46 protein-coding genes, 1 other RNA gene and 1 pseudogene (2 of these 48 cut by a window edge) are annotated in these 57,671 nt (G+C 66.5%); 46 read left to right on the top strand and 2 right to left on the bottom strand.

Features of this window, described 5'->3' with window-relative positions; genetic code table 11:
* From QUW25_RS03360 to QUW25_RS03170, 39 genes and pseudogenes are all read left to right on the top strand, one after another.
* On the top strand, positions 1-2,158 hold the 3' portion of the coding sequence (locus QUW25_RS03360; protein WP_289510827.1) for a bacterial transcriptional activator domain-containing protein. 707 nt of this gene lie to the left of the window's left edge; the window shows 2,158 of its 2,865 coding nt (coding positions 708-2,865); its start codon lies off the left edge, out of view; its stop codon occupies positions 2,156-2,158.
* Positions 2,159-2,298: 140 nt separating this feature from the next.
* Positions 2,299-5,163 (top strand): preprotein translocase subunit SecA, encoded by a 2,865-nt coding sequence (secA, locus tag QUW25_RS03355; RefSeq protein ID WP_289510826.1) that lies wholly within the window; start codon positions 2,299-2,301, stop codon positions 5,161-5,163.
* Positions 5,164-6,279, top strand: a complete 1,116-nt coding sequence (gene prfB, locus QUW25_RS03350; RefSeq protein ID WP_289510825.1) for a peptide chain release factor 2 — start codon at positions 5,164-5,166, stop codon at positions 6,277-6,279. It abuts the gene before it with no gap.
* Positions 6,276-7,151 (top strand): YitT family protein, encoded by an 876-nt coding sequence (locus QUW25_RS03345; protein WP_289510824.1) that lies wholly within the window; start codon positions 6,276-6,278, stop codon positions 7,149-7,151. Before prfB ends, QUW25_RS03345 begins: the two co-directional genes overlap by 4 nt.
* A gap of 109 nt (positions 7,152-7,260) precedes the next feature.
* Entirely contained in the window at positions 7,261-7,713 is a 453-nt protein-coding gene (locus QUW25_RS03340) for a PTS sugar transporter subunit IIA (RefSeq protein WP_289510823.1), read from the top strand.
* On the top strand, positions 7,713-8,006 hold the full coding sequence (locus QUW25_RS03335; protein WP_289510822.1) for a PTS sugar transporter subunit IIB: 294 nt from the start codon (positions 7,713-7,715) through the stop codon (positions 8,004-8,006). The genes QUW25_RS03340 and QUW25_RS03335 overlap by 1 nt, the downstream gene beginning before the upstream one ends.
* Positions 8,007-8,094: 88 nt before the next feature.
* Positions 8,095-8,778, top strand: a complete 684-nt coding sequence (locus tag QUW25_RS03330; protein ID WP_289510821.1) for a transaldolase family protein — start codon at positions 8,095-8,097, stop codon at positions 8,776-8,778.
* A 34-nt stretch (positions 8,779-8,812) separates the two neighbouring features.
* Positions 8,813-9,652 (top strand): annotated as a pseudogene (locus QUW25_RS03325) (transketolase); the annotation flags it as partial.
* Between the two features lies 1 nt (position 9,653).
* A complete protein-coding gene (locus QUW25_RS03320) occupies positions 9,654-10,592 on the top strand; it encodes a transketolase family protein (protein WP_289510820.1) in 939 nt (312 codons plus the stop codon).
* A gap of 184 nt (positions 10,593-10,776) precedes the next feature.
* The gene (gene ftsE, locus QUW25_RS03315) at positions 10,777-11,763 is read left to right on the top strand and encodes a cell division ATP-binding protein FtsE (RefSeq protein WP_289510819.1); all 987 of its coding nucleotides are present in this window, start codon (positions 10,777-10,779) and stop codon (positions 11,761-11,763) included.
* Positions 11,750-12,688 (top strand): permease-like cell division protein FtsX, encoded by a 939-nt coding sequence (ftsX, locus tag QUW25_RS03310; RefSeq protein WP_289510818.1) that lies wholly within the window; start codon positions 11,750-11,752, stop codon positions 12,686-12,688. The genes ftsE and ftsX overlap by 14 nt, the downstream gene beginning before the upstream one ends.
* Before the next feature lie 179 nt (positions 12,689-12,867).
* A complete protein-coding gene (gene rnr, locus QUW25_RS03305) occupies positions 12,868-14,913 on the top strand; it encodes a ribonuclease R (RefSeq protein WP_289510817.1) in 2,046 nt (681 codons plus the stop codon).
* A 56-nt stretch (positions 14,914-14,969) separates the two neighbouring features.
* On the top strand, positions 14,970-15,830 hold the full coding sequence (locus QUW25_RS03300; protein WP_289510816.1) for a hypothetical protein: 861 nt from the start codon (positions 14,970-14,972) through the stop codon (positions 15,828-15,830).
* The gene (gene smpB, locus QUW25_RS03295) at positions 15,817-16,335 is read left to right on the top strand and encodes an SsrA-binding protein SmpB (protein WP_289510815.1); all 519 of its coding nucleotides are present in this window, start codon (positions 15,817-15,819) and stop codon (positions 16,333-16,335) included. Before QUW25_RS03300 ends, smpB begins: the two co-directional genes overlap by 14 nt.
* Positions 16,336-16,382: 47 nt before the next feature.
* Positions 16,383-16,895, top strand: a complete 513-nt coding sequence (locus tag QUW25_RS03290) for a flavin reductase family protein (RefSeq protein ID WP_289510814.1) — start codon at positions 16,383-16,385, stop codon at positions 16,893-16,895.
* Positions 16,896-16,942: 47 nt separating this feature from the next.
* Positions 16,943-17,083: a rubredoxin gene (locus QUW25_RS03285; RefSeq protein ID WP_193529945.1), complete on the top strand. Its 141-nt coding sequence runs from the start codon at positions 16,943-16,945 to the stop codon at positions 17,081-17,083.
* A gap of 197 nt (positions 17,084-17,280) precedes the next feature.
* Positions 17,281-17,649: a transfer-messenger RNA gene (gene ssrA / locus QUW25_RS03280) on the top strand.
* Between the two features lie 95 nt (positions 17,650-17,744).
* Positions 17,745-18,656, top strand: a complete 912-nt coding sequence (locus QUW25_RS03275) for a patatin-like phospholipase family protein (protein WP_289510813.1) — start codon at positions 17,745-17,747, stop codon at positions 18,654-18,656.
* 106 nt (positions 18,657-18,762) lie between these two features.
* Positions 18,763-21,450, top strand: coding sequence for a glycoside hydrolase family 31 protein (locus QUW25_RS03270; RefSeq protein WP_289510812.1), 2,688 nt, complete (start codon positions 18,763-18,765; stop codon positions 21,448-21,450).
* A gap of 154 nt (positions 21,451-21,604) precedes the next feature.
* Positions 21,605-22,045: a 50S ribosomal protein L13 gene (gene rplM / locus QUW25_RS03265; protein ID WP_289510811.1), complete on the top strand. Its 441-nt coding sequence runs from the start codon at positions 21,605-21,607 to the stop codon at positions 22,043-22,045.
* Positions 22,046-22,048: 3 nt separating this feature from the next.
* Positions 22,049-22,444 carry a 30S ribosomal protein S9 gene (gene rpsI / locus QUW25_RS03260; protein WP_289510810.1) on the top strand — a complete coding sequence of 132 codons (396 nt, stop codon included), beginning with the start codon at positions 22,049-22,051 and terminating at the stop codon, positions 22,442-22,444.
* 526 nt (positions 22,445-22,970) lie between these two features.
* Positions 22,971-24,308 carry a phosphoglucosamine mutase gene (gene glmM, locus QUW25_RS03255; protein WP_289510809.1) on the top strand — a complete coding sequence of 446 codons (1,338 nt, stop codon included), beginning with the start codon at positions 22,971-22,973 and terminating at the stop codon, positions 24,306-24,308.
* Positions 24,309-24,473: 165 nt separating this feature from the next.
* On the top strand, positions 24,474-26,324 hold the full coding sequence (gene glmS, locus QUW25_RS03250) for a glutamine--fructose-6-phosphate transaminase (isomerizing) (protein ID WP_289510808.1): 1,851 nt from the start codon (positions 24,474-24,476) through the stop codon (positions 26,322-26,324).
* 2 nt (positions 26,325-26,326) lie between these two features.
* The gene (acpS, locus tag QUW25_RS03245; RefSeq protein WP_289510807.1) at positions 26,327-26,896 is read left to right on the top strand and encodes a holo-ACP synthase; all 570 of its coding nucleotides are present in this window, start codon (positions 26,327-26,329) and stop codon (positions 26,894-26,896) included.
* 3 nt (positions 26,897-26,899) lie between these two features.
* Positions 26,900-28,513 carry an NAD(P)H-hydrate dehydratase gene (locus QUW25_RS03240; protein WP_289510806.1) on the top strand — a complete coding sequence of 538 codons (1,614 nt, stop codon included), beginning with the start codon at positions 26,900-26,902 and terminating at the stop codon, positions 28,511-28,513.
* Positions 28,514-28,554: 41 nt separating this feature from the next.
* Positions 28,555-29,703, top strand: coding sequence for an alanine racemase (gene alr, locus QUW25_RS03235; protein ID WP_289510805.1), 1,149 nt, complete (start codon positions 28,555-28,557; stop codon positions 29,701-29,703).
* 34 nt (positions 29,704-29,737) lie between these two features.
* Complete coding sequence (locus QUW25_RS03230) at positions 29,738-30,349, top strand: uracil-DNA glycosylase (protein ID WP_289510804.1); 612 nt, start codon at positions 29,738-29,740, stop codon at positions 30,347-30,349.
* On the top strand, positions 30,350-30,829 hold the full coding sequence (gene tsaE / locus QUW25_RS03225) for a tRNA (adenosine(37)-N6)-threonylcarbamoyltransferase complex ATPase subunit type 1 TsaE (RefSeq protein ID WP_289510803.1): 480 nt from the start codon (positions 30,350-30,352) through the stop codon (positions 30,827-30,829).
* A gap of 161 nt (positions 30,830-30,990) precedes the next feature.
* Positions 30,991-31,404, top strand: coding sequence for a Fur family transcriptional regulator (locus tag QUW25_RS03220; protein WP_289510802.1), 414 nt, complete (start codon positions 30,991-30,993; stop codon positions 31,402-31,404).
* 80 nt (positions 31,405-31,484) lie between these two features.
* A complete protein-coding gene (locus QUW25_RS03215) occupies positions 31,485-32,072 on the top strand; it encodes a rubredoxin-like domain-containing protein (protein WP_289510801.1) in 588 nt (195 codons plus the stop codon).
* Positions 32,072-32,500, top strand: coding sequence for a DUF3783 domain-containing protein (locus QUW25_RS03210; RefSeq protein WP_289510800.1), 429 nt, complete (start codon positions 32,072-32,074; stop codon positions 32,498-32,500). Before QUW25_RS03215 ends, QUW25_RS03210 begins: the two co-directional genes overlap by 1 nt.
* Before the next feature lie 311 nt (positions 32,501-32,811).
* Positions 32,812-34,116, top strand: coding sequence for an ATP-binding protein (locus QUW25_RS03205; RefSeq protein ID WP_289510799.1), 1,305 nt, complete (start codon positions 32,812-32,814; stop codon positions 34,114-34,116).
* Positions 34,117-34,320: 204 nt separating this feature from the next.
* Entirely contained in the window at positions 34,321-35,643 is a 1,323-nt protein-coding gene (locus QUW25_RS03200; RefSeq protein WP_289510798.1) for a sensor histidine kinase, read from the top strand.
* Between the two features lie 82 nt (positions 35,644-35,725).
* On the top strand, positions 35,726-36,460 hold the full coding sequence (locus tag QUW25_RS03195) for a LytR/AlgR family response regulator transcription factor (RefSeq protein ID WP_289510797.1): 735 nt from the start codon (positions 35,726-35,728) through the stop codon (positions 36,458-36,460).
* A gap of 368 nt (positions 36,461-36,828) precedes the next feature.
* Positions 36,829-40,626: a glycoside hydrolase family 3 C-terminal domain-containing protein gene (locus QUW25_RS03190; RefSeq protein WP_289510796.1), complete on the top strand. Its 3,798-nt coding sequence runs from the start codon at positions 36,829-36,831 to the stop codon at positions 40,624-40,626.
* Positions 40,627-40,704: 78 nt separating this feature from the next.
* The gene (locus tag QUW25_RS03185; RefSeq protein WP_289510795.1) at positions 40,705-43,752 is read left to right on the top strand and encodes a glycoside hydrolase family 3 C-terminal domain-containing protein; all 3,048 of its coding nucleotides are present in this window, start codon (positions 40,705-40,707) and stop codon (positions 43,750-43,752) included.
* Positions 43,753-43,909: 157 nt separating this feature from the next.
* Positions 43,910-44,752, top strand: a complete 843-nt coding sequence (locus QUW25_RS03180; protein ID WP_289510794.1) for an alpha/beta hydrolase — start codon at positions 43,910-43,912, stop codon at positions 44,750-44,752.
* Between the two features lie 132 nt (positions 44,753-44,884).
* Positions 44,885-47,320, top strand: a complete 2,436-nt coding sequence (gene tsaD, locus QUW25_RS03175) for a tRNA (adenosine(37)-N6)-threonylcarbamoyltransferase complex transferase subunit TsaD (protein ID WP_289510793.1) — start codon at positions 44,885-44,887, stop codon at positions 47,318-47,320.
* Positions 47,321-47,381: 61 nt separating this feature from the next.
* Positions 47,382-47,678: a methylated-DNA--[protein]-cysteine S-methyltransferase gene (locus tag QUW25_RS03170; RefSeq protein ID WP_289510792.1), complete on the top strand. Its 297-nt coding sequence runs from the start codon at positions 47,382-47,384 to the stop codon at positions 47,676-47,678.
* Positions 47,679-47,808: 130 nt separating this feature from the next.
* Here the strand turns inward: QUW25_RS03170 and QUW25_RS03165 are convergent, their stop codons facing one another.
* The gene (locus QUW25_RS03165) at positions 47,809-49,086 is read right to left on the bottom strand and encodes a serine dehydratase subunit alpha family protein (protein ID WP_289510791.1); all 1,278 of its coding nucleotides are present in this window, start codon (positions 49,084-49,086) and stop codon (positions 47,809-47,811) included.
* Between the two features lie 212 nt (positions 49,087-49,298).
* On the opposite strand from QUW25_RS03165, the gene QUW25_RS03160 reads away from it, so the two are divergent.
* The 5 genes from QUW25_RS03160 (at position 49,299) to QUW25_RS03140 (ending at position 55,024) form a co-directional block, all read left to right on the top strand.
* Complete coding sequence (locus QUW25_RS03160) at positions 49,299-50,228, top strand: transporter substrate-binding domain-containing protein (RefSeq protein WP_289510790.1); 930 nt, start codon at positions 49,299-49,301, stop codon at positions 50,226-50,228.
* 59 nt (positions 50,229-50,287) lie between these two features.
* The gene (locus tag QUW25_RS03155) at positions 50,288-51,451 is read left to right on the top strand and encodes an amino acid ABC transporter permease (RefSeq protein WP_289510789.1); all 1,164 of its coding nucleotides are present in this window, start codon (positions 50,288-50,290) and stop codon (positions 51,449-51,451) included.
* Positions 51,452-51,454: 3 nt separating this feature from the next.
* Entirely contained in the window at positions 51,455-52,219 is a 765-nt protein-coding gene (locus tag QUW25_RS03150) for an amino acid ABC transporter ATP-binding protein (RefSeq protein WP_289510788.1), read from the top strand.
* A gap of 130 nt (positions 52,220-52,349) precedes the next feature.
* Positions 52,350-53,042, top strand: coding sequence for a transposase (locus QUW25_RS03145; protein ID WP_289510787.1), 693 nt, complete (start codon positions 52,350-52,352; stop codon positions 53,040-53,042).
* Positions 53,043-53,083: 41 nt separating this feature from the next.
* Positions 53,084-55,024 carry an NAD(+) synthase gene (locus tag QUW25_RS03140; RefSeq protein ID WP_289510786.1) on the top strand — a complete coding sequence of 647 codons (1,941 nt, stop codon included), beginning with the start codon at positions 53,084-53,086 and terminating at the stop codon, positions 55,022-55,024.
* A 168-nt stretch (positions 55,025-55,192) separates the two neighbouring features.
* Here the strand turns inward: QUW25_RS03140 and QUW25_RS03135 are convergent, their stop codons facing one another.
* Positions 55,193-56,785 (bottom strand): hypothetical protein, encoded by a 1,593-nt coding sequence (locus QUW25_RS03135; protein ID WP_289510785.1) that lies wholly within the window; start codon positions 56,783-56,785, stop codon positions 55,193-55,195.
* Positions 56,786-57,035: 250 nt separating this feature from the next.
* Here QUW25_RS03135 and QUW25_RS03130 point away from each other — a divergent pair, with 250 nt between their 5' ends.
* On the top strand, positions 57,036-57,326 hold the full coding sequence (locus QUW25_RS03130; RefSeq protein ID WP_289510784.1) for a co-chaperone GroES: 291 nt from the start codon (positions 57,036-57,038) through the stop codon (positions 57,324-57,326).
* Positions 57,327-57,386: 60 nt separating this feature from the next.
* A protein-coding gene (groL, locus tag QUW25_RS03125; RefSeq protein ID WP_289510783.1) for a chaperonin GroEL crosses the window boundary here: on the top strand, positions 57,387-57,671 show its 5' portion. It continues 1,353 nt past the right edge of the window; only the first 285 of its 1,638 coding nucleotides appear in the window; the start codon lies at positions 57,387-57,389; its stop codon lies beyond the right edge, outside the window.

The following is a 57,671-nucleotide window of genomic DNA, read 5'->3' as shown; positions in this document are numbered from 1 at the left end:
GCGCGTCGTGGGGCGCTCTCCCGACGAGATGATTGCGGTCCTTTGTTCGGAGGCTCCCGTTCTTGGCATATCCTCCGGGCTTGACCGCTTCTCGTGCCTTGGCTCGGACGCGCATCTTGCCTCGATGGCGACCGTGCCCCGCCTGAGCTCCGCCTGTCTCGAGCACTCTGAGGTGCTCGCAAGGTCCGCCCGCCTTCTCATGTCGCGCGGGGACTATTCCCGCGCCGCGATTCTCTGCAAGATGGTGCCGGCAGACGGAATGCTCCGCATGGTGGTGGAGCGCGGGGCCGAGTTCATCGATGTCTCTGAGATTGCCCTCGTAAGAAGGTCCGTCTCGCGCGAGCGGCTCCTGGGCGAGTGCCCGCCGTCGGTGCTCGAGTCCCTTGAGCTCGCGATGGATGCCGTGTCGTCCAGGCGCTTTGATGCCGAGGGGGCGGCGCGCCTTGCCACCCTTTCTGGTGTCGACGCGGCAGCCCTGATGTTTGTGGAGGCAAGGCGTCTGCTGAGGGGGCCGTGGACGAGGGGCATTGAGCTCTCGGAGGACGTGAGCCCCCTCGTTTACCGGCTCCACCTTCACCGTGAGGCCTTCGTGCTGATGGCCGATGGCCGGCCGGACGACGCCATGAGGCTGCTCGTGGCGCATCCCAGGGGAGCGTCCGAGCGCACGCTCTCGGGAGCGCTTCTTGAGCTCGATCTTGAGGTGGCCCAGCTCTTAATGGGCGACGCGGGGGAGGGTGCCACGTCGGACGAGGAGCCCTCGCGCCTGGGCGCGCCCGAGCTTTCCGGGCTGGCCCCCTACCTTTCCCTCTCGTCGGTGATTCGCGAGACGCTGGAGGGAAGCCCGCGTGCCTCGACGGATGCCGAGGCTCTCGCCGCGAGCGCCGAGCGGCAAGGGGACTCGCTTGTCTTGGTCGTGGCGCTTCTCGCCGGCTGCATCTGCGACCTGAGGGGCAAGACCCTGGCACGGGCTGCCGTGAGGTCTCAGCTCGCCGCAGACCGGGCGGTGGCAGAGGGTCTCGTCTACCTGGGGAGGGTTGCGCGCCTTCTGAGGGCCGTGGCGGGCTTCATGCTGGGGGAGCGCGTCTCTTACGAGTGCCTTGAGGGCGGGCACGACGGGCTCTCGCGCGTGTGCTCCGTGGTCCTCTCCGCAATGGCGCTCGACGAGGGGGACCTCACGACGGAGGAGCTCGAGACGGCCGCGCCGAGAAACGAGCTCTGGCTCCTGGGGGTCCTCGCGTATGGCATGGGCACGTTCTCCCCGCTGCTGAGGCGCTGTCTTCCCTCGTCGTGGAAGCGCGCCCTCTCGGGGATGGCGGCGGGTCCCGCGCGGGGGCGTGGAACGGGTAGCGAGTGCTCCCCCTCCTCCGCGCTCGCGAGGGGTCTGGGAAGCCCCCTCCCGGAAGAGTCGAAGATTCCCATTGACGTGACGCTGCTCGGCGGCTGCGCGGTCTACGTGCGAGGGGTCCGGATCCCAGACTGGAAGCTCGAGCGCAGAAACGCCAAGGCCCTTCTCGAGTACCTCGTGCTGCAGCGCGGCGGCAGCGCCAAGCGCTTTCAGCTTGTGGACCAGGTATGGCCGGGCAAGGACTACGTCACGGGCTTTAACAAGGCCTATCAGGCGACAAGCGCCCTCAGGGCGGCGATCGCGGAGATTGAGCCAGGGCTCGACCCGTTTGTCACCAGCCGCTCAAGCCGGGAGATATCGCTGGACATGGGTCTCGTGAGATGTGACGTTGACCTTTTCAGGGCCTTTGCGAGAGAGGCCTCGGACGCCTCCGACCCCATGCGCGCGCTTTCGATGGCACGGCAGGCGGAGAGCCTCTACGCGGGGGATCTCTATGTTCCCTCCGACGATTCGACGGGACTCGTCACCAAGCTCAGGGACGAGCTGAGGGAGCTCTACGCGGACGCCATGGTCGCCGGGGCGGAGGCGGCGCTCGAGATGGGCCAGGAGCGCACGGCGGCGCGTCTCGCCTCCAACGCCCTCGCCGCAAACGAGCTGAGGGAGGACGCCATCCTCACGCTCGTGCGCGCGCTCAAAGCTGGGGGGAGGTCGCTTGAGGCCGAGCGCCACTTTCGCCATCATTGCGCCCGGCTCCGACGCCTGGGCGCGAGCGGGCCCTCTGAGCGGCTCTTGGGGGAGATGGGGTTGGAGTAGGCGATTCGCCGGGGCCCTCCCTCTCAGTTGCGGTTTTGGTGAGACCTCCTCGCGCGGCCCTTATCGCTGGCGGCTACGGGTAGAGTGTTGAAGTTGAGTGCCCCTGTCGGCATCGCATGGCAACGGCAGAAGGAAGACCGATGGCAAACTTTCTCTCCAAACTCCTCTCTCTGGGCTCGGACAAGGAGCTCAAGGAATACGAGCGCATCACCGCGCAGGTGAACGAGCTCGAGCCCAAGTACCAGGCCATGTCGGACGATGAGCTCCACGCGGTCACGGCGGGCTTTCGCGAGCGCTACGCCGCGGGGGAGACCCTCGACCAGCTGCTTCCGGACGCGTTTGCAGCGGTTCGCGAGGCGTCGGTGAGAACGACGGGCCTGCGCCACTTTGACGTGCAGATCATCGGTGGCATCGCGCTGCACCGCGGCACCATTGCCGAGATGAAGACGGGCGAGGGCAAGACGCTCGTCTCGACGCTCGCCGGCTACCTCAACGCCATCCCCGGCAAGGGCGTCCACATCGTTACCGTCAACGACTACCTCGCCAAGCGCGACAGCGAGTGGATGGGCCAGATCTACCGCTTCCTGGGCATGTCCGTGGGCCTCATTCAGAACGGCATGCGCCTCCCGCTCAAGAAGCCCGCCTACGAGGCGGACGTGACCTACGGCACCAACTCCGAGTTTGGCTTTGACTACCTGCGCGACAACATGGTCACGCGGGCTAGCATGCGCGTGCAGCGCGGGCACCACTACGCCATCGTGGACGAGGCGGACTCCATCCTCATCGACGAGGCGAGGACCCCGCTTATCATCTCCGGCGCCGGCAGCAAGTCCGCCGCCACCTACAAGGACTTTGCGCGCGCGGTGCGCGGGCTCATCCCCGAGGTCGACTTCGAGATGGACGAGGCCAAGCACACCATTGCCACCACCGACGAGGGCCTGGAGAAGGTGGAGCGCGCCCTTGGGATCGATGACATCTACGGCGACGTGTCCGGCCAGCTGGTGAACCACCTCCAGCAGGCGCTCAAGGCCGAGTACATGTTCCATCGCGACCAGCAGTACGTGGTCGTGGACGGCGAGGTCAAGATCGTCGACGAGTTCACCGGCCGCATCATGGAGGGCAGGCGCTACTCCGAGGGCCTGCACCAGGCCATCGAGGCAAAGGAAGGCGTGATTGTCCGCGAGGAGAACCAGACGCTCGCCACCATCACGCTCCAGAACTACTTCCTCATGTACGACAAGCTTGCGGGCATGACGGGCACGGCCATGACGGAGGACGCGGAGTTCCGCGAGGTCTACCACATCCCGGTGCAGGTGATTCCGCCCAACAAGCCGGTCATCCGACAGGACCACGACGACCTTGTCTACCGCACCATCGAGTCCAAGTTCAAGGCCGTGGCGGACGACGTCGTGGAGCGCCACGCCAAGGGTCAGCCGTGCCTGGTGGGCACCGTCTCCATTGAGAACTCCGAGAAGCTCTCGCGCATCCTCGACAAGCGCGGCATCAAGCACAACGTCCTCAACGCCAAGTATCACGAGCGCGAGGCGCAGATCGTCGCCCAGGCGGGCCGTGAGGGCGCCGTCACCATCGCGACGAACATGGCCGGCCGTGGCACGGACATCCTGCTCGGCGGCAACCCCGAGGAGCTTGCCGAGGAGGCCGTGCTCGAGCTCGACTTTGGCGTGGAGCGCGACGTGGTGCGCCGCATCCTTGCCGCGGGCGACCCGGCGCGCCTCAAGGCGTCCGAGCTCGCCAAGCAGGGGATAGAGATCGAGCCGGAGACGCTGGCGTCCATCGCCGAGGAGCACGCCTCAGCGCTCGCGCGCGCCAAGGAGCGCTGCGAGGTGGAGAAGCGCCACGTCATCGACGCGGGCGGCCTGTGCGTCATTGGCACCGAGCGCCACGAGAGCCGCCGCATCGACAACCAGCTGCGCGGCCGCTCCGGCCGTCAGGGCGACCCTGGCGAGACCCAGTTCTACCTCTCGCTTGAGGATGACCTCATGCGCCTCTTCGGCGGGGACCGCATGGACAAGATCTCTGCGATGATGCAGCGCTACGACATGCCCGACGACATGCCCATCCAGGCCAAGATGGTCACGAAGGCCGTTGAGAGCGCGCAGCGCAAGATCGAGGAGATCAACTTCGCCATGCGAAAGAACGTCCTCGACTACGACAACGTCATGAACACCCAGCGCCAGGTCATCTACGAGGAGCGCAACAAGATCCTCGACGGCAAGGACCTCATGGAGCACATCGACGAGGTGACCTATGACACGGTCCAGCGCGAGGTTTCCGAGTTCTGCCCGGAGGGCTCCAAGCAGGCGGACTGGGACGTCCGCGGGCTCGAGCGGTGGCTCCAGGAGCTCACCGGCCGCAAGGACGTTCCCGGCGTCGAGGAGGGCCAGGGCGAGGGCGACGTTGCGGAGACGGTCAAGGAGTTTGTCGACGGCTGCTTTGCCGAGAAGGCCGAGCGCATTGGCGCGGAGCCCATGCACATGCTCTCCGCCCAGGTCATGCTGCGCGTCATCGACACGCGCTGGATGTCCTACCTCCAGGAGATGGACTACCTCAAGACCGGCATTGGCCTGCGCGGCTTTGGCCAGCGCGACCCGCTCGTCGAGTACAAGACCGAGGCCTACGCGGCCTTTGCCGAGCTCGTCAACACCATGTACGAGGACTTCCTCCGCACCATCCTGCGCCTTGAGATCGTGGTGAGGCCCGCCGCGCCGGCACCGGCCGAGGAGGAGCCCTCCGAGCTGCGCGGCGCCCAGTACTCCGGCCCCGCCGAGGTGGATGGCGACCAGGGCGCCCGTCGCGCCCCCGCCGCCGTCGCAAAGCCCGGCGCCGTTGGGGCGCCTCCCCAGGGCAACGCGCTCGGCGCGTCCAAGCCGCGCACCTACCGGAAGGCGGATGACCCCGACCCCTACGTGGGCGTGGGGCGCAACGACCCCTGCCCCTGCGGCAGCGGGAAGAAGTTCAAGAACTGCCACGGCAGGAACCGGTAGATGGCGGATACGAGCAGGCCCGACCTCGCCGCGCTGGCCAGCCGGCTCGACGAGGTCGAGGGATACCTCCACATAGAGGAGCTCAGGGGCAAGGTCTCCGAGCTCGAGGCAAAGAGCGCCGAGCCGGGCTTCTGGGATAATGCCGAGGCCGCGCGCGCCGTCATGGAGCAGCTCTCCGCCGCCCGTGACTCCGTGGCGGGCATCGAGTCCGCACGCGAGAAGCTCGAGGACGCCTCCGCTGCCCTTGAGCTGGCGGACGAGACCGACGACGAGGACCTTCTCGCCGAGGCCGCCCATCTTGCGGAATCGCTCGAGCACGACCTCTCCGAGCTGGAGCTCTCGAGCTGGTTCACGGACGAGCTCGACCACGGTGACGCCATCGTCACCGTGACGCCGGGGCAGGGCGGCCTTGAGGCGCAGGACTGGTGCGAGATGCTCTTCCGCATGTACCAGCGCTACTGCGAGCGCCGCGGCTGGAAGGTCACCGTCAACGACGCCGAGCCCGGCGAGGTCATCGGTCTCGATCGCGCCACCTTCACCGTGAGCGGCAGGAACGCCTACGGGATGCTGCGCGCCGAGCAGGGCGTCCATCGCCTGGTGCGCATCTCGCCCACCGACGCCAAGAAGCGCCGCCAGACCACGTTTGCCGGCGTTGAGGTGCTGCCCGTGCTCCCCGATGACGTTGAGGTCGAGATTGACCCCAATGATCTTCGCATCGACGTCTATCACGCCTCGGGCCACGGTGGCCAGGGCGTCAACACCACGGACTCCGCGGTGCGCATCACGCACCTGCCCACGGGTATCGTGGTCACCTGCCAGAACGAGCGCAGCCAGCTCCAGAACAAGGCGTTTGCCATGAGCGTGCTCAGGAGCCGCCTCTACGAGATGGAGCTCGCGCGCCGCGCCGAGGAGCTCGACGAGCTGCGCGGCCCCAAGCACGACATCGGCTTTGGCAACCAGATCAGGAGCTACGTCCTCTACCCGTACCAGCTCGTCAAGGACCTGCGCACCGGCGTGGAGACGGGCAACGTGGACTCCGTCCTCGATGACGGCGACCTCGACCCCTTCATTGTTGGCTACCATCGCTGGCTCGTTGGGGGAGGACGGGACTCGTGAGTCGCGTGCCCTGGCGCACCGTCGTGCGCGACGCCCTCTTCATCGTGGTTGGCTCGGCCCTCTTTGCCGTGGGTGTGGACTGCTTTGAGATTCCCTACGGCCTGGCGGCGGGAGGCGTCACGGGCCTGGCGACGGTCTTTTCCGCCATTGCCGAGTCCGTGGGGTTCACGCTGCCCGTCGGCCTTCAGACCATCGTCATGAACGCCCTGCTCATGGCGCTCGTCGTGCGCTCGGGCGACAAGGGCTACATCGCGCGGACCGTGGCCGGTATCATCGCGTGCGGCGTGCTCACGGACGCCCTCGTGCCCGTTCTTCCCGTCCTGGGCGGCGAGAATGACCTCCTGCTGTGCGCCCTCTGGGGCGGCGTCATTACGGGCATAGGCCTTGGCCTGGTGTTTCGCACCGGCGGCAACACCGGCGGCACCGACATCGTGGCCCAGGTGCTCTCCGGCAGGACGGGCATCCCCGTGGGCGTTGCGGTCATCATCGTGGACGGCGTCATCATCGCCTTCTCCGCCACGGTCTTCTCCATCGAGCAGGCGCTCTACGCAGCCGTGGCGATGTTCATCAGCGGCAAGGTGATAGATGCCGTGGTGGACGGGCCCCGCTCGGCGCGAGCGGCCTACATCATCTCCGAGAAGCACGCGGAGATTGCCAACGAGATCCTCTACACGCTCAACCGCGGCTGCACCGAGCTCCAGGCGCGCGGCGTCTGGAGTGGCAAGGAGCGCCCCGTCCTTCTCTGCGTGCTCGGGCGCTCTGAGGTCATGCGCCTCAAGCAGATTGTGACCGTGTGCGACCCCGAGGCAATCGTGATCATCTCCGAGGTGCACGAGGCCTTTGGCGAGGGGTTCCATCAGATTACCGGTTGACCGACCGCTGGCGGAAGTCGACGCCCGCCGCTTCGTTTCATGACACACTATCAGGATGGTGGCCGTGGGCCCGCGCAGCGCGCGTGGCAGGAGAGACGGAGCGAGTGACATGCTGAGCGATCTTCTCGATGAGGGATTTGTCCAACTGGGCGTCGAGGCGGACGACTGGGAGGACGCCGTCAGGACGTCAACGCGACCGCTGCTCGACGCGGGGAAGATTGCCCCGAGCTACGTTGAGGACATCATTTCCGGCGTGAAGGATCTTGGTCCCTATATTGTCATTGCGCCGCACGTGGCGCTGCCCCACGCGCGCCCCGAGTGCGGCGCGCTCGAGCCGGCGGTGGGCGTTGTCACGCTGAGGGAGCCCGTTGAGTTTGGCAGCGCCAACGACCCGGTGCGCTACCTCTTCCCGCTCTCGGCAACCGATGACGACGGCCATCTGGGGGCGCTGCAGTCCCTTGTTGAGATTCTGTCCGACGCCGACTTCTTTGCGCAGCTCGACCGCGCCAAGACGCCGGCGAAGGTCGTCGAGCTGGTCAAGGCCAAGGAAGGGAGACTCTGATGCCAAAGGTGTATCGTGCGCTCGTCTGCTGCCGTGCGGGAATCGGCTCCTCGATGATGCTCGAGGCCAAGTGCAAGCAGGTCATTGCCGAGGAGGGGCTTCCCATCGAGACCCGTCACGGCAGCGTGGACGAGCTCTCCGAGTTTGACGGGGACCTCGTCATCACCATGACGGACCTCGTGGGCGAGCTCGAGGCGGACCCGCGCGTTCCGAGCTCCGTGGGTATAACCAACATCGTGGACAAAGACGAGATCAAGCAGAAGCTCGTTTCGTGGCTCGACGCCCGCGCCTAAACCTGACAAAAGTGACAGGGTAAACTGTCATCATGACAAGGGTGACAGGGTAACTTGTCATAAAACGCAAACGTGAAGGGAGCTCGACATGAAGTTCTTCATCGACACCGCCGACCTCGACGAGATCCGCGAGGCCCTCTCCTGGGGCTGTCTGGCGGGCGTGACCACCAACCCGTCGCTCTACGCGCGCACCGGCGGCAAGCTCGCCGACTTTGAGGCCCACATGGTCAAGATCGCCGAGATGTGCGAGGGGCTCCCCGTCTCCGCCGAGTCCCAGGCCAAGACCACCGAGGACATGATCGCCGACGGCCGCCGCCTCTCCGCGCTCGCTCCCAACATCGTCGTCAAGCTCCCGATCTGCGCCGAGGCGCTCGCCGCCACGCACCAGCTCGCCTCCGAGGGCGTCCGCGTCAACATGACGCTGGTCTTCTCGGCCCCGCAGGCCCTTCTCGCCGCCAACGCGGGCGCGCGCTACATCTCCCCGTTTGTCGGCCGCTTTGACGACATCGCCGAGGACGGCATCTCCCAGCTCGCCGACGTGGTGACCTGCATCGGCAACTACGACTGGTCCGGCAAGAACGTCGACGACCAGGTGGAGATCATCACCGCCTCCGTGCGCACACCCAACCACGTGACGCAGGCCGCCCTCATGGGCGCCGACATCGCCACCGTGCCCTTCGGCGCGCTCAAGAAGTGCCTCAAGCACCCGCTTACCGACCAGGGCATGGCGGCCTTCGACGCCGACTGGGCCAAGGTAGTGGCCGCCCAGTAGGCGCGCCGGCGAGAAGAACCGGACACCCCAGAAGGAGGCACACATGACAGACGCAGAGCTCGCGCGCGTTGCCAACGAGGTCCGCAAGGGCATCCTCGTGGGCACGCACGCGGCCAAGTCCGGCCACCCGGGCGGCTCGCTCGGCGCGGCAGACATCCTGACCTACCTGTACTTTGAGGAGATGAACGTCCGCCCGGACGAGCCCCGCTGGGAGGGGCGCGACCGCTTCGTCCTCTCCAAGGGCCACTGCGCCCCCGCGCTCTACGCGACGCTCGCCGAGCGCGGCTTCTTCCCCAAGGGGGACCTCGAGACCCTGCGCCACATCGGCAGCCACCTGCAGGGCCACCCCAACATGAACGACACCCCGGGCGTGGACATGTCCACCGGCTCGCTCGGCCAGGGCGTCTCCGCCGCCGCCGGCATGGCGCTCGCCGCCAAGCACTGGGGCGACGACTGGCGCGTCTTCGCGCTGCTCGGCGACGGCGAGATCGAGGAGGGCATGGTCTGGGAGGCCGCGATGTTCGCGGGCAACCGCGCCCTCGACAACCTCGTGGTGATCGTGGACCACAACGGCCTGCAGATCGACGGCACCATCGAGGAGGTCAACTCCGCGATGCCCATCGCCGACAAGTTCCGCGCCTTCAAGTTCCACGTCATCGAGCTCGCCGACGGAAACGACATGGCCCAGGTCCGCGCCGCCTTCGAGGAGGCCCGCGGGGTCACGGGGCAGCCGGTGTGCATCGTCGCCGAGACCGTCAAGGGCAAGGGCGTCTCGTTCATGGAGGGCCAGGTGGGCTGGCACGGCAAGGCGCCCAACGACGACGAGTTCGCCCAGGCCATGGCCGAGCTCGAGGCCGCGGGAAAGGAGCTCTAGCATGGCAGACGTGAAGAAGGTGGCCACCCGCCAGAGCTACGGCGAGGCGCTCGTGGAGCTCGCCGCCGAGCACGACGACTTCGTGGTCCTCGACGCCGACCTCGCCGCCGCCACGCAGACCGGCAAGTTCAAGGCCGCCTACCCGGACCGCTTCTTCGACGCGGGCATCGCCGAGCAGGACCTCATGGGCCTCGCCGCCGGCATCGCCACCACGGGCCGCGTGGCCTTCGCGAGCACCTTCGCGATGTTCGCCGCCGGTCGCGCCTTCGAGGTCGTGCGCAACTCCATCGGCTACCCGCACCTCAACGTGAAGATCGGCGCCACCCACGCCGGCATCTCCGTGGGCGAGGACGGCGCCACCCACCAGTGCAACGAGGACATCGCCCTCATGCGCACCATCCCGGGCATGACCGTCGTCGTCCCCGCGGACGACGTGGAGGCCAAGGCCGCCGTGCGCGCCGCCTACGAGACCGACGGCCCCATGTACCTGCGCTTCGGCCGCCTGGCCGTCCCGGTCTTCAACGACCCGGAGACCTACGAGTTCGAGCTCGGGCGCGGCATCGTGCTGCGCGAGGGCACCGACGTCACGATCGTGGCCTGCGGCCTCATGGTCCAGGCGGCGCTCGAGGCGGCCGACACCCTCGCCGAGAGGGGCGTCTCCGCCGAGGTCATCAACATCCACACGATCAAGCCGCTCGACGAGGAGCTCGTCCGCGCGAGCGCCCACAAGACCGGGCGCGTGGTCACCGCCGAGGAGCACTCCGTGATCGGCGGCCTGGGCGACGCGGTGCTCGCCGCGCTTGCCGAGAGCCCGGTGCCCACGCGCAAGCTGGGCGTCAACGACGTCTTCGGCGAGTCCGGCCCCGCCGTGGACCTGCTCCACAAGTACAACCTCGACGCTGCCGGTATCATCCGCGAGGTCGAGGCCCTTCTCGCCTAGGCGCCGAGAATAGCGAGCATCCGGGGCGGGGTCGCAGGTGAGCGGCCCCGCCCCCTTGCGTCCGCTTTGTACCCGGTACAAAGTGGACACACATATGGGTTTTGACTGGAATAACCGTTGACAAGCGGCCCCTTTGCTAGACTATGTGCGTATTTGTCCATCTTGAGCATAAGAAGGAGCTTCTGTGGCCAGTCATTTTCGCAGCACTGAGCGACAGGGCTCGGAGGACGCGGCGCTTGATGCCGTGAGCGTCCCCGAGACGGCTCCGCAGGACGAGCTCCCCACCTCGGAGGAGGTCAGCGCGCCCGCCGCTGCTGACGAGACCCCCCAGGCGGAGGAGGCCGCCGAGGCCGTTCACGTGGTGACGGCGTCGGAGCCTGCGGATTCCGAGAGCCAGCCTGCGACCGGCGGCAGCGTCTACGCGTCCCTTGCGGGGGACGACGCTCCGGCAGTCCAGCGCACCGGCACCCCGACCGTGTCGTTCAAAAACGTCACACTCATCTACCCGGCCCAGCCCAACAAGCCCGCCCTCGATGACGTGAGCCTCGACATCTACCCCGGCGAGTTCGTCTTTGTCGTCGGCCACTCCGGCTCGGGCAAGTCGTCGCTTCTGCGCCTCATCACGCGCGAGCTGAAGGCCAGCTCCGGCCAGGTGATCGTGGCCGGGCAGGACCTCACGAAGATGCGCAACAAGAAGGTTCCGTACCTCCGTCGCCAGATTGGCACCGTCTACCAGGACTTCAAGCTCCTGCCGGACAAGACGGTCTACGAGAACGTCGCCTTTGCCCTCGAGTGCATCGGCAAGCCCAAGTCCGTCGTCAAGGCGCAGGTCCCCGAGGTGCTCCGCCTCGTTGGCCTTGCCGAGCGCATGCAGCACTTCCCCGACCAGCTCTCCGGCGGCGAGCAGCAGCGCGTCTCCGTTGCGCGCGCCATGGTCAACCGCCCCCCGCTGCTCGTCTGCGACGAGCCCACGGGCAACCTCGACCCGGCGATCTCGCTCGGCATCATGAAGCTGCTCGACCTCATCAACCGCGCCGGCACCACCGTCGTCATGGCGACGCACGACCGTGAGATGGTCGACTCCATGCGCAAGCGCGTCATCGCGCTCGAGGCCGGCCACGTGGTCCGCGACCAGGAGAAGGGAGGCTACGGCTACTATGGCGCCCTCTAACATTGGCTATTCCCTGCGCGAGGCGGGTCATCACTTTCGCCGCAACTGGACGACCGTCCTCGGCGCCATCGTGACGATCTTCCTCTCGCTCTTCATCATCGGTCTCTTCATCCTTGGCTCCGCCATGATCAACAGCGTGCTCGGCGGCGTTGAGGACAGCCTCACCATCCAGGCGTTCCTCTCCGACAACGCCGACCAGGCCTCCGTTGACGCCTTCAAGGCCGAGGTCGAGAGCTGGGACAACGTTGAGTCCGTGACCTACAAGTCCAAGGACGAGGCGCTCGAGGAGTACCGCACCTCGATGTCCAACCGCAACGCGAGCGACGCCGTCGCCGCGCTTGACGGCGAGAACCCCCTGCCCGCCTCCCTCGTCATTCGCCTGACGGACGCGCAGCAGGTCCAGGCCACCGCCGAGAAGGTCGCTTCTGACCCCACCTTCGCCCAGATTCGCGACGGCGCCGACGACCCCACGACCAGCGCCACCGAGGACGTCCTCTATGGCCAGGGCACCGTCGAGCGCCTGCTCGAGTTCACGAACTACATTCGCTTTGGCGCGGTCATCCTCGTTGCCCTGCTGACGTTTGTGGCCTTCGTGTTCATCAACAACACGATTCGCCTCGCCATCACGGCGCGCCGTCGCGAGATCGCCATCATGCGTCTCGTTGGCGCGTCCAACGGCTTCATCCGCGGGCCCTTCGTCATGGAGGGCACGCTCGAGGCCCTCATCGCCGCGCTTCTCGCCATTGCTGCCCTTGCCGGCGGCATGAGCGTTGTGATGCCGGCGCTCGCGAGCAACCTCTCGTTCCTCTCGTTTGAGATTCCGACCGCCACGCTCTATGCCACGTTTGGCATCCTGCTGGTGATTGGCGTTGTGATCGGCCTGTTTGGCTCTGCTATCGCCATGAGGCGCTACCTCAAGGTGTAGTCCGACCGATCGTGCTAACGGTCCCTGGGGCCCCGGCATTCCTCCGAGAAGTGCACTTCGTGGAACTTCTCTCCGGAATGCCGGGGCCCTCCGTATGCGCCCGTCGGGTCTCCATCCAAGGGGGGGCATGCGATAAGCTGGAGGCAGACAAGACGCGGGCGAGAAGGACGGAGGGTCGCATGGGACGCGGGAGGCTGCATCACGGAAACCGGCGCCGCAGCCGCTCCGGCGGGCCGCGAAAGCAGCACCATACGCTCACGGGTATGCTGGTGGTGTCCCGCCCGGGGGCCGCTCACGTGGAGACCCCGGAGGGCGACCTCGAGCTCGTGCGCCACGGTCAGCGCGAGGCGATGAACGGCGACGAGGTCGAGGTCGCGATCATCGAGCAGCGTGGCCGCGCCCCGCGCGCGGTGGTGCGCTCCGTGCTCTCTCGCGCCGTGATTACGTTTCTCGGGCGCTACGCACAGGCGGGGCCGCTCGGTGCCGTCCGTCCGCTCGACGCGCGCATCGGGCACGACTTCTTTGTGGTGCCGGAGGACGAGAGCCCGCGCAGGCTGGGGGTCGCGGACGGGGACGTGGTGGTGGCGCGCATCACCGAGTACCCCACGCGCAAGAGTTCTCCCGTCGTGACGCTCGAGCGTCGCGTGGGCGCGGCGAACGAGGTGGACCTCAACGTGGAGTCCGTGGTCGCGAGCTTTGGGCTGCCCGGGGACTTCTCGCCAAGTGTGCTTGAGCAGGCCGAGAAGATCGTGGCGGACGTTGACGGCGCGCTGGCGCGGGAGCCATCCCGCCGTGACCTGCGCGACGAGCTCTGCGTGACCGTCGACCCCGCCGACGCGCGCGACTTTGACGACGCCGTGGGCGCGCGCCGCCTGCCCGACGGCGGCTACGAGCTTGCCGTGCACATTGCGGACGTCACGCACTACGTGGGCGCGGACACGCCCGTCGACAACGAGGCGAAGCGGCGCACCTGCTCCGCCTACCTCGTGGACCGTGTTATCCCCATGCTGCCCGAGCGCCTCTCAAATGACGTGTGCTCGCTGCGCCCGGGCGAGGACCGGCTCGCGATGAGCGTCCTCATGCGCCTGGACGCCCGCGGCGCGGTAACGCGCGCCCGCGCGTTCCCCTCGGCCATCCGCTCCGCCGCCCGCCTCTGCTATGACGAGGTTGATGCGTTTCTCGACGGCTCGGGCACTGTGCCGGACGAGCGGGTCGCCGAGACGCTGCGCGCGCTCGATGAGATTCGCGCGCTGCGCGAGCGCGTGCGGCGTGACCGCGGCGCCATCGACTTCGAGACCGTCGAGGCTCGCGTGACGCTGGATGACGCGGGGCACCCAACGGGCGTCTCCGTGCGGCGGCGCACGCGCGCGACGGGTCTCATCGAGGAGGCCATGCTGCTCGCAAACGAGTGCGTGGCGGAGCGGCTGGCGAGCGCGGAGGCCCCGGCTGCCTACCGCGTGCACGAGCCGCCCGCGCCGGACGACCTCAAGGCCTGTCTTCAGCCGCTCAGGGAGCTCGGGGTGCTCGACGGCGAGGACGCGGCGGGGCTGCTCTCGGGGAGCGCGCACGCCATCCGGGGGGTGCTCGAGCGCGCCGACGGCCTGCCCTGCGCGCCCATGGTGGGAGCGCTGCTCCTGCGCGCGCAGAGAAGGGCCGTCTACCTGCCGCAGAACCTTGGTCACTACGCCCTGGGGGCCAGCGCGTACTGTCACTTCACCTCGCCCATCAGGCGCTACCCGGATGTGCTCGTGCACCGCGCGCTCAAGGCGCTTCTGTCCGGCCGCGCGGAGGGGCCCGAGATGCGCGCCCAGGCGGCCGCCCTGCCGCAGCTCTGCCGGACGTGCTCGGAGCGCGAGCGCGCCGCGGACGGCGCCGCCCGTGCCTCGCAGAAGATCAAGATGGCCGAGCTCTTCTCCGAGCGCGTGGGCGAGCGCTTCTCGGGGGTGGTCTCGGGCTGCGCGAGCTTTGGCCTCTTTGTGACGCTCGACGAGACGTATGCCGAGGGACTCGTGCCCGTCCGTGCCCTTGGGGACGAGTGGTTCTCCTACGACGACGCACGTCTCACGCTCACGGGGGAGGAGAGCGGCGAGGTGTGGCGGCTCGGCCGGCGCGTTGCCGTTGAGGTGACGGGGACAAACGTGGCACGCGGCCAGATTGACCTCGCACTGGTTCGGGGAGGCCGCCCGCGAGGTACTTCTCGCCGCGCCGATACGCCTGCGCGATAATGGGAACACTAAGAACCTAGCTGTTTGACGGGCGGCATGTGCCGCCGGGAGGTCATATGAACCAGACAACGCTGACGGACGAGCTCGAGCGCGCCGAGGGCCTCATGCTCCAGGGCGAGGCCGAGCAGGCCGCGGACCTTCTCGCCCGCCTTGCCGAGGACGCCGAGGAGTACGTGGACAAGAACTGCCCCACCACCGATGAGGTGCAGTGGTTCAGCTTCCCCACGCTCTTTGAGCGCCTGGCGTATCGCCGCGTGGAGGACGACCCGCGCGAGCTGCGCGACGTGGGCGAGCCGCTTGACCGCCTCTACAACGACCTTGCCCTCGCGAGCGTGCAGGTCGGAGACTACGACGAGGCCACGGAGGCGCTCAAGCGCGCCGTGCGCTGGAACCCCATGGACTGCAGCTATCGCCTCAACCTGGCCGACCTCTTCCGCGTGGCCGGGGACATGCAGGAGTACCTGGCGCTCACCTACAGCGTCTTTGAGCGCGCGAGCGACGTGCGCCACCTGGTGAGGGCGTTCGTGAACTTCTCGGGCTACTTTGAGGTGTGCGAGAAGCCCCGCACCGCAGCGGCGGCGCTCCGTGCGGCGCGCGCCCTCGGCATGCCCGACTCCACGCTCGATGCCGCGCTCAACCAGGCCGCGGGCACCGAGAAGGACCCGGACCTCGTGGACGACGCCGAGATGCGCGAGCTCCTGGCCGCCGAGGGCCTGCCGGACGGCGCCAACGCGGAGATTGCCGTCTGCCTGCTCATGTGCGCCGGGGACGCTGCCGCCGCCGGCGCCCGCGACGTTGCCGCCACGCTGACGCTGCGCGCCCGAGACCTGGTGGGCGAGGCCGCGTGCAAGGCGCTTCTCGAGCTCATCCACGAGACGGACGCGAGCCTTGAGGGGGCGGCAGATGGCGAAGAGTAAGGTCGTGCGCCAGGCCGCTGCCGCCGCCAAGGCCAAGCAGGCCGGCCCGGGCAAGAAGACCATCGCGAAGAACCGCTCCGCGCGCCACGAGTACTTCATCGACGAGACCCTCGAGGCGGGCATCGAGCTCACAGGCACCGAGGTGAAGAGCCTGCGCGAGCGCGCCTGCCAGCTCACGGACTGCTTCTGCCTCATCCGCGGGCGCGAGGCGTGGCTTCACGGCGTGCACATCCACCCCTACTCAAACGGCGGCGTGTGGAACGTGGACCCCGACCGCAAGCGGCGTCTCCTGCTGCACCGCCGCCAGATCGACTACCTGGACGCCAAGCTGCGCCAGAAGGGCATGGCGCTCGTGCCGCTGGAGATCTACTTTGACGAGCACAACCGCGTGAAGCTGGCCATTGGCCTCGCGCGCGGCAAGAAACTTTACGACAAGCGCGCGGACATGGCGCGGCGCGACTCCGACCGCGAGATCGCCCGCGCCCTGAAGGAGCTCAACCGGTAAATGTTACGAAGGGACCGTCCCTTCGTAACATCGGAAAGGAGAAGGGCATGGACGCAACGGCACTGTTCAAGTTTTCCTCGGGCCTCTACGTGGTCTCGGCGAACCCGGGTAAGGGCGAGCGCGTGGGCGCCTGCATCGTCAACACCGGGCTGCAGGTGACGTCCAGCCCGCTCCAGGTCTCGGTGACCGTGAACAAGGACAACTTCACCTGCGGCGCCATCGAGCGCGCCGGGCACTTCTCGCTTGCCGTGGTGGACGAGTCCGCGGACATGCTCTTTGTGGGGCGCTTTGGCTTCCGCACGTCTGCGAGTGAGGACAAGTACGACGGCATCGCCAGCGCCGTTGCCGCAACCGGCGACCCGTACCCCGCCGAGCACACGTGCTCCTTCGTGGCGTGCAACGTGGTCCAGACCGTTGACGTGGGCACGCACCTCACCTTTGTGGGCGAGGTCGTGGACGCGGGCAACCTCTCTGACGTGCCGCCCATGACGTACTTGTATTACCACACAACGCTCAAGGGCAAGACGCCACCGAAGGCCTCTTCCTACATTGGGGTATAAGTTAGGTCAGGGCGAGAGGCGCCCTTACAAGTTGAGAGGAGACACGCATGTCCGAGGAGAAGAAGTACACGTTCCGCTGCACCGTCTGCGGCTGGGAGGTCACCGTCGACACCCCCGAGCTGCCCGAGGACTTTGTCTGCGAGGTCTGTGGCGTTGGCCCCGACATGTTCGAGCTCGTCGAGGAGTAACCTGACAAAGGTGACAGGGTAGTTTGTCATCATCATGACGACGCCGGGGCGGCCTTCCGCGGAGGGCTGCCCCGCTCTTCTCGCGATTCGTGTCCGGGAAAACGGGTAGAATACCCCCACGGCCGCGCAAGCGGCGCGTACGTTGACAGCCGCATGGTGGGTGGTCCTTCTCGCCGCCCTAGCCTTGTCCGGCACCCGGGGGTGACTGGTTTCGACAGGGTGGGTCTGAGATGGGCAGCAGGCCGTGGTCTCCTCGCCACGTTAAACAGGGGTACCGTCAAACTGAATTGACGACAACAACTCTTTTGAGCCCCAGCTGGCTCTCGCTGCTTAATTAGATAGCGGCGCGTCAAAGCGGAGATTGCTCCCGTTTCCGCGGCGACGTCATTTGAGGGAGATGCTCGAGCGGACGTAGCCGGTATGCCGCTTGAAAAGATTGAACCGGCTGGGACGCCAAGCGCGGGTTGCCGGGTGCGCGGCGTCCGAGACCCAACCGGTAACTGAGCCTGGAGACACCTGTCAGGGATCTGCTTTGGACCGGAGTTCGATTCTCCGCACCTCCACCATGTACGCTCCGCGGTCGCTGGCCCCCGGGCCGGCGGCCGCTTTTGCTTCGCCCCTCGGGGGGGCGCCGAGAAGAACGCGTGGGAAGGAAGCACTCATGCCAGCCCAGACCCAAAAGACCAACGTGCCCGCGCTCGTGCTGGAAGGCGGCGGGTTCCGCGGCATGTTCACCGCGGGCGTGCTCGACGTGCTGCAGGAGCGCGGCCTCACGGGCTTCTCGAGCATCTGGGGCGTCTCGGCCGGCGCCATCAACGGCTCCAACTTCCGCTCGCGCCAGATCGGCCGTACCATGCGCGACATCCTGGCCTTCCGCGACGACCGACGCTTCATGTCGCTGTGGTCGTTTGCCACTACGGGCGACATCGCCGGTGCGGACTTCATGTACGGCGAGGTCCAGGACCGCCTCGACCCGTGCGATATCGAGACCTTCAACGAGTCCGAGACCCCCTTTTACGCGGTGGTCTCCGACGTGACCTTTGGCACCCCCGACTACCTGCCCGTGCGCTCGTACCCCGAGGACCTTGTGAAGGTGCGCGCCTCTGCCTCGCTGCCTACGGTCTCTCGCGTCGTGGAGATCGACGGGCATCGCTATCTTGACGGCGGCACCACGGATTCCATCCCGTTTGAGACGGCGATGGGCCTGCCCGGTGCGCGCGAGGTGGAGGGGCACATCCCCGCGGAGCGTGCGCTCGTGGTGCTCACGCGCGACCGCGATTACGTGCGAGGAGACGGTTCCGAGGCCATCGCCCTCAAGTCCCACCGCTACGACGCCTACCCGTACTACCTCGAGGCGCTCCGCACGCGCGGCGAGCGCTACAACGCTCAGCGCGAGCACCTCTGGGAGCTTGAGCGTGAGGGGCGCTGCCTCGTCATCGCCCCGGAGGGGCCCGTGACGGTGGGCTCGTCCACGCGCGACGGGGAGTCCCTGCTCACGCTCTACGTTGCGGGGCGCCGCCAGGCCGAGGCGCGTCTCGCCGAGATCGACGCCTTCCTCTGCGCGGACTGTTAATTGGGGACGTGTTTTTCTGAACAGATAAAACGGGACAGGTTTGCAATAATGACCTGTCCCGTTTTCCCTGAACAAAAGAACCCGTCCCCTTTTGCGAGGAGTGCCCGTGATTGAGGCTCGCGTGAACCCGGAGCGCCCCTACCAGGTGCTCGTAACCCTTTGCGCCGGCGAGAAGAACCTGCCGGCCCGCATCGCCTTTCTCGACGAGGGGGTGATCCGCGTCACCGTGGACCCGACGGGTGCGTTTGCGCCGTACGCGCGGCCGGTCTCGCCGGACCATGTGGCCCGCATCCAGGCGCAGCCCGACGAGTCCAACGTCTATGAGCACCCCGCCGCCGGCGTCCGCGATGCGGGCGACGCGCTCTCGATCAGCGCGGGCGAGATCGAGCTCCTTCTTGCCAAGGCGGACGGCCACATGGAGCTGCGCCGTCGCGGCCGCGCGGTCATGCGCGAGGTTGCCCCCGTGGCGCTGGACGAGCGCGCATCCACGCAGACGCTGGCGACGAGCGCCGGCGAGCGCTTCTTTGGCGGCGGCACGCAGAACGGCCGCGCGGAGCACGCGGGGAGCGTCGTGCGCATCGTGACCACGCCCATGAACAGCAACCAGTGGGGCGACGGCGGCGTGGCCTCCCCAAGCCCGTTCTTCTGGTCGAGCGCGGGCTACGGCGTGCTGAGAGACACGTTTGCCCCCGGCTCGTACGACTTTGCCAGCTCCGGGCCCAACCTCGTTGCCGCCCACGAGGATCCCGTCTTTGACGCGTATCTCCTCGTGGCGGATGACCCCGCAGCCAGCCTGCGCCGCGTTGCCCAGGACATCCTGCGCGCCTACTTCAAGGTGACGGGCGCGCCTGCGCACTTCCCGGACTTTGCCCTCTACCTGGGCCATCTTAACGCCTACAACCGCGACGCGTGGTCGTTTGGGTACGAGGAGGGCGCGCAGGCCTGGACGGTGCGCGGCTCCGCCCCCGCGGACGCGCCGGGCGAGACCCGCTACGAGCTGGGGCGCCGCCGCGGCTACGTGGTGCCCGAGGGGCACCTCGCCGAATCTCTCAACGGCCCCGACGAGGTGCTCGCCTCCTCTGCCGAGAAGTACCGCGGGCAGACGCCCTACGAGTTCTCCGCCCGCGCCGTCATCGACGAGCACGCCCGCCACGACATGCCCCTCGGCTGGATTCTCCCCAACGACGGCTACGGCGCCGGCTATGGCCACAACGGCTACGAGCGCACCGGCGGCGTGGACGCGGACGGCGCGAGCTCGCCTGAGCGCCTTGCCGCCATCTCGGCAAACGTGGACAACCTCGCGTCCTTCTCGGCGTATGCCAACGAGCGCGGCGTGGAGGTGGGCCTGTGGGCGCAGTCGCAGATCACGCCGTCGGCGGACCCGGACGCCACCTGGCAGAACCTGCGGGACTTCCGCGCCGAGGTGGCACGCGCCGGCGTGCGCGCCCTCAAGACCGACGAGGAGTGGGTGGGCGACGGCTACTCCTTTGGCCTCAACGCTACCCGTCAGGGATATCAGATCATGGAGGAGGAGACCGGCAGGCGCCCCCTTGTCCTCACGCTTGACGGCTGGGCGGGCACGCAGCGCTACGCGGCTGTGTGGTCCGGCGACCAGGACGGCACCGACTGGGAGTACATCCGCATGCACGTGCCCACCTACGTGGGCCAGGGTCTCTCGGGCAACCCCAACGTGGGCTCGGACCTGGACGGCATCTTTGGCGGCAACGCCCTCGTGGCAACGCGCGACTTCCAGTGGAAGGCGCTCACGCCCATCATGCTGGACATGGACGGCTGGGGGTCCCTGCCCAAGCTGCCCTACGCCGCGGGCGACCCGCACACGGGCATCTGCCGCATGTACCTCAAGCTCAAGAGCTGCCTCATGCCGTACATCTCCACCTGCGCGGCCTCGGCCTCGTGCGTGCCAGGCTGGGAGGGCAACGACGACCTCGCTCTGCCCATGGTGCGCTCTGCGCTGCTCGCGGACGAGGGCGCGCCGCGGGAGGCCACGCGCTACGAGTTCCTGCTCGGTGACAGCCTGCTCGTGGCGCCCATCTATCAAGAGGTGCGCCCGGACGCCGCTGGAAACGACGTCCGCAATGGCATCTACCTGCCCGGCAGCCCAAATGACGTCTGGATCGACTTCTTCACCGGCGAGCGCTTTGCCGGCGGCCAGGTGCTCGACGGCTTTGACGCGCCGCTCTGGAAGCTGCCTCTCTTTGTGCGCGCGGGCGCCATCCTGCCCCGGTTTGCGCCGCACAACAACCCGCGCCCCGTGGGCGTGAGGAACCCGGGCGGGCTCGACCGCACCCGCCGCGTGGTGGACTTCTGGCCCGCGCCGGGCGAGAGCCGCTTCGTGGCCTACGAGGACGACGGCGTCTCGTTTGGCGGTCACGTTGCGACAACATACACGTGCTCGACGGACGGGGAGAAGACGACCCTTCTGGCCGAGCCCTCGCGCGGGGGCTATGACGGCTACGAGGCGCTGCGCTCGACGACGCTCAGAGCCACGGTGTCCAGGCGTCCCCTCGGCCTGCGCGTCCAGTGCGGCGAGAAGGACCTGCAACTCGTGGAGGCGTCTGATCGCGCAACGTTTGAGGCCGCAGATCCCGAGCCCGGCACGGCCACGTGGCTCTTCGAGGAGGCGCCCGCCATCGAGACGTTTGCGCCGCCCGTGGAGCGCGTGCTGGCCGAGATGGTCACCGGCGCCCACGGCGCCCCGCGGGTGAGCGTGCGGCTTCCGCGCGCCAACGTGAGCGAGGCGTCGCAGCGCGTGGTCCTTCTCGGCGCGCAATGACCATTTGTGCGGCTTATGGACGGAAAATTCACAGGTCGAGCCGGCCGTTGATGCGCTATACTCTTACAGCTTTTCCACAGAGCCCCGTAATCTCTGACAAAAGCACGGCGGTTTGTCCAGAAGCCGTCACTCGTAGGTATGTAGGAGGAGTCAAGTGAAGAAGTCGACTCAGTTCGCCAAGAACGGCGAAGTCGAGCGCAAGTGGGTGCTCATCGACGCTGAGGGCGCGACCCTCGGTCGTCTGGCCACCACCGCTGCCATGATTCTTCGTGGCAAGAACAAGCCCCAGTTCACCCCCAACGCCGACACCGGTGACTTCGTCGTTGTCATCAACGCCGACAAGGTCGTTCTCACCGGCGTCAAGGCTGATCACAAGCAGTACTGGCGCTACTCCGGCTACCTCGGAGGCCTCAAGCTCGAGAGCTTCCGCGAGGCCATGGAGAAGCACCCCGAGCGCGTTGTCGAGCACGCCATCAAGGGCATGCTGCCGAAGACCACCCTCGGCCGCAAGCAGGGCATGAAGCTCAAGGTCTACGCCGGCCCCGAGCACCCGCACACTGCCCAGAACCCCGTCCAGATTGATTGGAGGGCCTAACCGATGGCTGAGAACACCGTTGTTTACACCGGCACCGGCCGCCGCAAGGAGGCTGTCGCCCGCGTTCGTCTCGTCCCCGGCACCGGCAAGGTCGTCGTGAACGGCCGTGAGGCCATCAACTACTTCGGCCGTCAGCAGCTCGTTGACAACGCCGTTGCCCCGCTTCGCCTGACCGAGACCGCCGAGCGCTTTGACGTCCTCGCCAACTGCGACGGCGGCGGCATCACCGGCCAGGCCGGCGCGCTGCGCCTCGGCATCGCCCGCGCCCTTCTCGACGCCGGCGAGTACCGTGACGACCTCAAGAAGGCCGGCTACCTCACCCGTGACGCCCGCTCCGTCGAGCGTAAGAAGTACGGCCTCAAGAAGGCCCGCAAGCGCCCGCAGTTCTCCAAGCGCTAAGGCGACCTCATCGCACCCTTGGACCCGTCGAGCTCTACTCGGCGGGTCTTTTTTTGAGATTTTCCCCTTCGTGTAGCGCCGTGCGTCGTCAGGCGGAAATCTGCCCCCTCGTGTAGCGTGGTTTCGGGGATTTCGGGAATAGCCGGCTGATGGTCAACTGCGCAAACGCGCGTCGATACTCAGCAGAACTCCCGAATTGGCCCGATTTCACGCTACACGAGGGGGCAGATTTCTTGGAGCGCGACGCGAGCGCTACACGAAGGGGAAAATCTCGACCAGGTCCTTGCTCGCCCGTCTCTGCCTAACGTGCAAAAGCGTACGTGTACGTTACTTTGACCTGCGGATATAAAAAGCGGTGTTTGATTCTGCGCGATAATGGGGAGGGGCAGCGCCTGGCGATGGGGCGCGCGACGTGAGGACTCCGCGCAACCTTTCTGTGTTTACACAACCGTCACAGCCCCGCCGTCCCCATACGAGTAGGATGGTTCTGGTCTTTTGTTCTGATACCTCCCGAGAGGAGCGATCCATGAAGTACTTTGGCACCGACGGCTTCCGCGGCCGCGCCAACGAGGGCCTCGACGTCGAGCACGCCTTCAAGATCGGCCGCTTTGTGGGCTGGTACTATGGCGCGCGCCAGGAGAAGAAGGCCCGCGTGGTGGTGGGCAAGGACACCCGTCGCTCGAGCTACATGTTTGAGTCCGCGCTCATCGCGGGCCTCGTGGCGTCCGGTGCCGACGCCTACATGCTGCACGTCATCCCCACGCCCGGCGTTGCGTACGAGACCGTGGACGGCCGCTTTGACTGCGGCATCATCATCTCCGCGAGCCACAACCCCTACACCGACAACGGCATCAAGCTCGTCAACGGCGAGGGCTTCAAGATGGACGAGGACGTTCTCGAGCAGATCGAGGACTACATTGATGGCAAGCTCGAGGTGCCGCTGGCAACCGCCGATGCCATCGGCTGCACCGTCGACTACATGCAGGGCCGCAACCGCTACATCGCCCACCTCATCGCGAGCGCGAACTTCTCGCTGCAGGGCGTGAAGGTTGGCCTGGACTGCGCCAACGGAGCCGCGTCCTCCGTTGCCAAGCCCGTCTTTGACGCCCTCGGCGCGGACGTCCGCGTGATCAACAACGCACCCGACGGCTTCAACATCAACGTTGACTGCGGCTCCACCCACATCGACCGCCTGCGTCGTCACGTGGTGGAGCAGGGCCTCGACGTGGGCTTTGCCTACGACGGCGACGCCGACCGCTGCATTGCCGTGGACGAGCGCGGCAACGTGGTTGACGGCGACCTCATCCTCTACGTGTGCGGCGTCTACCTCAACAAGCACGGCCGCCTCACCGCCGGCACCGTGGTTCCCACCGTCATGAGCAACTACGGCCTCTTCAAGGCCTTTGACGAGGCGAGCCTCTCCTACGAGACCACCGCGGTGGGCGACAAGAACGTCTATGCGTGCATGCGCGAGAACGGCTACAGCCTGGGTGGCGAGCAGTCCGGCCACATCATCTTTGGCGACATCGAGCGCACGGGCGACGGCATCATGACGAGCCTGCGCGTGATGGAGGTCATCCGCGCCGAGCGCGAGACCCTCTCGCAGCTCTGCGCGCCGGTGAAGCTCTACCCGCAGGAGCTCATCAACGTGCGCGTGACCGACAAGGACGCCGCGATGAGCGACGCCGGTGTGCTCGACGCCGTGAAGCAGGCCGAGGAGTTCCTCGCCGGGCAGGGCCGCGTGCTCGTGCGCGCCTCCGGCACCGAGCCGCTGGTCCGCACCCTTGCCGAGGCTCCCACCGACGAGCTCTGCAAGCAGGCCAACGCCATCGTCCTCAAGGCGCTGGAGCCGTTCAAGGCCTAGGGCCCCAGACCCAGGAATCCCTGCGGGCGGCTGCCGGACGTTCCTCTTGCCAGAAGCGTCCGTCAGCCGCCCGTCCCTATTGGTTTATGACACTGGCGTCAGAGTCCATTGTCATGGTGCGCTGGTACAATCGATGGCGCAGCTTAAACACACCAGGAGGCCCGCATGTGCGGAATCGTTGGCTACACCGGTAGGAACCAGGCCGTTGGATACCTGCTCGAGGGGCTCAAGACCCTTGAGTACCGTGGGTACGACTCCGCGGGCGTTGAGGTCGTGGGCACGGACGGCGAGCTTCACGGCGTCAAGTGCGCCGGGCGCGTGGCCACGCTCGTTGAGCGCTGTGAGACGGCCAACCTCGTGGGCACGGCCGGCATCGCGCACACTCGCTGGGCCACGCACGGCGCCCCCACGGACAAGAACTCTCACCCGCACCGGGACTGCACGGGTCGCATTGCCATCGTGCACAACGGCATCATCGAGAACTTCCGTGAGCTGCGCTCCTACCTGCAGCGGAGTGGCCACACCATCGTCTCGGACACGGACTCTGAGGTCATCGCCCACCTCATCGAGGATGCCTGGGCCGGCCCCTGCAAGGGCGACCTCGTGCGCGCGGTGCGTCACGCCTGCCGTCGCCTTGAGGGCTCCTGGGCGCTCGCCGTGGTGTGCGCCGACGCCCCTGGGCAGATCGTCTGCGCGCGCAACGGCTCGCCGCTCGTCGTGGCGTCCACGGAGGACGGCGCCTACGCCGCCTCGGACGTCACCCCGCTCGCAAGCGTGGCCTCCCACGTCATCCAGCTCGAGAACGGCCAGTTTGCCCGTCTCGAGGCGTCGGGCGCCGTTGAGGTCTTTGACGAGGAGGGCGTGCCCGTCGCGGTTCCCACCACCATTGACATCGACTGGGACGCTTCCGCCGCCACGCTCGGCGGGTATGCCGACTTCATGGCCAAGGAGATCGCCGAGCAGCCCGAGGCCATCGAGCGCCTGCTCGCGGGCCGCATGGGCGAGCACGGGGTCTTTCTCGACGAGCTCTCCCTCACCAAGGAGGAGCTTGCCGCCATCGATCGCGTCTACCTCATCGCGTGCGGGACGTCCTATCACGTGAGCCTCATCGCACGGACGCTCATCCAGACCTGGGCCAAGGTGCAGGTCATCTGCGACTACGCCTCCGAGTTCAACTACGAGCAGGACGTGCTCGTGACGCCCAACACCCTCTGCGTGGTCATCACGCAGTCCGGCGAGACAGCAGACACGCTCACGGCCGCGCGTCGCATGCGGGGGATGGGCTGCAAGGTCTTTGCTATCACCAACGTGCTGGGCTCCACGGCCGCGCGCGAGTCCGACGGGACGCTCTATGTGCAGGCGGGCCCCGAGGTCTGCGTGGCGTCCACGAAGGCGTACACCGCCCAGATGGTGGCGAGCGCGCTTCTTGCCCTGCGCCTTGCCGAGGCGCGCGGCGAGATGGACCGCTCCGAGGTGGAGCGCCACTACCGTGACCTCTGCGCCCTTCCCGACCTCATCCGCGAGGTGATCTCTCGCGCCTGGCAGGACAAGCGCGCCGCGGCGCTCTTCCGCAGGGCCCACTCGGCGCTCTTTCTGGGTCGTGGCGTCAATGCGACGACTGCCCTCGAGGGCGCGCTCAAGCTCAAGGAGATCAGCTACCTGCACGCCGAGGCCTATCCCGCCGGCGAGATGAAGCACGGTCCCATTGCCCTTCTGGAGCCGGGCTTTCCCGTGGTGGCCATCGTGCCGGAGGACCGCGTCCACGATAAGACCGTGTCCAACATCCAGGAGGTCATCGCGCGCGGCGCCACCTGCGTGGCGGTTGCCACCGATGGTGACGAGGCGGTGGCCTCGCTCGTCGAGCACGTGCTCTGGATTCCGCCCGTGAGCGACGAGCTTCTCGTGCCCATCGTGGCGGTGGTGCACCTCCAGATGCTCGCGCGCTACGTGGCGCGCGCCCGCGGCTGCGACGTTGACAAGCCGCGCAACCTGGCCAAGTCGGTGACGGTGGAGTAGAGATGGCAACTGCGGGAATTGGCGTTGACATGCTCGAGATCGAGCGCATGGAGCGCGTGCTCAGGCGGCGCCCCAACTTTGCCCGGCGCGTCTTCACGGACGAGGAGCGTGCCTACTGCGAGGGGTGCGCGCGGCCAGCGGAGCACTACGCCGCGCGCTTTGCCGCGCGCGAGGCGGTGGTGAAGGCGTTGGGCACGGGCTTCTCCGACGGCGTGGGCTTCCGTGACGTCTCTGTGGGGCGCGACGAATCGGGCCGCCCGCGCGCGATTCTCTCCGGCCGTGCCGCGCAGATCGCGCGGGAGCGGGGCATCCGCGAGATTGCGCTCTCCATCTCGCACACCCATGACGTGGCGGTGGCAAACGCCATTGCCGTGACCGATGACGTTCGTCCCGAGCCAGACGCGCGCCAGGACGCCGCCCGCGCCCTCGCGAGCTCGTTCAAGGAGGCTCGCTCCATTCTCGACGAGCTGGAGCGCGTCCAGGAGGACGAGCTCTCATCCGTGTCCACTTTGCACCGGGTACAAAGTGGACAAGACGAGCAAGACGCGTCCCAGCCTCTTCCAAAGGAGTAGAACATGCAGCCCGTTCTCAACATCAACGACGTGCGGTGCGTCGAGGTCGCCCTCACCCGCGAGGGCGTGAGCGTCTCCGAGCTCATGCACCGCGCCGGCTACGCCGCGGCTCAGGAGGTGCTCGAGCTGGGGGACGTGGACAACGTCGTGGTCCTCACCGGCCTGGGCAACAACGGCGGCGACGGCTGGGTTGCCGCGGAGGCGCTTCACGGTCGCGGCGTCAACGTCAAGGTCGTGTGCCCCATCGAGCCCGACGGCCTGTCCGGGGACCTGGCCCGCCAGGTTGCCCAGAGCGCCGTGCGCGCGGGCGTCTCGACCCTCGTGGGACCCCCGCGAGACGAGCTCGAGAGCCTGCTCGAGACGGCCGACGTCGTGCTCGACTGCATGCTGGGCACCGGCTTTCACGGAGAGGTGCGCGCCCCCTTTGACATCTGGATCGAGTGCGTGAACGCGTGCGGAGCGCGCGTCGTCTCCGTTGACGTGCCGAGCGGACTCTCCGGGCAGACCGGTCATGCCGCGAGCGCGTGCGTGGTGGCGGACATGACCGTGACCATGCTCTCCCTCAAGCCCGGGCTTCTCGCCGATGACGGGCGCGACGTGTGCGGTGCCATCGTCGTGGCCCCGCTTGCCGAGCAGACCGAGCGGCTCGTCGTGGACGCCGACCCCGTGGCCTGGCGCACGGACCTCTCCGATTACCTCGAGGTGACCGCGCCCCGCTCCGCGGCCGTCGACAAGTTCTCGCGCGGCTCCGTGCTCGTGGTGGGCGGCTCGCGGCGCTTCCCCGGCGCCGCGATCATGGCCGCCCGCGCCGCCGCGCGCATGGGCGCCGGCTACGTGACGCTCGCCATGCCGGCTTCCGCGGCGGGCGTGGCCCAGGCGCACCTCCTCGAGATTCCCGTGGTCGCGCTGCCGGAGGATGCCGACGGCGTGATTACCTCGGATGCTCGCGACGTGGTCCTCAAGCTCGCCGAGCGCTCCTCGGCGGTGCTCGTGGGTCCCGGCATGCGCGTGAGCGGCGGCACGTGCGCGCTCGTCTCGGCGCTCCTCGGCTCCTCGACGCCCCTGGTCATAGATGCCGACGGCCTCAACTGCCTCGCTCGCCTCACCAACGGCGAGCTCCCCGAGTTTCCCGAGGTGACGCGACGCACGGCACCGCTCATCCTCACGCCGCACCGTGGCGAGCTGGGCCGCCTCGTGGGCGCCACCACGCCCGTGCCGGACTCGCTCGTCTCCCAGCTTGAGGCCGCGCGCAAGGTCGTGTGGTCCGACGGCGGCTCCGAGCTCGTTGTTGTTACCAAGAGCAACGCGACCGCCTGCGTGGGGGTTGAGCGCGCCGTGCTGCCCAAGCCCGGCCCCGCCGCGCTCGCAACGGCCGGATCGGGCGACGTGCTCTCCGGCATGATGGCGGCGGCCCTTGCCATGCACCGCGACGAGGACCCCGACCTTGCCCTTCTCGCCGCCTATGTGTGCGAGGTCCACGGCTATGCGGGCTCGCTCGCGGCCGAGCGCGTGGGCTCGCACGCCGTCATGGCGGGCGACCTCATCAACGTGATCGGGCTTGCCGCGGACGCGGTTGACGAGCACGCGGCCTTTCCCGAAGGGCCCGACGAGGGGTAGACTCGAGGGGTCAAGAGAGGGGGATTGCCATGGAGAAGGTCATGAGTCCCGCTAACAGATGGTCGTGGGTCGAGGTCAACCTCGGCGCGCTCAGGCGCAACACCCAGGCGTTCAAGCGCCTGCTGGGCCGCGACACCCAGATGATGTGCGTCGTGAAGGCGGATGCCTACGGGCACGGTGCCGTGCCCTGCGCAAAGACGATGCACGCCGCCGGCGCGAGCCAGTTTGCCGTCGCCACCGTTGACGAGGGCGTGGCGCTGCGCGAGGCGGGCATCGAGTGGCCGATCCTCATCCTCTCCGAGCCTCCCGTCGACTGCGTGCACACGCTCGTGGAGCACAATCTCATGCCCGCCGTCTACACGGCCGACTTTGCCCTCGCCCTCGGTGAGGCCGCGGCCGCCGAGAACCGTGTGGCGCGCTACCACCTTGCCGTGGACACCGGCATGACGCGCATCGGCGTGCGCCGGGACGACGTCGTGGAGCTTCGCCGCACCATCGACTTTCACCGCGGCCTGGAGTGCGCGGGAACCTTAACGCACTTTGCCACGGCCGACGTCCTCGACGACTGGGACTTTGCCCTGCAGCTCAACCGCTTCAAGGAGGCGGTCGAGGCGCTGCGCGGCGCAGGGCTCGACACGGGCCTCGTCCACTGCGACAACACGCCGGGGACCGTCCTGCACCCCGAGTGCCATTTCGACATGTGCCGCGTGGGCGTGGGCCTCTACGGGCTTCACCCGGCCGAGGTGACGCGCCCTCGCATCTCGCTCGAGCCCGTCATGAGCGTGCGCGGGCGCGTGGTGCGCGTGATCTACCCCAACGTGGGTGACGGCGTGGGCTATGGCCTCACGTGGCGCGTGCCGAGAAAGAACATGCAGGTCGCCACCGTGCCCATCGGGTACGCCGATGGCCTGGCGCGCGAGCTCTCCAACCAGATGGACGTGCTCGTGGGCGGCGTGCGCTGCCGTCAGGTGGGCAACATCTGCATGGACCAGTTCATGTTTGCCGTGGACGTCAACAGCGCCCGTTCTTATCGCCCCACGCGCCCCGTCGAGTACGGCGACGTGGTCACCATCATTGGCGCCGACGGCGACGAGCGCATTACGGCCGAGGAGATGGCCGAGCTGAGAAACACGATCAACTACGAGGTTGTCTGCGACTTTGGGATGCGTCTTGAGAAGATCTACACGTAAGGGCTCCGCTGCAGAGCGAAGGGGGCTCGACCTCATGTCCGTCATGCACATACCCGGCCACGACCACCAGAAGCCGCGCGAGGTCACGCTCGAGGAGATTCGCGACCTTATGGGCAACTGCCAGCTGTGCCCGCTCGGTGCCACGCGCACGAACCTCGTCTTTGGCGTGGGCAACCCGCATGCGCGCGTGATGTTTGTGGGCGAGGGCCCCGGCCGCAACGAGGACCTCCAGGGCGAGCCCTTCGTGGGCGCGGCGGGGCACAAGCTCGATGCCCTTCTCGGCTGCGTGGGCCTCACACGCGACGAGATTTACATCGCCAACGTGGTGAAGTGCCGCCCGCCCGGAAACCGCAACCCCAAGCCGGACGAGATCGAGGCCTGCTCGCCGTTTCTGCGCGAGCAGATCCGCAGCATCTGGCCGGACGTCATCGTGTGCTTGGGCAACTTTGCCTCGCAGTTTGTGCTGCGCACCAATGCCGGCGTGACGTCGCTGCGTGGCCAGCTCTACCAGACGGGCCACTTTGTGGTATGCCCGACCTTCCACCCGGCGGCCTGCATCTACCACTCCGACTGGCAGCCGCTCCTTGAGGCGGACCTGCGCATGGTGGGCGCGTGGCTGGCCGAGCACCCCGCCAAGGAGGAGTAGATGAGCGAGAAGAGCTTCCGCACGGCCTCGCGCGAGGAGACGATTGCCCTGGGCGAGCGCCTGGGCCGCGCGCTTGCCGCCGGCGACGTGCTGGTGCTGACGGGTGACCTTGGGGCCGGAAAGACCCAGCTCACCAAGGGCATTGCCGCCGGGATGGGCGTGACGGACGACGTCACGAGCCCCACCTTCACCATCGAGATGGTCTACGAGGGCGCCGAGATGCCGCTCTACCACTTTGACCTCTACCGCCTGGACGACCCCGACCAGCTGGAGGACACGGGCATCTTTGACGTGCTCGGCGCCGACGGCGTGTGCTCCATCGAGTGGGGCGAGCAGTTTGCAGACGAGATTGGCGACGCCCGCGTGGACGTCTTCGTGACCCGCCTCGACGACGAGGCCGCTCCGGGCGAGGAGCCCCCGCGCGAGGTGCGCCTCGTCACGCACGACGCCCGTGGCGACGCCCTTCTCTCTGCCCTTTGATGATGACAATCTACCCTGTCACCTTTGTCATCATGACAAAGGTGACAGGGTAGATTGTCATGTCATATCGCCGAGGTCCTTCTCGCTAAAATGAGAAAAATTCTCACTTGAGAATAGTTTTCAGTATGGTATGCTGTCATCAGACCAAAAGGAGGTGGGACATGCCAGCGAGAAACACCGTGCAGCGCTCGATCATTGAGGACGAGCTGCGGCGCCTTGCCAACCATCCCACCGCCGACGAGGTCTATGAGGCCGTCCGCGCCGAGCATCCCAGCATCGGCAAGGCGACGGTGTATCGTACCCTCAACCTCCTTTCCGACGAGGGCGAGATCGGCCGCGTGCGCATCAACAACGGCGCGGATCGCTTTGACCACCAGGCCTTTGCCCACTATCACGTGCGCTGCGTTGAGTGCGGCCGGGTGGACGACGTGATGATCGCGCTTCTGGACGAGGGTGTGAACGAGGCTGCGGCAGAGGCGTCGGGCTACCAGATCCTGGGCCACACGCTGCAGTTTGACGGCGTCTGCCCTGTGTGTCGGGCGGGCGAGAAGAACGACGGGGCATCAACGGCGTAGCGAGAGCGCGCCGCGTGCATAGGAGAGGGCGACGGGGCCGGAGGGGCCTCGTCACCGAGAGACAACAAGGAGGCTTCACCATGGACAAGTGGGTTTGCAAGGTCTGCGGTTACATCTACGAGGGCGCCGAGCCGCCGGCGGAGTGCCCGGTCTGCCACGCTCCGGCCAGCCAGTTCGAGAAGGTCGAGGGTGAGCTCAAGCTCGCCGCCGAGCACGAGTACGGCATCTACGGCAAGACCGTGAAGGACAACCCCGACATCTCCGACGAGGACAAGGCCTACATCCTCGAGCAGCTCAAGGCCAACTTCAACGGCGAGTGCTCCGAGGTCGGCATGTACCTCTGCATGGCTCGCATCGCCCACCGCGAGGGCTATCCCGAGATCGGCCTCTACTGGGAGAAGGCCGCCTATGAGGAGGCCGAGCACGCCTCCAAGTTTGCCGAGCTGCTCGGCGAGGAGCTCGAGCCCAACATGAAGGCCACCACGAAGGACAACCTCGCCTGGCGCGTTGACTGCGAGTTTGGCGCTACGCAGGGCAAGGTCGAGCTTGCCACCTGCGCCAAGAAGAACAACCTCGACGCCATCCACGACACCGTCCACGAGATGGCGCGCGACGAGGCCCGTCACGGCAAGGCTCTCAAGGGCCTGCTCGAGCGCTACTTCGGCTAATGGCCGGCAAGCCTCAGAAGAAGGCTTCCCGCAAGAAGGTCAAGCCCTCGGGGCCCGCGCCGTGCGCGGCGCTCTGGGGGCTTGACCCCTCTTCCGAGAAGGGCGCGGCGGTGCGAGAAGTGCTGCGCGGCATGGGCGTGGTGGCGCGGACGGCGCTGCCGGAGCGCCTGGGCGACCCGGCGGGCGCATTTGCGCGGTTGCCGGGGTTTCGTCCGGCGGTGGTGCCGTATGTGGGCCCGGCGCCGGCGGCGGAGGAGTTCGTGCTGCTGTGCGGCCTCTCCGACGCGCAGGTGAACGAGTTTCTCGCCCGCTCGCGCGAGGCCGGATGCGTGGTGGGGCCCAAGGCCCTGCTCACCAAGGTCAACCGTTCATGGCCGCTCGTGCAGCTCATCGACGCCGTTGCCACCGAGCACGCGGCAAACGAGTAGCGTTGCATCAGGCAAAAGGGGACGGGTTATTTCTCTCAGAGCTTTTGGTGACAAAGGTGACAGGGTGGGTTGTCATCATGAAACCCATGATGACAACCCACCCTGTCACCTTTGTCACCAAAAGCTCTGAGAGAAATAACCCGTCCCCTTTTGCCTGCCCCTTTTCCTGCAAGGCCTTCGCGGACATGTGGGCTTGGAAAATCTCTATTGAAAGTGGTGGAAAAACAATAACGAGATATCCGGAAAAACAGTAATGCAGCCATTCTAGCTGCGAAGACATGTTATATTGAAACAAGTTCAAAGGAGGGGTGGTGGGCGAGATAATCAAGCCGGAGGGATATATTCCGCGCGTCGTGGATGCACGGGTTGAGAGGCTTCTTCGCGTCTTTGGCGCGGTGGAGATAGCGGGGGCCAAGTGGTGCGGCAAGACGTGGACGGCGCTCCAGCATGCGCAGAGCGTGAGCTTTGTGGACCGTACGCTTGCACTTGCTCAGGATGACCCCTCTGCGATGCTGATGGGCGATCGACCTCATGTGATTGACGAATGGCAGCGTGTGCCTGCGATATGGGACTGGGTTCGCCACGAGTGCGATCGTACCCGTGGGCTGCGCGGAGCGTGGATTCTCACCGGATCATCAATGCCGCTGCGGCATGACGCTCAGTCCGAAGGCGATCTTCCGAGCCATAGCGGCGCGGGCCGCATCGGTCGAGTTCGCATGTGGCCGATGAGCCTGGCCGAGAGTGGGGACTCCATAGATGCGGTATCTCTTGCGGGGCTGTTCCGCGGGGAGTTTGAACCCGTGCAGCACGTGACGACGGCTTCCGATCTTGTGAGACTTGCGTGTCGCGGTGGCTGGCCGGAGGCCATCGACATGGATCCTGCGGACGCGCAGCTGGTTGCGCGGGAGTATCTGCGCCTGCTGCGGCGCGAGAGCATTCCGCGGGCGGGCAAGAGCGGCGATACCGCCCAGCGCCTCCTGTTCGCCCTCGCCCGTAACCTGGGCCAAGCTGCGACCTACGAAACGCTCTCTGCCGACATGAGCGACGCCTCAGCCTCGGGTGGAGTGACCGAGGCGACAGTCGCCTCATATCTCGCGCTCTTTCGTGACCTGTACCTACTGGATGACGTGCCTGGCTGGCTCCCTCCTGCGCGCTCGTCCAAGCGCGTGCGCACGAAGCCAAAGCGCTATTTGGCGGACCCCTCGCTTGCGGTGGCGGCGCTCGGCATGCTGCCTGATGCCCTGTTCGAGGACTGGCAGACCTTTGGCCTCGTGTTCGAGAACCTCTGCGTGCGCGACCTACAGGTATATGCACATGCGCTGGAAAACGCCGCTGACATCCCCGTCCGGTATTACCGCGACGACTCCGGCCTAGAGGCGGACGTCATCATTGAGCTCGCCGATGGACGCTGGGCAGCGCTGGAGATCAAGACGAGCGAGCGCAAGGCGGACGTCGCCGTCGAGCGTCTGCGCGCGTTGCGAGCAAAGCTCTCGTCCAATGGTGCCGAGCGTGTTCGCCCGCCTGAGTTCATGGCGGTCATCACGGGAGTTTCCGAGTACGCGAGGCAGGTGGAGGAGGGGCTCTACGTCATCCCCATCACTTGTTTGGGGGCGTAGTCGGCACGGCTTCTTTCGGATACCGGTTGGGCAAGGCCAAAAGCAACGTCTGCCACCGATTTCGCATGACGCCGAGCCCTCGTGTCCGGTCCCATCATTTTGCCGGCCCGTTTGTCACCTAAACCATGCCGGTTGTGCGTTGCCCGGGCAGCCGGCCGCTCAGGTTAAACTAAGCTCACTGAAGTGCCGGTGCGAAGGACCCCCATGGAAGAGCTGCTGCAGAGCTTTGTGACCACGTTTGGCGCGAGCATGGCCTCGCTCTATAACGCGTCTTTCGCGCTCTCCCTCGTGCTGCTGCTCACGAAGTTCCACGGCGGGGGAAGGCGGCTCGCCTGGCTCCTGCCGGTCAGGTTTGCGATTGCGCTTCCCGTCGTGTGGCTCCTCGGCACCATAAGCGACCTGATCTTTCCCAACTCCATCACGTGGACCGTTGCCCCCACCATCGCGTGCGGCCTCATCTTCTGGGACCGCAGCACCCCCGCCCAACTGGTGCGCATTGCGCTCGTCATGTGCTCGTGGCTCTACTCGCTCTCCGTTGCGGACATGCTCAACGTGGAGCTTTATGGCGGGATCGAGCTCGCGGCAACCATCTCGCTCGCCTACATGCTGCTCCTGAGGGTCATCCTCGTTCTCCTTGAGCGTCACAACTATCTGGACGGGGAGAACGTCTCGCTCTCCTTTGTGTTCCCCGTGCTCTTTGTGTGCGCCTCCGGGCTTGCGGAGCGCACGATCCTCTACCTGCGCTCGGACTTTGGCTTTGTCTACTACTCTGCAAGCACGCTCGAGAGCTTCCTCACGTGCCTTAACGGTCAGATCGCGCAGATCGTGGTCTACTGGGCCGTGCTGCGCCTGGCGCGCGAGTTCAGGGACAAGGAGCGCATCCAGGCCGAGCGTCACCTCATGGAGAGCCGCTACGAGGCGCTTGGCGTCTACCGCGAGAGCGGGGAGAGCCTGCGCCGCCTGCGCCACGAGGTGAAGAACCAGTACGCCTACATCCGCATGCTGCTCGAGCAGAAGGACTACCGCCGCGCCGAGGAGTTCTTCGGCGAGATGTCCATGCGCGCCAACCCCACCTTCTCGTGGGTGAGCTCCGGAAACGACCTGGTGGATGACATCGTCAACCTCGAGGTGTCCAAGGCGCGCGCCGCGGGCGTGGAGATCAGCTCGCGCATCGCCGTGCCCGCCGAGCTTCCCTACGAGGAGATCGACCTCTGCAGCCTGCTCATGAACCTGCTCGACAACGCTATCGAGGCGTGCGAGGGCACGGGCGAGAAGAACGTGCGGCTGGGCATCGTTGCCGACCAGGGGGCGCTCGTCGTGACGGTGGTGAACCCCACGGCACAGCGCCCGCGCTTCTCGGAGGAGGGGGCGCTCGAGACCACAAAGCAGGACAAGGAGAACCACGGGCTGGGCACCTCGATCGTGCGATCCGTTGCCGAGAAGTACGACGGCGCCGCCGACTTCTCCTACGAGGAGGGGGAGTTCACCGCTCGGGTGATGCTCGCGCTGCCCGATGCGTCATCATGACAAAGGTGACAGGGTGATCTGTCATGAAATTGCCCGCGAGGGGCACGGGGCCGGGGAGGGCCCTCGAAACAGGGGGAAGGACATGCTTCAGTATCACGTTGCCGTCTGCGACGACGAGCGCTTTGCCGCGGACGCCATAGCCAGCGCCGCCGAGCGCGAGCTCTCGCGCCGGGGCGCCGAGGCCGAGATGGAGGTCTACACCGTCCTGGAGGACCTTGCCAAAAGGATGGACTCCGTAGGTTTTGACCTGGTGCTCCTTGACATTGAGATGCCTGGCATCGACGGCATCCAGTTTGGGCGCGCCCTGCGCGAGATTGGCTTTGGGACGGACATCATCTACGTCTCCAACAGCGAGGACCGCGTCTTTGAGTCCCTCTCGCTGCGACCCCTCGGCTTTGTGCGCAAGAGCCACTTCAACCAGGACATGGCGGAGGCCATCGAGACCTTTGTGCGCGAGCGCCGCAAGACGAGCACCAACCGCACCATCACGCTCAAGATGGCGCACGCCATGGGAACCTTTGCCATCGACGACATAGCCTACGTGGAGGCGCACCGCCGCGACAAGGTCGTGCACCTGGCAAACGGCCGCACCGAGGAGGTCCTGACCACCCTCGACGAGATGGGCGAGAACCTCGCGCCGTTTGGGTTCTTCCGCGTGCACAAGGGGTTTCTCGTCAACTTTGCCCACGTGAGACAGCTGACCTCCCAGGGCTTTGTGGTGGGAAAGGACCTCGTGCCCATCGGCCGCTCCAAGGTGGCCGAGGCCCGTCGCGCCTACATGGACTACCTGAACAACAAGAACTCGATCATGCTCTGACCTGGCACTGGTGGCGCTGGCGTCAGAGCCAACTGTCATACTTATCGCGCGTCTTTCGCCCAACCGCTCACCGGCGCTTCCATACCGCTCACGACCAGCGCTTTATTGCAGTTGGTGACGAGAAAACCACCGTTGGTGCAACGCGCGCACTTTGGTGCGACGCGTTCCGCCGTGTGACGCGCACCCGCTCAAGCAACTATTCAACTTCCTATCGTTAACCGTGAGAAGCCCGGCCAAAGGCTGGCTCTCCCTCCCTTCCTGGGCCGGCTCCGTCCGGCCCTTTGAGGGGAGATTTGGTTAGGTCCCGCCAGCGCGCGGGTGAAAAGCGCCCATACTGGCGGCATAGGGAAGGGAAGGAAATGAGAAGCATGAGAAGTGGCGTCACACGCAGGGGCTTTGTCCTGGGCACCGCGGCCGCGGCCGTCATGGCCGGGCTCGCAGGCTGCGATAACGGCGGCGGCCAGCAGGCGCCCAGCAAGGAGGAGTCTGTTGCCCCGGCGCTGCCGGAGGACAACCTCTATTACGAGAGCGCCTATGAATATACCACCGAAGGCGAGCAGCAGCTCGTTGCCGACGAGATGGCGCTTGGCGCACGCATTGTCAACGAGGGCGTGGTCCTGCTCAAGAACGAGGACGCGGCCCTTCCTCTTGCCACCTCTGACGGAACGGTGACCGCTTTCGGCAACGCCGGCCCTGCCTATCACTCGGGCTTTGACGAGGCCATGAAGGAGGCGGGCTTCTCCTTCAACGATGCCGCCTGGGAGTTCTACACCAACGGCACCCAAAACGTCCTCGGCTGGCAGGTCAACGAGAACCCGTGGGAGGACGCGCAGGCGGCCGGCTTTATCTCCGATGACGGCGGCGTGGCGATTGTCTTCCTGGGCCGTCGCGGACACGAGGGCTCTGATACCCAGTGGTATGAGGATCATGACTACCTTGCCCTCTCCCAGGAGGAGAAGGACATGCTGAACGGCGTGGCTGAGCTCCGTCGTTCGGGCGCCTTCTCCAAGATGGTCGTTGCGGTGAGCACCTCCAACACCATCAGCTGGGAGGACGGCCCTTGGTCCGATGCCGTTGATGCCCTGCTCTGGTACGGCAACATCAGCTCTTCTGGCTACGGCGCCGCTCTTCCCTACGGCATCCCGGCCTTTGTGCAGGTGCTGAGCGGCGAAGCCAACCCCTCTGGCCGCCTCTCTGACACCGTCTACAAGAACAACCGCCTGAACCCCGTCATGGCCAACTTCGGCCGCGTTGACGCCGACCTCTCCGAGCTCTCCGACGGCAAGCTCGACGAGGTTTCGCGCGAAAACGACGAGTGGCGCCCCTCCAACACCAAGGGCAACCACTGGCGCCATGATTACGTCTATGCCGAGGGCATTTACCTGGGCTATCGCTATCCCGAGACGCGCTACGAGGACAAGGTGCTCGGCCAGGGCAACGCCGGCGACTTCGACTACAGCTCCTATGTGGCCTACCCGTTTGGCGCGGGCCTCTCCTACACGACCTTCTCGTACTCTGACTTTGCCGTCGAGGAGGCGGACGACGCCTTCACCGTCACGGTGACCGTCGCCAATGACGGAAAGGTTGCGGGCAAGCACGCCGCCTGTGTCTACGTGCAGACCCCCTACACCGACTACGACGTCGAGAACGGCATCGAGAAGGCTTCCATCGAGCTCAAGGGCTACGAGAAGACCCAGGAGCTCGAGCCCGGCGCCTCCGAGACGCTCACCATCGCCGTCTCCAAGCACGAGCTCGCCGCCTATGACGCCAACAGGGCCAAGACCTACATCCTCGACGACGGCGACTACTACTTCACCGTTGCCGCCTCCGCGCACGACGCCATCAACAACGTGCTTGCCGCCAAGGGCATGACCACCGAGGACGGCATGACCGCCGATGGCGATGACTCCCTCATCTGGGTCTGGAACAACGGCACCTTCGATGACACCACGTATGCGGTCTCCGCGGTCACGGGCAACGCCATCACCAACCTCTTTGATGGCGTCGACCCGAACAAGAACCCGCTCATGAGCGACAAGAACGCCATCACCTGGCTCTCCCGCTCCGATTGGGAGGCGACGTTCCCGACCAAGCCCGCCAACCTGGTCTATACCGACGAGGTGGCCGACAAGGCAAAGCCCATCTCCTATCAGGCCGGTTCTGGCGACGCGAGCTCCGTGCCCACTCACGAGTTTGGCAAGGACTCCGACCTCGTCCTCGTGGACATGCGCGAGAAGGACTACGACGACGGCGACTGGGAGACCCTCGTCTCCAAGCTCACCTACGAGGAGATGGTGGACTTCATCAACGATCCGGAGAGCGAGATCGTCAAGATTGGCAAGCCCGAGACCGTTGCCGGCAACGGCTCGCAGGGCTGGACCCCGCTCTTTACCGTGTCTGGCCTCTCGGGTGTGACCTGGCCCTCCAAGGAGACCGTCACCAACACCTACAGCACCGAGGTCCACGAGGAGGTCGGCCGTCTCACCGGCGAGAACCTCCTGCACTCCGCAACAGTGGAGAGCAAGAACGTCTCCCTTTACGGCTGGAGCTGCAACGCCCATCGCTCCCCGTACTCGGGCCGCAACTTTGAGTACTACTCCGAGGACCCGTACCTGGGCGGTCGCGCCTGCGCCGAGGAAACCCGCGGCATCATCGAGAAGGGCGCGCTCGTCTACACCAAGCACTGCGCCGGAAACGACCAGGAGGAGTACCGCCACGGTGTGCCGTCCTGGGCAAACGAGCAGACGCTGCGCGAGATCTACCTCCGTCAGTTTGAGAAGGCCGTCGTCGAGGGCGGTGCCAACGGCATCATGAGCGGCTTCCACCGTCTGGGCATGGAATGGTCTGGCGAGAACCACGCGCTGCTCATCGACTGGCTTGAGGGCGAGCTCGGCTACACGGGCACCACGATCACCGACCAGTTTGAGGCGCCGCAGATGGACTCCGTCGACGGTCTGCTCAACGGCACGCACGTCTGGCTCGGCACCACGAGCGATAGCGACGGGCGCAAGGTCTGCCATGCCGTTCTGCTTCAGGATGACTACAAGAACGACCCGGTTATCCAGGACGCGCTCTTTGGCGCCGTGCACCGCGCCCTCTACAACTACGCTCACTCGCTTGCCATGAACGGCCTCACGCACGACTACGTGTTCACCGGCAACCAGCCGCTGGTCACCGCAATTGTCTCCACGGCCGAGGAGGGGACGATCGGCGCGCCGTGCGCCTTCTACGGCGACAAGACCTACGTGGCGGAGCAGAGCGGCTTCTTCGGCTCCTCGCGCGGCACGGGCACGTGGGACTACGCCGAGGACGGCGGCCTCACGCTGACCGACTCCGAGGGCAACGCGATTGAGGTCTCCGATGACGGCTCCCTCCTGAGCTTTGACGTGCCGGTTTCCGGCTCCGTGGCTCCCAACACGATCTCCAAGTACGAGCTGGTCACGGCCTACAACGCGTGCTTCGGCACGAGCTTTGACGCTGGTACCCAGCCGAGCTACCAGCTCACGTTTGCCTCCGGTAACGAGGACGCGACCGGCAACGACCCGAGCGCCCTGGAGATCAAGCGTGGCGAGACCGTCACGCTACCCGACCGCCCGTACGAGCTTGAGCACATGACCTTTGACGGGTGGAGCATCGGTGGCACCGTCTATCCCGCTGGCTCCGAGTACGTGCCGAACGCTTACGACGATGCTACGGCAGAGGGGGCGTGGTCGGTTACGGTTGTTGCCACAGCAACCACGTTTGACGACTACATCTACTCTTACATTCAGGACGCCGGCATCCCCATGGTCCTTCTCGCCGACGGGACCGTTGAGGTCGACCACTACAAGGGCTACGCCTGCATGGGCGCCTGGGAGGTCGAGGGCTCCGGATCCGGCGAGGGCACGCTCGTCATCAAGAACGAGTCCGGCGAGACGGTTGCCATCGAGCAGGACGGCACGAGCGCGACGTATGCGCAGGAGGGCGTCTACTATGACTGGAACCAGCCCGACCAGGGCTACGGCTCCGGCATGTTCCTCGTGATGCTCACTCACACGCTGGATCTCGCCGCCTTTGTCGAGGCCTACAACGCGGAGTTTGGCACGAGCTACGACTCCGTGAGCGTGGAGACCGGCTCCGCCGAGTTTGCCCTGGAGGAGACGGGCGAGCCCAAGTCCGTATTCTAGTCACGCTGCCTTTGCGGCCGGGCCGGGGCGCGAGGTTCTTCTCGCCCCCGCCCGGCCCCATGAACGGAGAAACACCTCATGTCAGACAAGCAACCAAAGAAGAAGGGTGGCGCGGGCCGCATCGTCGGTCGCGTGATCGGCGCGGTGCTCGCCGTGGTGTTTGTCGCCCTCATCGTTGCGGCTAACGCGATCCTTCCCAACTATACGCAGGTCATCAACTCCTACCTGGGCGTCGAGCAGGGCTGGGACAACTCCGGGGCCAAGACCGAGGGCCTTGACCTCGAGTACAACAAGGCCGACCACAAGTCCCGCGAGGAGCTGGCCGAGGCCGAGGCCGCGCTCGACGAGCAGATCGCCGGCGAGGGCATCGTCCTTCTTGAGAACGCGGACAACGCGCTTCCGCTGGCTGAGGGCACGACGCTCTCCTTTGTGGGCGGCAACGCACGCTCGCTCGGTGCCGGCTCGGCGGGCATCCTCGCGTCCACGATGGGCGTTGAGGGCGAGACCGTCGACGCCGTGACGCCCGCGATGGAGGCGGCCGGCCTCAAGGTCAACCAGGAGCTCGTCGAGTTCTACGCCTCTGGCGCGGGCTCCGAGTATGTGATGGGCCCGGGATCTGTGAGCTACGGCGACAACGAGGACTTCTCGATCAACGAGTGCCCGCTCTCCGTGATGGAGGAGGCCGGCGTGCTCGACTCGCTCGAGGGCACCACGCCCGTCTTTGTGATGAAGCGCGTTGCCGGCGAGGGCCGCGACATGCCGCGCTCCATGTACAACCACGCGGACAACCCCGAGGACCAGGCCAAGAGCTACCTCGAGCCGGACAGCACCGAGCTTGAGATCCTGCAGTACCTGAACGACAACTTTGACAACGTCATCCTGCTCATCACGTCCAACAACGCGTTGGAGCTCGACTGGCTTGAGCGGTTCCCCAACGTGAAGGCGGTCCTGTACGCGCCGTCCTTTGGCTCCTACGGCATCAACGCCCTGGGCAACGTGCTCACGGGTGCCGTGAACCCCTCCGGCCGCACCAAGGACACCTTTGCCGCGGACGCGAGCAAGAGCCCGGCCGCCCAGAACTTTGGCGACTACCAGTACCTTGACGAGAACGGCGAGCTCACCAAGTACAACTACGTCTCCTACGAGGAGGGCATCTACGTAGGCTATCGCTACTACGAGACCCGCTACGAGGACGCCGTGCTCGGCCAGGGCAACGCCGGCGAGTTCAACTACGACGACGAGGTCTGCTACCCGCTGGGTTACGGCCTCTCCTACACCACCTTCGAGTGGTCGGACTTCTCGACCGCATGGTCCGGCGACGAGTGCGCGGCCACGGTCACGGTGACCAACACCGGTGACGTGGCGGGCAAGGACGTCGTCGAGCTCTACGCGCAGTCCCCCTACACGGACTACGACCGCGAGAACGGCGTGGAGAAGGCCTCCGTGGTGCTCGTGGGCTTTGCCAAGACGGGCCTGCTCGAGCCCGGCGAGTCCCAGACGGTGGAGATCTCCTTCGACGAGTACCAGCTCGCCTCCTATGACTACCTGGGCGCCAAGACGTGGATCCTCGACGCGGGCACCTACTACGTGACCGCCGGGCGCAACGCCCATGATGCCGTGAACAACGTGCTCGCCGCCAAGGGCGCCTCCGTGGAGGGCAACACCGCCCTGGTCAACGAGTATGTGCCGGACAACACCGAGGTTGACACCACCACCTACGCCACGGACACGCTCACGGGCGAGGAGGTCACCAACCACCTGGATGACGCCGCGGGAGAGCTCACCTACCTCACGCGCTCCGACTGGGAGGGCACGTTCCCCACGCACGACGGCGAGCCCACCTCGCAGGTCTCCACCTGGGGCAACGAGATCAACGGCGAGGACGGCGTGAGCTACACCTACGGCAAGACGGCCTCCGCCGATCTTCTCGCCGAGCTTGACTCCACCGACTCCGGCAACCCCAACGTTGAGTCCTGGGACGGCGAGCTCGTGTACGGCGCCAAGAACGGCCTCACGCTCATCCAGATGCGCGGTCTTGAGTACGACGACCCGCAGTGGGACGCCCTTCTTGACCAGCTGACCCCCGAGGACTATGACATCCTCATCACCCAGGCCGGCTACGGCACCGACTACATTGCCTCCGTCGAGAAGCCCGCGGGTACCGACGCGGACTCCACCTCTGGCTGGAGCTGGGGCGGCATTGGCATGACCTTCTGCAACCCCGCCATGGTGGCGCAGACCTGGAACGTCGAGCTTGCCTACGAGCTGGGCATCTGCATTGGTGACGAGAGCCTCTACGGCGGCGCCACCGGCTGGTACGCCCCGGCCATGAACATCAACCGCACGGCCTTCTCCGGTCGCGCCGGCGAGTACTTCTCCGAGGACGGCTTCCTCTCCGGCGCGCTGGCCTCCCAGGAGGTCAAGGGCGCTGCCGAGAAGGGCGTCTACACCCTGATCAAGCACTTTGCCTTCAATGACCAGGAGAACCACCGCGGCGACCGCTCCGGCCAGTACTCCATGGCCACGTGGCTCAACGAGCAGTCCGCGCGCGAGATCTACCTGCGTCCCTTTGAGCTCTGCATGAAGGTGGGCGACGTTGACGTCAACTACGTCAAGGACAACGGCGACGGCACCTACGAGGCTGCCACCACGCAGATTGCCGCGTGCCAGGGCCTCATGACCGCCTTCAACCGCATTGGCGCCACGTGGGTGGGCGGCGACTACGACCTCATCACCGGCATCGTGCGCAACGAGTGGGGCTTTGACGGCTGGATCATCACGGACAACGCCGACACGGGCGTCTTCATGAACGCCGGCCAGATGATCCAGGCGGGCGCCGACTCCAAGCTCACCGCAAGCGACCCCACGGACACCTGGACCTTTGACGAGAACGACCCCGTGTCCTACAACTACGCCCGCGACGCCGTGCACCACCTGCTCTACGTGATGGCCAACACGCACTGCATGAACGGCGCCATGCCCGGCAGCCACTACACCTCCGGCGTGGCCGGCATGCAGAAGGCCGACCTCATCCGCTGGGGCATCACCGGCGTTGCCGCCGTGGGCCTTGTGGTGACGGGCGCCCTTCTCACCCGCAGCTTCCTCAAGTCCCGCACGGCTTCGTGATGACAAAGGTGACAGGGTAAACTGTCAGGTTTTTGAGGCGCCGGTCCGATTGGGCCGGCGCCTTGCTTGCGGCGCCCGGTTTTTCTCGGCACCGTTTTCTTGAAGTGGTACAGTCGGCTGTGTTTCTCGGCAGGTCTTGGCCCAAGAGGGGAGTGCGGTGAGGCGGCTCAAATACATCGTTGCCATTGTGGCCCCGCTGGTGCTGGCATGCTGCCTCGCATGCTGCTCCGTTGCCCCCGCCGGAACGTATCGGGTGAGGGAGCTCTCCTTTGAGCGCGACGGCGCCACCATTTACGGCAGGCTCTTCCGGCCAACCCCGGTGCGGGCGGGGTCCCCGCTCGTTGTGATCTCGCACGGGTTTGGCGGGGCCCTCGACGGCACGTCCGAATATGCGCGCCGCCTTGCCGAGGCGGGCGTGGCGAGCTACGTCTTTGACTTCTGCGGCGGCTCGTCCTGGAGCAAGAGCGACGGCAGCATCCTGGACATGTCCGTGCTCACCGAGGCCGACGACCTGGAGGCGGTGATGGACGGCCTGCTGGATGGGGGATATGTGGGCGCGGGCAAGCTGTATCTCATGGGGGAGAGCCAGGGCGGCCTCGTCTCCGCCCTCGTGGCCGCGCGCCGCCCGGACGACGTGGCAGGCCTCGTGCTGTTTTACCCGGCGCTCAGCATCCCGGATGACGCGCGGGCGCGCTTTCCGGACGCCTCCGCCATCCCCGGCGATGAGGTTGTGGGCCTCTTTGGCGTGACGGTGGGGCGCCGCTACTACGAGGACATTCTCGGCCTTGACCCATTTGCCACAATCGGTGACTACAAGGGCCCGGTGAAGATCTATCACGGCGACAAGGACGAGATCGTGCCGCTTGACTATTCGCTGCGCGCCGTCGAGACGTACGAGAACGCCGAGCTCAGCGTTGTGAGCGGTGCGGGCCACGGCTTTAGCGCCGAGCAGCTTGACGAGATTTGCGCCGAGGCCGCCAGCTTTGTCCAGGAGACATGACGCTGGGCTCTGACGCCACTGTCATCATGACAGCGGCGTCAGAGCCCAGTGTCACGCTGTTACGGTGGCGTGCCCTTCTTGCCGCGCGAGCGCTACACTAAAAAGGTTGCATCACAAGCGAGAAGGGCCGCCATGAGCAAAGCTGCCGAGAAGATCATCCTTGCCGTAGATACGTCCACGGACATGCTGGCGTGCGCCGTCGGGCGCGTGGGCGCGGACGGTGCCGTGACGGTGCTGGCCGCGCGCGACCACCTGTGCCGCCGCCAGGCCAACGTGGAGCTCGTGACCACGGTGCAGCAGGCGCTCGCCGACGCCAGCCTTACGATGGCGCAGCTTGATGCCGTGCTCGTGGGGCGCGGCCCCGGCTCGTTCACGGGCGTGCGCATCGGCATCGCCACGGCCAAGGGACTCGCGTGCGGCGCGGGGCTTCCGCTCTACGGAACCTCCGCGCTCGATGCGATGGCGTGGTCGGCCCACGCGGCCGGCGCGCGCGGGCTTCTCGCCGTGGCGGGCGACGCCATGCGCGGCGAGGTCTACCCCGGCATCTACGAACTGGACGAGGCTGGCGCGCACCGCACCTTCCCGGCCGAGACCGTCCTCAAGGCCGATGCCTGCGTGGCCGCGTGGTCGGAGCGCGCCGACGCGGCCGAGCTCACGCTCACGGGCAACGGCCTGACCAAGTACCGCGGGCGCTTTGAGGCCGCGGGCCTCTCGTCCTTCTGCCCGGAGGAGGCGTGGTACCCCACGGGCGAGGGGCTCCTGCGCGCGGCCGTCGAGGCCGGCGTCTTTGGCGAGCAGCCCGGAGACCCGGCGCTGGTCCTCCCCATCTACACGCGCCTCTCCGACGCCGAGGAGGCCGAGCGCGTGCGACTGGGCCTCAAGAAGCCGGCGTCCGTCGAGCTCACCGGCGTCGATGACGCGCTCGCGGGCATCCACCTGCAGCTCCGTCCCATGACGATGAACGACACCGCTGCCGTGGCGGCGCTTGAGGCCGCCACCTACGAGGGCTCCGCGCACACGCCGTGGACGGAGAAGATGTTCTACGAGGAGCTCTCCCAGCCCGGCCGCAGCTGGTGGGTGGCGCACGACCAGGGGACCGTCATCGGCTTTGCGGGCGGCGTGCTCGCCGGGGCGGACTTCGAGGTCGAGGAGGTCGTCGTGGACGCGGCGCGCCGGCGCGAGGGCATCGCCACGCGCCTCGTGGCCCGCGTGGCCTACGACGCGCAGATGCTCGGCGCGCAGACGGTCTCCCTTGAGGTTGACGAGAAGAACGAGCCCGCCCACGCGCTCTACGCCGCTCTCGGGCTCGTGGAGGAGGGCCGTCGCCCGGGCTACTACGGCGCCGGCCACGACGCCCTCATCCTGCGCGCCCCGCTGCCGCTCGCGGCGGACGCCGTGATTGCGACCGGCCGCCCGGAGCCGGCGCCCTCCATCCGCCCGTGGCCGATCGTGCCCGGCGAGCGCACGCCCGAGGCCGAGGCCGCGCTGGCGGCTGCCGGCCCGCTCATCCTCACGATCGAGTCCTCCTGCGACGAGACCGCCATGGCCGTGACGGACAGCCACGGCGTCGTCTGCGCGAGCGTCGTGGCCACGCAGATCGACTTCCACGCGCGCTTTGGCGGCGTGGTGCCCGAAATTGCCTCCCGCAAGCACACCGAGGCCATCGTGGGCGTCTTCGAGGAGACGCTCGCCCGCGCCGGCGAGCACTTCGGCGTGGACACGCTCGCGCCGTCTGACCTGGCCGCCGTTGGTGTCACTGCGGGACCTGGCCTCGTGGGCGCTCTCGTGGTGGGCGTCGCCTTTGCCAAGGGTCTCTGCGCGGCCGCTGACCTGCCGCTCATTGCCGTGCACCACCTCGAGGGCCACCTCATGGCCAACCTCTTCGAGACGCCTGACCTCGAGCCGCCCTTCGTGGCGAGCATCGTCTCCGGCGGCAACACCATGCTCGTCCACGTGCGCGCCTGGGGCGACTACGTCCTTCTCGGCGCCACGATCGACGACGCGGTGGGCGAGGCCTTCGACAAGGTGGCCAAGGCGCTCGGCCTGGGCTATCCCGGCGGCCCCGTGATCTCCAAGCTCTCCGCGCAGGGTAACCCCAAGGCCATCCACTTCCCCCGCGCGATGATGCACAGCGGGGACTACTCCTTCAGCCTCTCCGGCCTCAAGACCGCCGTCATCACCTACATCGAGGGCGAGAACCGCGCCGGCCGTCCCATCAATCTGCCCGACCTGGCGGCGAGCTTCGAGGCTGCGGTCATCGACGTGCAGGTCGCCAAGGCCGTGAGCGCGGTGGAGGAGACCGGCGTGGCCGACTTCTGCGTCGGCGGCGGCGTGGCGGCCAACCCGGGCCTGCGCGCGGCGTATAAGAGGGCGCTCGAGAAGCGCGGCGTGCGCGTGACCGTGCCGCCCATGCGTGCCTGCGGCGACAACGCGGCGATGATCGGCATCGCTGCGCTGCGCAGCTACAACGCGGGGTCCTTCTCGCCGCTCACGCTCGACGCCGACCCCAACGCCGCCCTCGGCACCTGGGCCACCTCCAACGCCCCCGTCCCTCCCACCTGGGAGTGATACAAAGGGACAGTCCCTTCGTATCATTTTGCCTTTGGGTTGATTTTACGCAGCGTCTGTTTTGCGCAGCCGCTCGCCCGTATGTGGCACGAGTGGCGATTTTGCACGGATTTGCGGGCTCGCCGACTCGCCGGTTCTTCTCGCCGTCCCGTACGGGGAGACGCGCACGTACGGTGAGCTGGCAGCCGATCTGGGCTCGTCGCCTCGTGCCGTCGGCTCCGCCGTGGGCAAGAATCCCATTAGCGTGATTGTCCCGTGCCACCGCGTGGTGGGCGCAGACGGCTCCCTCACCGGCTACGCCGGCGGCCTCGACCGCAAGCGCGCGCTTCTTGCGCTGGAGGCGGTGCGTCCCCAATAACGAGCGGGTTGTGGACGCTTTTCTCGTCCAAACCGCCCGCAACTTGCCCCACCGAGAAAAACGGGCGGCGCCCGGACGGTTTACCAGCAAAAACCGTCCGGGCGCCGCCCCAATATTGCCTAACGGTGGCCTAGCAGCCGCCCGTCCCGCACATGAGCTCAATGATCGTCCGGTCCGTCTCGCGCATGCCCTGAGCGGCCAAGACGCCCACGTTGCGAATGGTGTTCTCCACGCCCTTGACCACAATGCCGTCGCCGCCGTAGAACTGTTTGCCCTGGCTCTGCATCTGCATGCCCAGAAGTCCCGCCTCAACCGCGTTCGCGATCTTGGCTGCGCAGCTCGCCTTGGCGCCGTCGCAGACCATGCCGGAATCGATGGCGATGGCATTAACCACGGTGTGCGAGATTTCATGTGCACGCCCGCCGTAGAGGTAGGTGATGCCGGCCGCCGCGCCCGCGCCCGCGCTCGTGGCGCCGCAGTAGGCGGAGAGGCGCCCGATCCCGGTCTTGAGGTGGATGGTGATGAGGTTTGAGACCACGAGCGCGCGCAGCAACTCCTCGTGCGAGACGCCTAGCTCCTGGGCGTAGACGATGACGGGCACGCTGGCGGTGAGGCCTTGGTTGCCGCTGCCGGAGTTAATGACCACGGGAAGCTCGCAGCCGCCCATGCGAGCGTCTGAGCCGGCGGCAGCCCACGCCTTTGCGCGGTTGGCCACGCCTTCGCCGTACGCCTCGAGCAGGACCTTGCCAATGCCCGCGCCCCAGTTTCCGTGGAGCCCCTCCTGCGCGATGGCCGTGTTGCAGGCGATCTGGCGCCCGAGGACCTGCTTCACGTCGTCAAGGTTTACCTCGTCGGCAAACTGGACAATCTTCTCCACGGAGAGACAGCTGCGGTCCGTGCCGCCCTCGGCGGCATTCTCGTAGGGGATGTCGAGAAGGACCTCGTCGCCGCGCTCCAGGCGGATGACGTTGGTGTGCGACCCGGCGATCTCGCAGAACGCCGTGCGCCCGGCAGCCTCCGCGCGCACCTGGATGTCAAAGATCCACGGGCGCTCGCTCGGCGTGACCGTGACCTCGCGCGTGGCGAGAAAACCGTCCATCTCCTCGATCTGCTCCGGCGTGACGCCCGCAAGGACCTCGAGCTTTGCGTCGGCGTCGCCCGCGACGATGCCCGCCGCTGCGGCGGCCTCGATGCCGCGCGCTCCGCCCGTGTTGGGCACGACGACGCTCTTGACGTTCTTGATGATGTTGGCGGAGGCTGCCACGTCAACGCGCTCGGGGAGCGTGCCGAGCGCCTGGCGCGCGAGCGCCGCGCAGTAGGCGACGGCGATGGGCTCGGTGCAGCCCATCGCGCAGACGAGCTCCTCCTCGAGAATGGCAACGTACGAGTCGTAGGTCTCCTGACCCATGGCGTCCTCCATGTTACGAAGGGACTGTCCCTTCGTAACACCCGTTACGGCGATGTTTCCCAAAATCATATCAGCACACGGTCCTTCTCGCCGCGCTGTATTCTGCCGACGTGCGCGTAACTTTCTCGCATTAAGTTGCAAGGGGGAGGGGAATGGGTCCCCTCCGGTTGCGTCGCGCGAAAGGGGATTTCACACAAGGGAAAGGAACCACCATGAAGGCCACCCCGCACGTTTTTGTATCTGACAGAGTTTCTCGCCGCGACTTCCTCAGGCTCTCGAGCCTCGTGGCGAGTATGGGAGGCGTGATGGTCCTTTCCGGCTGCGGCCCCGCCGCGCAGGAGCCCACCACCGATGACACCGAGCAGACCGACGCCCCCGCCGACGACGCCCCCGAGACCGCCGCGCTGGGCGACGGCGTGACCCTGCGCGTTGGCATGGAGGCGGCCTACGCCCCCTACAACTGGCAGGTCAGCGAGGAGTCCGAGTACACCATCCCCATCGAGAACGTCTCCGGCGCCTTTGCCGACGGCTATGACGTGCAGGTGGCCAAGCGCATCGCGGAGGGCCTCGGCATGGAGGCCGTGGCCGTGAAGCTCGACTTTGCCGCGCTCATCGACTCGCTCAACAACGGCCAGATCGACATCGTCTGCGCGGGCATGTCCGTCGACCCCGAGCGTGCCCAGTCCGCGGACTTCTCCGACTCCTACATTGACGACGACATCGTCATGATCACCACCAAGGACTCCGCCTACGCCGGCGCCACCACGTTCGCCGACCTCGCCGGCGCCTCCATCCTCGGCCAGGCCGCCACAATGTACGACACCGTGATCGACCAGATCCCCGACGTCAACCACATGACGCCGGCCGAGACCGTGCCGCTCGTCGTCCAGGGCCTCACCAACGGCACCTGCGACATCATCACCTACTCAATGCTCTCGGTGCCCAAGCTGCTCGAGACCTATCCCGACTTCGTCGAGCTTCAGATGGACGATAAGTTCGAGGGCTCCGTCATGCCCGACAACGCGGCCATCGCCAAGGGCCAGGATGCGGTGCTCGACCAGATCAACGAGATCATCGCCACGATCCCGGAGGACGAGCGCCAGCAGACGTGGAACGACTGCATGGACCGTCAGCCGGCCTAACGCGTTGGGCGCGGAAGGGACCGTCCCCTCCGCGCCCGCACACTGAGGAGTTCTTAAGAATGACCAAACTGCGTGACTTCGTGCTGCGCGACCACCGCTACGTCCTTCTCGGCACGAGCGCCGTGGCGTTTCTCGGCATGCTGCTCTCGAGCTCGCCGCGCCCGGCGATGAGCTTTCTCGCCCGCGCGTTCACCGTCGAGCTGGTGATGTACTACCTGCTCGTGGCCTGGCTCGTGGTGAGCGCCGTGGCCCTGGTGTTCAAGCTCTCGCACTGGCGCACCTACGACCAGACCTCGCCCTTCGTGCGGCCCGCCGCCCGCCGTGCCCTGCGTTACGGCTCCTACGTGGTGTGGGCGCTCGTCCTCGTGCTCGCGGTCGACCGCTGGGCCATGGGCGTTGCCTCCGCGTGGCAGGCCGCCGCGGCCTCCTCGGCGCGCCCCCAGGAGGACATGCTCCAGGGCATCCTCTACATCCTCCAGCACGATCACCAGACCTTCACCACGGGCCTCGTGACCACCGTCGAGCTGGCGGTCTTTGGCACCATCCTCGCCTTCTTCCTGGCGCTGCTGCTCGTGTTCTGCCGCATCCAGACCATCGACCGCCCGGACAACGACTTCGTGCGCTTCTGGAAGAAGCTCGGCAGCGGCTTTGCCAAGGCGTACAGCACCGTGATCCGCGGCACGCCGATGATGATCCAGGCCATGATCATCTACCCGGCCATCTTTGCGCTCTTCCGCGGCACGGGCATGACCACAACGGAAATCAACGGACTCTGGACGCCGTTTCTCGGCGGCCTGGTGACCGTCACGCTCAACTCCACCGCGTACATGATGGAGGTGCTGCGCGGCGGCATCGAGTCCGTGGACAAGGGCCAGACGGAGGCAGCGCGCTCGCTCGGCCTCTCGCAGTGGCAGGCCATGCGCAAGGTGGTCTTCCCGCAGGGCATCAAGTTTGCGATCCCCGGCCTCTCCAACGAGCTCATCATCAACATCAAGGACTCCTCGGTCCTCTCGGTCATCGGTACCTTCGAGCTCGCCTTTGCGAGCACCACGGCAACCGGCGTCTACTACAACCAGCTGCAGCCCAGCCTCATCTCCGCGGTGGTGTACCTCTTCCTCACGATGGTCGCGTCGTGGCTGCTCGGGAAGTTTGCCAAGCACTTTGACGTCAAGCCCGAGCCGGTGGGAAGCACGTCCGACAAGAACCTCGTGGGGGAGGAGTAAGCCATGGCCGAGAAGAGCGCGCGCCGCGTGGGAGAGCCGATGGTCCGCATCGAGGGGCTGCGCAAGTCCTTTGGTGACCTCGAGGTCCTGCGCGACATCAACCTCGACGTCATGCCTGGCCAGGTGGTCACGATCATCGGCGCCTCCGGTTCGGGCAAGTCGACCCTCCTGCGCTGCATCAACCTGCTCGAGACGCCCGACGCCGGCCACGTGTGGTTCCACGGGTCCGATCTTGCGGCCGAGCACGTTGACGTGAACCGCCTGCGCGAGAAGATCGGCATGGTCTTCCAGGGCTTTAACCTGTTCAACAACATGAACGTGCTCGACAACTGCACGCTCGCACCGGTGACCCTCAAGAAGATGTCCAAGGCGGAGGCCGAGGAGGTCGCGCTCGGCCACCTCGAGTCCGTGGGGCTCGCCGACTTTGCGCACGCCGACGTCAACAACCTCTCCGGTGGCCAGAAGCAGCGCGTCGCCATCGCGCGCGCCCTCTGCATGCAGCCCGACCTCATGCTCTTCGACGAGCCCACCTCGGCGCTCGACCCGGAGATCGTGGGCGAGGTCCTCGAGGTCATGCGGCGCCTGGCGTCCGATGGCATGACGATGGTCGTGGTCACGCACGAGATGGCGTTCGCGCGCAACGTCTCCGACGAGGTCGTCTTCATGGACAAGGGCGTCATCGCCGAGAAGGGCTCGCCCGAGAAGCTCTTCACGGCGCCTGAGCAGCCCCGCACCCGCGAGTTCCTCTCCCGCTACCTCGACGGGTGATGAAGGGACAGTCCCTTCGTAACATTTTTCTTCAGCCTAATATGGGTATAAGCCTCCTCACCTATGTTGCGGGTGGGGAGGTTGCTTATGCCAAGGTGCGCGCGTTAAGTCGGAGTCCGGGCTCTATCACGTGATTGCCAAGGGGAGCGGAGGGCAGAACCTTTTTGAGGGTCCATACGACTATCAGGCGTTTCTCGAGTTTCTTTCCAAGGCGTGCGAGAAGGGCGGCGTTCGAGTCATCGCCTATTGCCTCATGTCCAATCATGTTCACCTTCTGCTTGAGGATGCCGAGGACCATCTCGGTGAGGTTATGAAATCTGTGCTCACCAGCTATGCCCAGCGCTTCAACAAGAGCAGCGACCACGTTGGCCACGTCTTTCAGCAGCGCTTCAAGAGTCAGCCCATCGAGAACGGGGACTATCTGCTGCGAGCGATTCGCTACATTCACAACAACCCGGCGAAAGTGGGAATATGCCCGGCGGAAGACTACCCACGGAGCAGCTATCACGAATATGTTGGGACACCGGTCCTGATTGACGCCGCGCGCGCCTTGGAGCTGTGTGGCGGGGTCGAGGGATTTGTTGCGTTCAGCACGTCAGAGGATGGGGAAAGCCATCGCTTTTTCGAACGCACCCGCCTCTCCGACGCTGAGGCTCGACGGCTTGCTTCCGGGATTCTCGGCGAGATCGCCCTAGCTGACCTGAAAGCCCTGGAGCGCGGCCGTCGCAATGCGCTACTCTTTGAACTTAAGGATGCCGGCCTGTCCATTTCCCAGATTCAACGTTTGACCGGCATCGGAAGAGGGGTAATCGCGCGGGCGTGATGTTACGAAGGGACTGTCCCTTCGTAACATAAGGAGGACATATGAGGGACGGGTTCGTTAAGGTTGCGGCGGTGACGCCGGAGGTGCGTGTTGCGGACGTGGCCTTTAACGTTGAGACCTGCGCGTCGGCCGCGCGCCAGGCCGCCGAGAAGGACGGCGCCGCCGTCATCGTCCTGCCTGAGCTCGCGCTCACGGGCTATACCTGCGAGGACCTCTTCTGGCAGGACTCCCTCATCCGCGCCGCGGACGCCGCTCTTGCGGACTTTGCCGCCCGCACCGCCGACCTTGACGCGCTCCTGCTCATCGGCGTACCCGTGCGCTCAGGCGGCAAACTCTACAACTGCGCGGCCGCCGTCGCGCACGGCGCGATCCTGGGCGTTGTCCCCAAGACCCACATTCCCACCTACAACGAGTTCTACGAGGGTCGCCACTTCGTCCCCGGCCCGGCCGAGCCGCTCTTTGTCTTCGCGGGCGGCGAGAAGGACGTGCTCTTCGGCACCAACCTGCTCTTCTCGTGCCTGGAGCTCCCCGAGCTCGTGGTGGCGGCGGAGATCTGCGAGGACCTCTGGGTCGCCGCGCCGCCCTCGATCGCCCACGCGCAGGCAGGCGCCACGCTGATCTGCAACCTCAGCGCCTCCAACGCCGTCGTGGGCAAGGCGGACTACCGCCGCAGCCTCGTGACCGGCCAGAGCGCGCGCCTGGTCTGCGGCTACGTGTACGCGAGCGCCGGCACCGGCGAGTCCACGCAGGACCTCGTCTTCTCCGGACACGACCTCGTGGCCGAGAACGGCCGTCTGCTCGCGGAGGGCAAGCCCTTCGGCGACGGTCGCGCCGTCTCCGAGGTGGACGTTCGCCTTCTCGTGCAGGAACGCACCCGCATGTCCACCTTCGAGTGCGCCGCCGCGCCGGAGGAGGCGGGCTACGTGAGCGTGCCCTTCTCGCTGGGCGCGGACGCCGCCTCGCGCGAGACACCGCTCACGCGTTACGTGGACCCGCGCCCCTTTGTGCCGTCCGACCCCGCCCGTCGCGCGGAGCGCTGCGAGGACGTCTTTGCCATCCAGGCCCACGGGCTTGCCAAGCGCCTTGCCCACACGCACTCGCGTCGCGCGGTGATCGGCGTCTCCGGTGGCCTTGACTCCACGCTCGCGCTGCTCGTGGCGGTGCGCGCCTTCGATCTTCTCGGCCTGGACCGCGGCGGTATCATCGCCGTCACCATGCCCGGCTTTGGTACCACCGACCGCACGCACGACAACGCCACCCAGCTCTCCGAGGCGCTCGGCGTGCAGCTGCGCGAGGTCGTGATCGGCGCGTCCGTGCGCCAGCACTTTGCCGACATCGGGCATGACGAGTCCGTCCACGACGTCACCTACGAGAACGCGCAGGCGCGCGAGCGCACCCAGATCCTCATGGACATCGCCAACCAGGAGGGCGGCCTCGTCATTGGCACCGGCGACCTCTCCGAGCTGGCTCTCGGCTGGGCCACCTACAACGGCGACCACATGTCCATGTACGCCGTCAACGCGAGCGTGCCCAAGACGCTGGTGCGCCATCTTGTGCGCTACGTGGCCGATACCTGCGGAAACGCAGCGGAGGCAGAGGTTCTTCTCGATGTGCTGGACACGCCGGTCTCGCCGGAGCTCCTGCCCGCCGCCGGCGACGGCAAGATCGCGCAGAAGACCGAGGACCTCGTGGGTCCCTACGAGCTGCACGACTTCTTCCTCTACGAGGTGCTGCGCCACGGCGCGAGCCCGCGCAAGGTCTATCGCCTGGCCCGCTACGCCCTGGGCGAGAAGTACGACGACGCCACGATCCTCTCCTGGCTCAAGGTGTTCTACCGCCGCTACTTTGCCCAGCAGTTCAAGCGCAGCTGCCTGCCGGACGGCCCCAAGGTGGGCTCGGCGGCCGTAAGCCCGCGCGGCGACCTGCGCATGCCCTCGGACGCTTGCTCCTCCCTCTGGCTCGTCGAGCTCGAGGAGCTGTAGACCTCGCGCGAGCCCGCGCAATTGGGATGGCTCCGGTTGTGTGCGGTTTTTTCTAGGGTGCCAAAGTACGACCCGCGGAGTCGCATTTTCTACCTGCGGCTCCGCGGGTCATTTCTCGCCAATGCTTTAGGTCCCCTCAAAAAACCACACACAACAGCTGGCGGAGGGCTAGATGGCGGGGACGGTGAAGGCGTAAGTGGCCTCTCCGGCGTCAAACGTGACGGTCACGGCATAGCGGAAGTCGGGCTGAGCCTCAAATGAGACGGCCCCGTCAACGACCTCGGCCTCCTGTTCCGTGGCGGCGAGCTCGTTGGGATCAACGTCGTGCACGGAACCGGCGAGCGCGGCGGCTGCCGAGATGTCCCCCTCGTTCCAGCAGGTGACCGTGGCCCCCGTGGCCGGGACGTCAAAGCTCATCGTAAGGGTCTCGGAGCCCCCCAGGTGCACTGCCGGCATCCCCTCGGCGGCGTACTGCACGGGGTGCGGCGTGTCGGTCGTGGCGGTGAGGGTCTCGCCGTCCTGCTCGAAGCTCCACGTTGAGCCGCAGGTGAGTGCCTGCACGCTCTGGGAGGCGTACTCGATCGTGGCCGCAGGCGGGTCCGCGGGGTCCTTCGCGCCGACTCCCTCGACGGAGGGCGTCAGCGTGACAAAGTGGTACGTGACCTTGCCCGCCTCAAAGCTGGCCTCAACGACGTAGAGATAGCCGGGCTCGATGCTCAGCGCGGCGCTCTTCCCGTCAAGCTCGCAGGGGACCTCGTCCAGGTTGGACGAGGAGGACTCAAGCGCGCGCCGCCCCACCGTGACGTCCGTGGGCGTCACGTCAAAGGAGACGGTGGCCTCCGTGGCTCCCTCGATCCGCGCGTCGGGCAGCTCGTCCAGATTGAGCTCGGGCGCGCCGCCGGAGATGGTCTGCAGCTGGCCATCCTCCTCGTAGGACCAGGTGCACCTATAGGTGCTGAGCATGACCGAGGTCGCCGCCAGCTCCGTCGTGTAGTCGAGCGAGGCAAAGGCGGGCTCGGACGGGTCCTTCGGCTGCCAGATCTCTGCCACCAGCTCGTCGTACTTCTCGGCGTCCGCGGGTGAGCCCTCCTCGATCACCTCGACCTTGGTGATGCCCGGGTACTGCCCGGGGTAGCTCTCCAGCATGATGCCGTTGCCGGTCACGCGCACGATGTTGCCGGCCGTGAGCTCGGGCGTGCCCTCCGGCAGGGTGGGGTAGTAGGGGGACTCGCTGTCCTGGTCCACAAAGAGGACCTCGCCGTCACCAAACGTGACGACCATCGCCGTGGAGACGAACTCGCCCATCTCGGCCCCCTTGACGTCAAAGAGATAGCCGGCGTCGCCGCCCTCAAACCAGGCGCCCACGTAGTAGCGCCACCCGGGCTCCACGCCAAAGGCCGCGGTACCGTCCTCGAGCGAGCACTCAACCCCCTCGTGGCTCCCGTCCTCGGCATAGCGTACGACCTCGACCTCGGTTGCGGGCTGCGAGAAGGACACGCCCACCTCGGGCGCGCCCGACACCTCGAGGTCGGGGACGTCGTCATCGCCAAGTTCCGTCGGGGCAACGGCGTCGTTGGCAACGCCGTCCCAGTTATAGCCGTGAAGGAGAAGCCCCATGTTCACGACGGCGTCCTCAGATTCGTAGCGCGCGGTGGCGGTGGGCGGCTCGCTCTTGGAGCAGCCGACGGCAGCTAGGGCGCAGAGCGCGCAAAGCACGCAGGCGAGAAGGGCGCGAGAAAGACGGGCGGGGCGACGTTTCACGGGTCTGTCCTCCAGGTCGGGTCTCTTACCCCATCTTACCCGAAGGCCCGGACAGGCGCTGCGGGCCGCGCTCTTCTCGCCTGCGCGCTTGCGCCGCAGAAAATCTAAGTGCGAGTTGGAAGATTTTTTCATCTGTGGTGGTATAAGTCCGCGCGTCTGGGTATTATTCTCAACGTTGGCTGAGGCGGCGCGTATGACACGGCGTCGCACATGCGCCCGGGAGGGCGCACAGAGAAGGAGGTTCTTGAACATGACTCTCAAGCCGCTTGGTGATCGCGTCCTGGTTAAGCCCGCCCCCAAGGAGGAGAAGACCTCTACGGGTCTCTACATCTCCAGTGGTGCGCAGGAGAAGCCGCAGCGCGGCCAGGTCGTCGCCGTGGGCGCCGGCAAGCTCAACGACAAGGGCGAGCGCATCGCCATCGACGTCAAGGTTGGCGACGAGGTCTACTACGGCAAGTTCGGCGGCAACGAGGTGAAGATCGACGGCGAGGACTTCCTGCTCCTGCGCGCCGACGACATCTACGCCGTCATCGAGGACTAACCCATTCAAAAGGGGACAGACCCCTTTTGAATCATTCGCAGAAACTTGGAGGAACAAGAAATGGCTAAGGACATTCTCTTCGGCACCGACGCTCGTGCCAAGCTCGCCAAGGGCGTCAACACCCTCGCTGACGCCGTGACCACCACCATGGGCCCCAAGGGCCGCTACGTTGCCCTTCAGCGCTCCTACGGCGCCCCCACTATCACCAACGACGGCGTCTCCGTTGCCAAGGAGATCGAGCTCAAGGACCCCATCGAGAACATGGGCGCCCAGCTCGTGAAGGAGGTCGCCACCAAGACCAACGACGCCGTGGGTGACGGCACCACCACCGCCACGCTCCTCGCC

It is taken from the genome of Thermophilibacter provencensis (assembly GCF_030372065.1).
GTDB classification, from domain to species: domain Bacteria; phylum Actinomycetota; class Coriobacteriia; order Coriobacteriales; family Atopobiaceae; genus Thermophilibacter; species Thermophilibacter provencensis_A.
Note: the sequence above shows the minus strand (reverse complement) of the source record. Positions and strands in the feature narration are given on the sequence as shown.

Coding starts and splice junctions, on each gene's coding strand:
- QUW25_RS03155 (WP_289510789.1), top strand. CDS start 50,288: ATGACCAAACTGCGTGACTTCGTGCTGCGCGACCACCGCTACGTCCTT.
- QUW25_RS03190 (WP_289510796.1), top strand. CDS start 36,829: ATGAGAAGTGGCGTCACACGCAGGGGCTTTGTCCTGGGCACCGCGGCC.
- QUW25_RS03285 (WP_193529945.1), top strand. CDS start 16,943: ATGTCCGAGGAGAAGAAGTACACGTTCCGCTGCACCGTCTGCGGCTGG.
- ftsX (WP_289510818.1), top strand. CDS start 11,750: ATGGCGCCCTCTAACATTGGCTATTCCCTGCGCGAGGCGGGTCATCAC.
- QUW25_RS03275 (WP_289510813.1), top strand. CDS start 17,745: ATGCCAGCCCAGACCCAAAAGACCAACGTGCCCGCGCTCGTGCTGGAA.
- glmM (WP_289510809.1), top strand. CDS start 22,971: ATGAAGTACTTTGGCACCGACGGCTTCCGCGGCCGCGCCAACGAGGGC.
- QUW25_RS03210 (WP_289510800.1), top strand. CDS start 32,072: ATGGCCGGCAAGCCTCAGAAGAAGGCTTCCCGCAAGAAGGTCAAGCCC.
- QUW25_RS03240 (WP_289510806.1), top strand. CDS start 26,900: ATGCAGCCCGTTCTCAACATCAACGACGTGCGGTGCGTCGAGGTCGCC.
- QUW25_RS03130 (WP_289510784.1), top strand. CDS start 57,036: ATGACTCTCAAGCCGCTTGGTGATCGCGTCCTGGTTAAGCCCGCCCCC.
- QUW25_RS03230 (WP_289510804.1), top strand. CDS start 29,738: ATGTCCGTCATGCACATACCCGGCCACGACCACCAGAAGCCGCGCGAG.
- QUW25_RS03195 (WP_289510797.1), top strand. CDS start 35,726: ATGCTTCAGTATCACGTTGCCGTCTGCGACGACGAGCGCTTTGCCGCG.
- QUW25_RS03335 (WP_289510822.1), top strand. CDS start 7,713: ATGCCAAAGGTGTATCGTGCGCTCGTCTGCTGCCGTGCGGGAATCGGC.
- prfB (WP_289510825.1), top strand. CDS start 5,164: ATGGCGGATACGAGCAGGCCCGACCTCGCCGCGCTGGCCAGCCGGCTC.
- QUW25_RS03185 (WP_289510795.1), top strand. CDS start 40,705: ATGTCAGACAAGCAACCAAAGAAGAAGGGTGGCGCGGGCCGCATCGTC.
- acpS (WP_289510807.1), top strand. CDS start 26,327: ATGGCAACTGCGGGAATTGGCGTTGACATGCTCGAGATCGAGCGCATG.
- QUW25_RS03300 (WP_289510816.1), top strand. CDS start 14,970: ATGAACCAGACAACGCTGACGGACGAGCTCGAGCGCGCCGAGGGCCTC.
- QUW25_RS03330 (WP_289510821.1), top strand. CDS start 8,095: ATGAAGTTCTTCATCGACACCGCCGACCTCGACGAGATCCGCGAGGCC.
- QUW25_RS03320 (WP_289510820.1), top strand. CDS start 9,654: ATGGCAGACGTGAAGAAGGTGGCCACCCGCCAGAGCTACGGCGAGGCG.
- tsaD (WP_289510793.1), top strand. CDS start 44,885: ATGAGCAAAGCTGCCGAGAAGATCATCCTTGCCGTAGATACGTCCACG.
- smpB (WP_289510815.1), top strand. CDS start 15,817: ATGGCGAAGAGTAAGGTCGTGCGCCAGGCCGCTGCCGCCGCCAAGGCC.
- tsaE (WP_289510803.1), top strand. CDS start 30,350: ATGAGCGAGAAGAGCTTCCGCACGGCCTCGCGCGAGGAGACGATTGCC.
- secA (WP_289510826.1), top strand. CDS start 2,299: ATGGCAAACTTTCTCTCCAAACTCCTCTCTCTGGGCTCGGACAAGGAG.
- QUW25_RS03160 (WP_289510790.1), top strand. CDS start 49,299: ATGAAGGCCACCCCGCACGTTTTTGTATCTGACAGAGTTTCTCGCCGC.
- QUW25_RS03200 (WP_289510798.1), top strand. CDS start 34,321: ATGGAAGAGCTGCTGCAGAGCTTTGTGACCACGTTTGGCGCGAGCATG.
- glmS (WP_289510808.1), top strand. CDS start 24,474: ATGTGCGGAATCGTTGGCTACACCGGTAGGAACCAGGCCGTTGGATAC.
- alr (WP_289510805.1), top strand. CDS start 28,555: ATGAGTCCCGCTAACAGATGGTCGTGGGTCGAGGTCAACCTCGGCGCG.
- QUW25_RS03140 (WP_289510786.1), top strand. CDS start 53,084: ATGAGGGACGGGTTCGTTAAGGTTGCGGCGGTGACGCCGGAGGTGCGT.
- QUW25_RS03215 (WP_289510801.1), top strand. CDS start 31,485: ATGGACAAGTGGGTTTGCAAGGTCTGCGGTTACATCTACGAGGGCGCC.
- QUW25_RS03340 (WP_289510823.1), top strand. CDS start 7,261: ATGCTGAGCGATCTTCTCGATGAGGGATTTGTCCAACTGGGCGTCGAG.
- QUW25_RS03220 (WP_289510802.1), top strand. CDS start 30,991: ATGCCAGCGAGAAACACCGTGCAGCGCTCGATCATTGAGGACGAGCTG.
- QUW25_RS03150 (WP_289510788.1), top strand. CDS start 51,455: ATGGCCGAGAAGAGCGCGCGCCGCGTGGGAGAGCCGATGGTCCGCATC.
- rpsI (WP_289510810.1), top strand. CDS start 22,049: ATGGCTGAGAACACCGTTGTTTACACCGGCACCGGCCGCCGCAAGGAG.
- QUW25_RS03290 (WP_289510814.1), top strand. CDS start 16,383: ATGGACGCAACGGCACTGTTCAAGTTTTCCTCGGGCCTCTACGTGGTC.
- QUW25_RS03165 (WP_289510791.1), bottom strand. CDS start 49,086: ATGGGTCAGGAGACCTACGACTCGTACGTTGCCATTCTCGAGGAGGAG.
- rnr (WP_289510817.1), top strand. CDS start 12,868: ATGGGACGCGGGAGGCTGCATCACGGAAACCGGCGCCGCAGCCGCTCC.